Annotated in this window: 50 protein-coding genes (1 of these 50 cut by a window edge); 20 read left to right on the top strand and 30 right to left on the bottom strand. The window is 66.7% G+C overall.

What is annotated here, in order from left to right; translation table 11 throughout:
* The 5 genes from VGQ44_05165 to VGQ44_05145 form a co-directional block, all read right to left on the bottom strand.
* Positions 1–509 (bottom strand): hypothetical protein (locus VGQ44_05165; protein ID HEV8446183.1); only part of this gene is annotated, 509 nt, incomplete at its 3' end.
* A 2-nt stretch (positions 510–511) separates the two neighbouring features.
* On the bottom strand, positions 512–1,210 hold the full coding sequence (locus tag VGQ44_05160) for a zf-HC2 domain-containing protein (GenBank protein ID HEV8446182.1): 699 nt from the start codon (positions 1,208–1,210) through the stop codon (positions 512–514).
* The gene (locus VGQ44_05155) at positions 1,207–1,791 is read right to left on the bottom strand and encodes a sigma-70 family RNA polymerase sigma factor (protein HEV8446181.1); all 585 of its coding nucleotides are present in this window, start codon (positions 1,789–1,791) and stop codon (positions 1,207–1,209) included. The genes VGQ44_05160 and VGQ44_05155 overlap by 4 nt, the downstream gene beginning before the upstream one ends.
* A gap of 7 nt (positions 1,792–1,798) precedes the next feature.
* Positions 1,799–2,290, bottom strand: a complete 492-nt coding sequence (locus VGQ44_05150) for a hypothetical protein (protein HEV8446180.1) — start codon at positions 2,288–2,290, stop codon at positions 1,799–1,801.
* A gap of 94 nt (positions 2,291–2,384) precedes the next feature.
* Positions 2,385–2,588: a hypothetical protein gene (locus VGQ44_05145; protein ID HEV8446179.1), complete on the bottom strand. Its 204-nt coding sequence runs from the start codon at positions 2,586–2,588 to the stop codon at positions 2,385–2,387.
* 225 nt (positions 2,589–2,813) lie between these two features.
* Here VGQ44_05145 and VGQ44_05140 point away from each other — a divergent pair, with 225 nt between their 5' ends.
* From VGQ44_05140 to VGQ44_05125, 4 genes are all read left to right on the top strand, one after another.
* The gene (locus VGQ44_05140; GenBank protein HEV8446178.1) at positions 2,814–4,562 is read left to right on the top strand and encodes a hypothetical protein; all 1,749 of its coding nucleotides are present in this window, start codon (positions 2,814–2,816) and stop codon (positions 4,560–4,562) included.
* Positions 4,563–4,632: 70 nt separating this feature from the next.
* A complete protein-coding gene (locus VGQ44_05135; protein HEV8446177.1) occupies positions 4,633–5,670 on the top strand; it encodes a Gfo/Idh/MocA family oxidoreductase in 1,038 nt (345 codons plus the stop codon).
* A 75-nt stretch (positions 5,671–5,745) separates the two neighbouring features.
* Positions 5,746–6,303: a gluconate 2-dehydrogenase subunit 3 family protein gene (locus tag VGQ44_05130; protein ID HEV8446176.1), complete on the top strand. Its 558-nt coding sequence runs from the start codon at positions 5,746–5,748 to the stop codon at positions 6,301–6,303.
* Positions 6,296–7,981 (top strand): GMC family oxidoreductase, encoded by a 1,686-nt coding sequence (locus VGQ44_05125; protein HEV8446175.1) that lies wholly within the window; start codon positions 6,296–6,298, stop codon positions 7,979–7,981. Before VGQ44_05130 ends, VGQ44_05125 begins: the two co-directional genes overlap by 8 nt.
* 37 nt (positions 7,982–8,018) lie before the next feature.
* Here VGQ44_05125 and VGQ44_05120 read toward each other — a convergent pair whose 3' ends face one another.
* The gene (locus VGQ44_05120) at positions 8,019–9,464 is read right to left on the bottom strand and encodes a M20/M25/M40 family metallo-hydrolase (GenBank protein ID HEV8446174.1); all 1,446 of its coding nucleotides are present in this window, start codon (positions 9,462–9,464) and stop codon (positions 8,019–8,021) included.
* Between the two features lie 370 nt (positions 9,465–9,834).
* On the opposite strand from VGQ44_05120, the gene VGQ44_05115 reads away from it, so the two are divergent.
* Positions 9,835–10,590, top strand: coding sequence for a matrixin family metalloprotease (locus VGQ44_05115; protein ID HEV8446173.1), 756 nt, complete (start codon positions 9,835–9,837; stop codon positions 10,588–10,590).
* Between the two features lie 8 nt (positions 10,591–10,598).
* Positions 10,599–11,420, top strand: a complete 822-nt coding sequence (locus VGQ44_05110) for a matrixin family metalloprotease (GenBank protein HEV8446172.1) — start codon at positions 10,599–10,601, stop codon at positions 11,418–11,420.
* Position 11,421: 1 nt separating this feature from the next.
* Here VGQ44_05110 and VGQ44_05105 read toward each other — a convergent pair whose 3' ends face one another.
* Genes VGQ44_05105 through VGQ44_05095 form a run of 3 tightly spaced genes read right to left on the bottom strand, consistent with a single transcriptional unit; the run spans position 11,422 to position 13,838 of the window.
* The gene (locus tag VGQ44_05105) at positions 11,422–12,546 is read right to left on the bottom strand and encodes a PDZ domain-containing protein (GenBank protein HEV8446171.1); all 1,125 of its coding nucleotides are present in this window, start codon (positions 12,544–12,546) and stop codon (positions 11,422–11,424) included.
* A 16-nt stretch (positions 12,547–12,562) separates the two neighbouring features.
* A complete protein-coding gene (locus VGQ44_05100) occupies positions 12,563–13,261 on the bottom strand; it encodes a zf-HC2 domain-containing protein (GenBank protein ID HEV8446170.1) in 699 nt (232 codons plus the stop codon).
* The gene (locus tag VGQ44_05095; GenBank protein ID HEV8446169.1) at positions 13,242–13,838 is read right to left on the bottom strand and encodes a sigma-70 family RNA polymerase sigma factor; all 597 of its coding nucleotides are present in this window, start codon (positions 13,836–13,838) and stop codon (positions 13,242–13,244) included. The genes VGQ44_05100 and VGQ44_05095 overlap by 20 nt, the downstream gene beginning before the upstream one ends.
* A 349-nt stretch (positions 13,839–14,187) precedes the next feature.
* Here VGQ44_05095 and VGQ44_05090 point away from each other — a divergent pair, with 349 nt between their 5' ends.
* Positions 14,188–15,483, top strand: a complete 1,296-nt coding sequence (locus VGQ44_05090) for a serine hydrolase (protein ID HEV8446168.1) — start codon at positions 14,188–14,190, stop codon at positions 15,481–15,483.
* 133 nt (positions 15,484–15,616) lie between these two features.
* Here the strand turns inward: VGQ44_05090 and VGQ44_05085 are convergent, their stop codons facing one another.
* The gene (locus tag VGQ44_05085) at positions 15,617–16,783 is read right to left on the bottom strand and encodes a BamA/TamA family outer membrane protein (protein ID HEV8446167.1); all 1,167 of its coding nucleotides are present in this window, start codon (positions 16,781–16,783) and stop codon (positions 15,617–15,619) included.
* A 353-nt stretch (positions 16,784–17,136) separates the two neighbouring features.
* On the opposite strand from VGQ44_05085, the gene VGQ44_05080 reads away from it, so the two are divergent.
* The 3 genes from VGQ44_05080 to VGQ44_05070 all read left to right on the top strand — a co-directional run bounded on the left by VGQ44_05080 (position 17,137) and on the right by VGQ44_05070 (position 20,169).
* Positions 17,137–18,186, top strand: coding sequence for a hypothetical protein (locus tag VGQ44_05080; protein ID HEV8446166.1), 1,050 nt, complete (start codon positions 17,137–17,139; stop codon positions 18,184–18,186).
* A 3-nt stretch (positions 18,187–18,189) separates the two neighbouring features.
* Entirely contained in the window at positions 18,190–19,629 is a 1,440-nt protein-coding gene (locus VGQ44_05075; protein HEV8446165.1) for an MBOAT family protein, read from the top strand.
* Between the two features lie 132 nt (positions 19,630–19,761).
* Positions 19,762–20,169, top strand: coding sequence for a metal-sulfur cluster assembly factor (locus VGQ44_05070; GenBank protein ID HEV8446164.1), 408 nt, complete (start codon positions 19,762–19,764; stop codon positions 20,167–20,169).
* Here VGQ44_05070 and VGQ44_05065 read toward each other — a convergent pair.
* Positions 20,154–21,317, bottom strand: a complete 1,164-nt coding sequence (locus VGQ44_05065; GenBank protein ID HEV8446163.1) for an HRDC domain-containing protein — start codon at positions 21,315–21,317, stop codon at positions 20,154–20,156. The genes VGQ44_05070 and VGQ44_05065 overlap by 16 nt on opposite strands.
* Between VGQ44_05065 and VGQ44_05060 the strand changes: the two genes are divergently transcribed.
* Genes VGQ44_05060 through VGQ44_05045 form a run of 4 tightly spaced genes read left to right on the top strand, consistent with a single transcriptional unit; the run spans position 21,312 to position 24,145 of the window.
* On the top strand, positions 21,312–22,322 hold the full coding sequence (locus VGQ44_05060; protein HEV8446162.1) for a pyridoxal-phosphate dependent enzyme: 1,011 nt from the start codon (positions 21,312–21,314) through the stop codon (positions 22,320–22,322). The two genes, VGQ44_05065 and VGQ44_05060, sit on opposite strands and share 6 nt — an antisense overlap.
* Positions 22,300–22,719: a thioesterase family protein gene (locus tag VGQ44_05055; GenBank protein ID HEV8446161.1), complete on the top strand. Its 420-nt coding sequence runs from the start codon at positions 22,300–22,302 to the stop codon at positions 22,717–22,719. The genes VGQ44_05060 and VGQ44_05055 overlap by 23 nt, the downstream gene beginning before the upstream one ends.
* Positions 22,689–23,510 carry an alpha/beta fold hydrolase gene (locus tag VGQ44_05050; GenBank protein HEV8446160.1) on the top strand — a complete coding sequence of 274 codons (822 nt, stop codon included), beginning with the start codon at positions 22,689–22,691 and terminating at the stop codon, positions 23,508–23,510. Before VGQ44_05055 ends, VGQ44_05050 begins: the two co-directional genes overlap by 31 nt.
* Positions 23,510–24,145, top strand: a complete 636-nt coding sequence (locus tag VGQ44_05045; GenBank protein HEV8446159.1) for an isoprenylcysteine carboxylmethyltransferase family protein — start codon at positions 23,510–23,512, stop codon at positions 24,143–24,145. The genes VGQ44_05050 and VGQ44_05045 overlap by 1 nt, the downstream gene beginning before the upstream one ends.
* 80 nt (positions 24,146–24,225) lie before the next feature.
* On the opposite strand, the gene VGQ44_05040 is transcribed toward VGQ44_05045, so the two are convergent.
* The gene (locus VGQ44_05040; protein ID HEV8446158.1) at positions 24,226–24,489 is read right to left on the bottom strand and encodes a ferredoxin family protein; all 264 of its coding nucleotides are present in this window, start codon (positions 24,487–24,489) and stop codon (positions 24,226–24,228) included.
* A gap of 53 nt (positions 24,490–24,542) precedes the next feature.
* Here VGQ44_05040 and VGQ44_05035 point away from each other — a divergent pair, with 53 nt between their 5' ends.
* Together VGQ44_05035 and VGQ44_05030 are read left to right on the top strand one after the other, a co-directional pair.
* Complete coding sequence (locus tag VGQ44_05035; GenBank protein ID HEV8446157.1) at positions 24,543–25,019, top strand: (2Fe-2S)-binding protein; 477 nt, start codon at positions 24,543–24,545, stop codon at positions 25,017–25,019.
* Positions 25,012–27,309: a xanthine dehydrogenase family protein molybdopterin-binding subunit gene (locus VGQ44_05030; protein HEV8446156.1), complete on the top strand. Its 2,298-nt coding sequence runs from the start codon at positions 25,012–25,014 to the stop codon at positions 27,307–27,309. Before VGQ44_05035 ends, VGQ44_05030 begins: the two co-directional genes overlap by 8 nt.
* Before the next feature lie 72 nt (positions 27,310–27,381).
* On the opposite strand, the gene VGQ44_05025 is transcribed toward VGQ44_05030, so the two are convergent.
* The 3 genes from VGQ44_05025 to VGQ44_05015 form a co-directional block, all read right to left on the bottom strand.
* Positions 27,382–27,687, bottom strand: coding sequence for a YhbY family RNA-binding protein (locus VGQ44_05025; protein ID HEV8446155.1), 306 nt, complete (start codon positions 27,685–27,687; stop codon positions 27,382–27,384).
* 12 nt (positions 27,688–27,699) lie between these two features.
* The gene (locus tag VGQ44_05020) at positions 27,700–28,311 is read right to left on the bottom strand and encodes a hypothetical protein (protein ID HEV8446154.1); all 612 of its coding nucleotides are present in this window, start codon (positions 28,309–28,311) and stop codon (positions 27,700–27,702) included.
* Positions 28,312–28,444: 133 nt separating this feature from the next.
* The gene (locus VGQ44_05015) at positions 28,445–29,365 is read right to left on the bottom strand and encodes a M23 family metallopeptidase (GenBank protein HEV8446153.1); all 921 of its coding nucleotides are present in this window, start codon (positions 29,363–29,365) and stop codon (positions 28,445–28,447) included.
* A gap of 37 nt (positions 29,366–29,402) precedes the next feature.
* Between VGQ44_05015 and VGQ44_05010 the strand changes: the two genes are divergently transcribed.
* The 3 genes from VGQ44_05010 to VGQ44_05000 all read left to right on the top strand — a co-directional run bounded on the left by VGQ44_05010 (position 29,403) and on the right by VGQ44_05000 (position 33,307).
* A complete protein-coding gene (locus VGQ44_05010; GenBank protein HEV8446152.1) occupies positions 29,403–30,443 on the top strand; it encodes a TIGR03118 family protein in 1,041 nt (346 codons plus the stop codon).
* 84 nt (positions 30,444–30,527) lie between these two features.
* Positions 30,528–31,550, top strand: coding sequence for a DNA polymerase domain-containing protein (locus VGQ44_05005; GenBank protein ID HEV8446151.1), 1,023 nt, complete (start codon positions 30,528–30,530; stop codon positions 31,548–31,550).
* A gap of 20 nt (positions 31,551–31,570) precedes the next feature.
* Entirely contained in the window at positions 31,571–33,307 is a 1,737-nt protein-coding gene (locus VGQ44_05000) for a carboxypeptidase regulatory-like domain-containing protein (protein ID HEV8446150.1), read from the top strand.
* A 4-nt stretch (positions 33,308–33,311) separates the two neighbouring features.
* Here VGQ44_05000 and VGQ44_04995 read toward each other — a convergent pair whose 3' ends face one another.
* From VGQ44_04995 to VGQ44_04975, 5 genes are all read right to left on the bottom strand, one after another.
* On the bottom strand, positions 33,312–34,388 hold the full coding sequence (locus VGQ44_04995; protein ID HEV8446149.1) for an ATP-dependent DNA ligase: 1,077 nt from the start codon (positions 34,386–34,388) through the stop codon (positions 33,312–33,314).
* Entirely contained in the window at positions 34,385–34,651 is a 267-nt protein-coding gene (locus VGQ44_04990) for a DUF6510 family protein (GenBank protein HEV8446148.1), read from the bottom strand. Before VGQ44_04990 ends, VGQ44_04995 begins: the two co-directional genes overlap by 4 nt.
* A 62-nt stretch (positions 34,652–34,713) precedes the next feature.
* Positions 34,714–35,490, bottom strand: a complete 777-nt coding sequence (locus VGQ44_04985; protein HEV8446147.1) for a ferredoxin reductase — start codon at positions 35,488–35,490, stop codon at positions 34,714–34,716.
* Between the two features lies 1 nt (position 35,491).
* Positions 35,492–36,115: a sulfite oxidase-like oxidoreductase gene (locus VGQ44_04980; protein HEV8446146.1), complete on the bottom strand. Its 624-nt coding sequence runs from the start codon at positions 36,113–36,115 to the stop codon at positions 35,492–35,494.
* Between the two features lie 94 nt (positions 36,116–36,209).
* On the bottom strand, positions 36,210–38,660 hold the full coding sequence (locus tag VGQ44_04975; GenBank protein HEV8446145.1) for an ABC transporter permease: 2,451 nt from the start codon (positions 38,658–38,660) through the stop codon (positions 36,210–36,212).
* A gap of 250 nt (positions 38,661–38,910) precedes the next feature.
* On the opposite strand from VGQ44_04975, the gene VGQ44_04970 reads away from it, so the two are divergent.
* A complete protein-coding gene (locus VGQ44_04970) occupies positions 38,911–39,471 on the top strand; it encodes a DUF4142 domain-containing protein (protein HEV8446144.1) in 561 nt (186 codons plus the stop codon).
* Here VGQ44_04970 and VGQ44_04965 read toward each other — a convergent pair.
* The 10 genes in view from VGQ44_04965 to VGQ44_04920 are tightly spaced (at most 8 nt apart) and all read right to left on the bottom strand, a layout consistent with a single transcriptional unit that may run on beyond the window.
* Positions 39,398–40,417 (bottom strand): sigma 54-interacting transcriptional regulator, encoded by a 1,020-nt coding sequence (locus VGQ44_04965; protein ID HEV8446143.1) that lies wholly within the window; start codon positions 40,415–40,417, stop codon positions 39,398–39,400. The genes VGQ44_04970 and VGQ44_04965 overlap by 74 nt on opposite strands.
* Positions 40,414–41,901 (bottom strand): secretin N-terminal domain-containing protein, encoded by a 1,488-nt coding sequence (locus VGQ44_04960; protein HEV8446142.1) that lies wholly within the window; start codon positions 41,899–41,901, stop codon positions 40,414–40,416. Before VGQ44_04960 ends, VGQ44_04965 begins: the two co-directional genes overlap by 4 nt.
* Before the next feature lie 8 nt (positions 41,902–41,909).
* Positions 41,910–42,395, bottom strand: coding sequence for a hypothetical protein (locus VGQ44_04955; protein ID HEV8446141.1), 486 nt, complete (start codon positions 42,393–42,395; stop codon positions 41,910–41,912).
* A complete protein-coding gene (locus tag VGQ44_04950; protein HEV8446140.1) occupies positions 42,392–42,967 on the bottom strand; it encodes a GspMb/PilO family protein in 576 nt (191 codons plus the stop codon). The genes VGQ44_04955 and VGQ44_04950 overlap by 4 nt, the downstream gene beginning before the upstream one ends.
* Positions 42,964–44,175 (bottom strand): hypothetical protein, encoded by a 1,212-nt coding sequence (locus VGQ44_04945; GenBank protein ID HEV8446139.1) that lies wholly within the window; start codon positions 44,173–44,175, stop codon positions 42,964–42,966. The genes VGQ44_04950 and VGQ44_04945 overlap by 4 nt, the downstream gene beginning before the upstream one ends.
* A complete protein-coding gene (locus VGQ44_04940) occupies positions 44,172–45,083 on the bottom strand; it encodes a hypothetical protein (GenBank protein ID HEV8446138.1) in 912 nt (303 codons plus the stop codon). The genes VGQ44_04945 and VGQ44_04940 overlap by 4 nt, the downstream gene beginning before the upstream one ends.
* Positions 45,076–45,618, bottom strand: coding sequence for a prepilin-type N-terminal cleavage/methylation domain-containing protein (locus tag VGQ44_04935; GenBank protein HEV8446137.1), 543 nt, complete (start codon positions 45,616–45,618; stop codon positions 45,076–45,078). Before VGQ44_04935 ends, VGQ44_04940 begins: the two co-directional genes overlap by 8 nt.
* Complete coding sequence (locus VGQ44_04930; GenBank protein HEV8446136.1) at positions 45,602–45,964, bottom strand: hypothetical protein; 363 nt, start codon at positions 45,962–45,964, stop codon at positions 45,602–45,604. Before VGQ44_04930 ends, VGQ44_04935 begins: the two co-directional genes overlap by 17 nt.
* The gene (locus VGQ44_04925; protein HEV8446135.1) at positions 45,954–46,271 is read right to left on the bottom strand and encodes a prepilin-type N-terminal cleavage/methylation domain-containing protein; all 318 of its coding nucleotides are present in this window, start codon (positions 46,269–46,271) and stop codon (positions 45,954–45,956) included. The genes VGQ44_04930 and VGQ44_04925 overlap by 11 nt, the downstream gene beginning before the upstream one ends.
* Positions 46,268–47,185: the 3' portion of a type II secretion system F family protein gene (locus VGQ44_04920; GenBank protein ID HEV8446134.1), read on the bottom strand. It continues 270 nt past the right edge of the window; only the last 918 of its 1,188 coding nucleotides appear in the window; the start codon falls outside the window, past its right edge — the gene reads right to left on this strand; its stop codon occupies positions 46,268–46,270. The genes VGQ44_04925 and VGQ44_04920 overlap by 4 nt, the downstream gene beginning before the upstream one ends.

Genomic DNA, 47,185 nt, shown 5'->3' with positions numbered 1-47,185 from the left:
GCCTTCACGAGCATCGACGTGACGTCGAGGTCGATGTCGCCGGTGATCGACTCGGCCTCGACGTGCTCGGCGTCGCCGGCAAGACGAATCGCGCCGGACACCGAGTAGAACCATCCGCCGACGCCTTCGGCGGTGATCGTCGCATCGACCGTCTTGATGGAAACGCCGGCGCGGCGAGGTACGTAGATCACCAGGTCCGATGGACCGACGTCGCCGTGGGGCCCTCTCGGCTCGACGCCGAGCTTGTACGCCGATTTGTCGCGCCCGCGCGCGAAGAAGAAATTGCCGTTCGACGCGACGCGGCCGCGCGCCACGATCGAGTCGCGATCCCAGCCGATCAGCCGCGCGGAGCCCGAGGGAACCCAGATCTTGACGCCGACGTCTGGCGTGGCCGGACGCGCGCCGAGAATCCTCGGCGTACGGGCGGGCCCGGTTTGAGCGCGTGCGTCGCCGGCGATGGAGGCGGCGAGGCATGCGATGAGCGTCATGAACTGCACTCGGCGTGTCATCGTCAGCTCGCGTTGGGGATTTTTTTCAGCACGTCCACCTTCTGACGGTACGACGACGCCAGCATCGCTCGCAGCGCGGGATTCCTCGGGTCGTGCGCGACCGCCGCCTGAAGCTCGGCGATCGCGAGATCGACCGTCTTCAAATCGTCGTCGATCGCCTCGCGCGCCGCGGGCGAAAGCTGGGCGCGTTGCAGTTGGAGATCGTCCATCAGCCTGTCCGCCTCTTCGCGGTAGCTCTCCACCGAATCGTTCGCGAAGCGGAGCGTGCTGTCGGCCGCGACTGCGCTCGCTCCAGTCGCGGCGACCGAACCGACGACCCGGGGAACGATCTGGATCACGGTGAGCGCCGTGATTGCCGCGACGGATGCGGCGACTCCGATCACCCACGGATCGACACGCAGCCGCCACCTCCTCGCCGCCGTCTCGTCGGAGTCGAGCGCAACCACCTTCGTGCTCTCGATCTGCCGACGGATTTCAGGCCACAGGCCTTCGACAACAGGCGCCAGCGTCGCCGCCGATCCGGATAGTCTCTTGTCGTCGATTCGATTCATGAGCGCGGTAAGGCGGGCGACGTCGGCCGCACACTCTCGGCACTCGCCGAGGTGCGCGTCGACGCGCGCGCGACTGACGGCGTCCAACGTGCCGTCCGCAGCACACTGCCGCTCGTCCTCGGATAAGTGGTTGGCGGAGGGATTCGTCATGGGGCAAGAATCGAAAGCAGGGCGCGTCGGGCGCGCCACAGTTGAGCGCGAGCCGTCCCCGCGGCGATGCCGGTCATGTCGGCGATCTCGTCGTGGGAGTAGCCGCACAGATCGTGGAGGACGAACACGGTGCGCGCGCCGTTCGGGAGCTGACCGATCGCCGCGTCGAGGTCTATTCGATCGTCGGCGCCGAGGTTAGACCCGGCGGTACGCGGCGCGGGGAGATCGTCGGTGAGCGAGGTGAGCTCGCGCCGACGATCGGCGCGGAATCGATTGAGCACGACGTTGACCGCGAGCCGGTGCAGCCACGTTCCGATGGCGCTGTCACCGCGAAACGACGGCAGCCGCTCCCACGCCCGAACGAACGCGTCCTGCGTCAGCTCGCGCGCCTCGCGCTCGTCGCGAGTCATGCGGTGACAGAGCAGGTAGATCGCGGGCGCGTGCGCTCGGTACAATGTCTCGAACGCGGCAACGTCGCCCGACTGCGCGCGACGGACGACGTCGTCGAGAGCGACGGCGCCGTCCAAGCGCGAAGCCATTCCGGGCGATTCGGTCGTCACGCGGCGGGCGGTAGCGCGCATCTGCGCGTCACCGTTTGGAGATCTCGGCCAGCGTGGAATCGATTTCCCGCTGCGCCACTTGGCGAGGCAACACGTCGTCGTGCACGCGTTCCGTCGGAATGCGGACAGACGCCACGTTCCCTTGGCGGTCCAGCGTGAGCAGCGCCGACGTGGTCATCAGCGAGACGCGCAGGACCCATGCGCCCTCGGCCGGCCACGAACGGCGGACCGAGAAGACTCCCGGACGGTTGGTCGTGCCGAATTCGAGCGGGACCGTCTGGCGTTTTCCGTCCACGAGACCGTAGGCGGTCCCCGTCATGTCCGAGACGTTCGGCACGCCCTCGCGGAGCATCGTGCGGACGTAGAACGCCACGCCGCGCGAGGCCGGATCCCAGGGATTTACCGGCGACTCGATCGAGAGCCACGGCGGCCATTTGACGACTCGGGTCGGCGACGGTGCCGCCGCTGCCAGCGAGAGCAGCGCGGTCGCGAATACGGGGACGAGCGCACGACGTAGCATGGAACCTCCTTTCGGTTGTGGCCAGGACGCCTTCAACCGATTGGATGCTGCGAATCCCCGATCTGCTTACCGGCAGCCGCTCGGCGACCAAGCGTTACGTTGGCGGTGGGTCTTCGAGGGCCGTGGACTCGCTGTATCCGCCCAAATGCTCGAGCTCGTCCGGGATGCCCAAGTCGCCGAGTTCCTCGAAGCAGTCGTCGTCATCGAGATCCTCGAGATCATCGAGCTGTCGTTCGGCGTCGGTGTCCACGGTGTCGGCGGCCAACGGCGCCGCTTGGGAGAAAGTCGTGTCGTGCATGTGCCCATCCGGTTGGAGAGGATGGAACGATCGACCGCGCGCCCTCCGCTCGTAGCACCGGAACGCTGCGAGCCATCCCTTTTCGTTGCGCGAGTCTTTGCCCACGAGCGCCTTACCAAGCGCTCGGCGCGCCGGGTAGCTTGGAAACGAGCACGGCGCGAATCGGGGCCACACCGCGCCGTTCGCCGTTGACCCCCCCACGAGATCCATGACATGAGAGCCAGAATGTCGAACTTTTTGATCGGAGCGGCGCGACGAGCCGCCATCGCAGTTGCCCTATTCGCGCTTCCGGCGATTGGTCAGACCGACCCACGCGTGGGTCTCAAGGCCGGATGGTGGGACGCTCAGCAGGCCGCGCGCAACATGGAGCTGCTCGGCAGCGGCAAGAAGGCCGAAGGGTTTTACAACCCCTCGGACCCCGGAGACTTTGGGTTCTTGAACGGCGACCTCGCGTTCAAGGGGAACATCATCGTTCAAGGCGGCTTCCACGGCTTCCAGGTGTGGGACGTCTCCGACGCGCACAACCCCCGGTTGCGCAGCACGTTCGTCTGCCCCGGCGGCCAGGGCGATCCGACTCTCTATGGAAATCTGCTGTTCTTCTCCGTCGAGGAGACGCGCGGGCGCCTCGACTGCGGCGGCCAGGGCGTGACGGACACGGTGAGCAAAGAGCGATTCCGTGGCGTGCGGATCTTCGACGTCAAGGACATCGATCATCCCAAGCAGGTCGCGGCCGTGCAGACTTGCCGAGGATCGCACACGCACACGCTCGTCGTCGATCCCAAAGACACGAAGAACGTCTACATCTATGTGTCGGGCACGGCCGGCGTGCGGTCGCCCAACGAGCTCACGGGCTGCTCGCCGCTTCCTCCTGAACAGGACAAGAACACGTCGCGGTTCAGAATCGACGTCATTCAGGTGCCACTCGACCATCCGGAAAACGCGAAGGTCGTGAGCAACCCGCGCATCTTCGCCGACGCGGAGGGGAACGTCGCCGGTTTATGGAAGGGCGGCACGCACGGTGAAGGGACGCAGGCCACGAGCGTCACCGACCAGTGCCACGACATCACGGTCTATTCGGCCGTCGGCATGGCGGCGGGCGCGTGCTCGGGCAACGGCATCCTGCTCGACATTCGCGACGTCGTGCATCCGAAGCGGCTCGACGCGGTCGCGGATCCGAATTTCGCCTATTGGCACTCCGCCACGTTCAGCAACGACGGCAAGAAGGTACTGTTCAGCGACGAGTGGGGCGGCGGCGTGCAGCCGAAGTGCCGAGCGACCGACAACCCGAAGTGGGGCGCGGACGCGATCTTCACGATCGCCAACGGCAAGATGACGCAGCGCGGCTACTTCAAGATGCCCGCGCCGCAGACCGACCAGGAGAACTGCGTCGCGCACAACGGGTCGCTCGTTCCGGTTCCGGGACGCGACATCCTCGTCCAAGGCTGGTATCAAGGCGGGCTCTCGGTGTTCGACTTCACCGATCCGTCGAACCCGAAGGAGATCGCGTTCTTCGACCGCGGCCCGATGGATTCCACAAAGCTCTACCTGAGCGGCTTCTGGGCCGGCTACTGGTACAACGGCTTGATCTACGGATCGGAGATTGGCCGCGGCATCGACGTTCTCGAGCTCAAGCCGAGCGAGTTCCTCTCGCAGAACGAGATCGACGCCGCCAAGCTGATTCATGTCGACCTGCTCAACGTCCAGAACCAGCAGCGCTACACGTTCCCGCCGAGCTTCACCGTTCCGCGCGCGTATCTGGATCAACTCGCGCGCAACAACGGCCTCGCCGCCGACCGGATCACCGCCGCGCGCGACGCGCTCGCCAAAGCGGAATCAATGAAGGGCGCCGCTCAGCACACCGCGCTCACGCGGCTGGCATCCGCGCTCGACGGCGATACGAAGTCGGCGTCGGATGCGGCCAAGGTTCGCATGCTGGCGGAATCGGTACATCAGCTAGCCGACTCCAAGCGTTAGTAAGCGCCGACCGCAGTACGAGAAAACAACCTTCTCGTTTTTCTCCAACGACACCTTGGAGAAACCACGCATGTCCGCAACCGCTTCGCCCACCGGGGCCGCTCCCGTTCGATGGGGAATCCTCGGCGCGGCGAACATCGCGATGACCAAGGTGATCCCGGCCATTCAGGGCACCAGACACTCGCGAGTCGTTGCCGTCGCGTCTCGAGACGCGGCGAAGGCGCGCTCGGCCGCGGCGGCGCTCGGAATCCCGAGAGCGTACGGATCGTACGACGAGCTGATCGACGACGACGAAATCGACGCCATCTACAACCCGCTGCCGAACCATTTGCACGTGGCCTGGTCCATTCGCGCGGCGGACGCTGGCAAGCATGTCCTCTGCGAAAAGCCGATCGCGATGTCGGCCGACGAAGCGTGCGCGCTGCGCGCGGCCCGCGATCGAACCGGGGTTGTGATCGCCGAGGCGTTCATGGTGCGCGGCCATCCGCAGTGGCTCGAGGCGAAGCGGTTGGTCGAGTCGGGGACTATCGGCGAGCTGCGTCTCGTGAGCGGACATTTCAGCTACTTTCGGCGCGACCCGGCCGACGTGCGGAGCCGCGTGGAGTACGGCGGCGGCGCGTTGCTGGACATCGGCTGCTATCCCATCACGATGTCGCGCTGGCTCTTCGGCGCCGAGCCGGTGGAAGTGGTGGGACAGATCGAGCGCGATCCGGACATGAAGGTCGACCGGCTCGCGTCGGCGCTGCTGCGGTTTCCCAACGGGCAGGCGACGTTCGCCTGCGCCGGGCAGCTCGTTCCGTATCAGAAGATGCTCGTCTATGGAACGACGGGCAGGATCGAAGTCGAGATTCCGTTCAACGCGCCGGCCGATCGGCGGTGCCGCGTTTTCGTCGACGACGGAAGTCAGCTCGGTGGGCTCGCCGCGCGGCCGATCGACTTCGATGCCGTAGATCAATACGCGCTTCAGGCCGACCGCTTCGTCGACGCCATCCGCGGCGCCAGCGAGCCGCTCGTGTCGATCGATGACGCGATCGCGAACATGGCCGTCATCGACGCGCTGTTCCGGTCGGCGGAGACGAGAACGTGGGAGACACCCGCGAAGCTCTGACACGACGACGCTCGCGCGGCGGTGTGCCAACCGCTAGAATCCGGCGACGTTTCACCACCGGGGAGGCCGCGATCCATGTCGGAGTTTTCGCGCAGACAATTCGTGGCGCTCGCGGGATCCGCCGCGGCCGGAGTGTGGCTCGCGGCGACGCGAAGCGAGATCCTCGCCGCCGGACTTCACGCGATGCAGGCGTCGAAGTTCGAGGCGCTGACACCGGACGACGCGATGGAGATCGACGCCGCCGCCGCGCAGATCGTGCCGACCGACTCGACGCCGGGCGCGCGTGAGGCACGTGTCGTCTACTTCATCGACAAGGCGATCTCCACCTGGGCCAAAGACCAGAAGCAGGCGATGGTGTCGGCCGCGAAGGAGCTGAGGTCTCGCGCCGCGAAGGCGCAGCGGGGGGCGAAGTCGTTCGCCTCGCTCCCGTCGGACAAGCAGATCGCCGTCCTGACCGCGATGGAGAAAGAGAAGCCGCAATTCTTCAACGCGATCCGCTACGGCACGATCGCCGGCATGCTCGCGAACCCCGAGTGGGGCGGGAATTATCAAAAGATGGGCTGGCGCTGGATCGGCTTCGACGACCGGTTCTCGTGGGGACCGCCCTTCGGCTGGTACGACCAGAATGCCTGACCACACGCATCCGCGGCTCGCGCCGCTCCAGCAAACGACAGTGAAATACCGGCCCGACGACGAGGTCGATTTCGTCATCGTCGGATCGGGCGCCGCGGGCGGCGTCGTCGCGAAGGAGCTTTCGACAGCCGGATTCCGCGTCGTCGTGCTCGAGCAGGGTCCGTGGCGGACGGAGCGCGATTTCGTCCACGACGAGATCAAGATCTTCCAGCAGAGCGCGCTGTCCAACGACTGGAACGTCTCGCCGACCACTTTCCGCAAGACAGAAAAGGACAAGGCACAGAAGCAGCCCGCGCTCGTGTACGCCCGCGGCGTCGGCGGCACGAGCGTGCACTTCTCGGCGAATTTCTGGCGCTTCAAGGAGATCGACTTCAAGGAAGCGAGCGTGAAAGGCACGCTGGCCGGCACCGGTTTCGCCGACTGGCCGATCACCTATCAGGATCTCGAGCCGTACTACACGAAGGTCGATTGGGAAGTCGGCGTCGCGGGAGCGCCCGGACCGTTCGACCCGCCGCGATCGCGACCGTATCCCATGCCGCCGCATCCGCCGAAATCGACAGGTGTGTTGCTCGAGCGCGGCGCGAAGAAGCTGGGCTACAAGCCCTTCCCCGCTCCGATGGCGATCGCGTCGAAGCCGTTCGACGGACGATCACAATGCGTGCAGTGCGGATTCTGCGAGGGCTTTGGCTGTGAGGTTCGCGCGAAATCCAGCTCGCTCGTCTCCGTCATCCCGAAGGCAGTCGCATCGGGCCGCTGTGAGATCCGCCCCAATTCCTACGCGCGCAAAATCGAGACTGACGCGAAGGGCCGCGCGACCGGCGTGAAGTACTTCGACGCGGACAAGAAGGAAGCTTTCCAGCGCGCGAAGGCGGTGGTCGTCTGCGCGAACGGCGCCGAGACGCCGCGGTTGTTGCTCAACTCCGCGTCGAATCTCTTTCCGCACGGACTCGCCAACTCGAGTGGCGTAGTCGGCAAGTATCTCATGCCGAACGGCGCCGGCCTCGCGCTCGGCGTGTTCGATCACGAGGTCAACGGGTTCAAGGGAATCGTCGCGACGCGCGTCGTGTGGGATCTGTACGAGCTCGACCCCAAACTCGGCTTGGTCGGCGGCGGCGGCTTCGACTATCGATTCGACGCCACGCCGATCCAATTCGCGAGCGACATCGGCATTCCGCCCAAGGCGCCGCGCTGGGGCAAAGCGTACAAGCGCTGGATCGCCCAGACGTATACGCGTTCGGTCATCTGTTTCGGCCACACGACGTCGCTGCCCGTCGCGACGAACAGCATCTCGCTCGACCCGACGGTGAAGGACGCGTGGGGCGTACCGGCGATCCGAATGACGTACGCGGATCATCCGCAGGACCTCAAGCTCTACAAGTATTTCGCGCAGCGGAGCGAAGAGCTCTTGCACGCGTCGGGCGCGGCGCAGACGTGGCAGCTGCCGGTCGACAGCCAGGAGTTCGCCGTCCATCTCCTGGGTACATGCCGCATGGGCAACGACCCCAAGACGTCGGTCGTGGACAAGTACAACCGCGCGCACGACGTGAGGAATCTCTTCGTCGTCGACGGGTCGAGCCTCGTGACGAGCGGCCGCGGGCAGCCGACGATGACGATTCAGGCGCTGGCGTTCCGCGCGGGCGACAACATCGCGCAGTTCGCCAAGCGCCGAGAGATCTAGCCGCCGAGTCCGGAGTGCGGGGTGCGAAGATGCGCGATCAACGCGGCGCGCGCGGAATGGGCGCGTCGCGCATCGCCGCCTGGTAGGCGAACGTCGCGAACACCGTCGCCGCCTGCGCGACTTCCTCGGGCGTCATGCGCTCCATCGTGTCCATGTTCGTGTGGTGGATGCGCACGTCGTACGTCGAGAACTCCTGCACGGGATTGAAGCCGGGCACGCCTTCGGCGATGAAGCTCAAGTGGTCGGTGTTGCCGATGCCCGCGCGGAGGTTTCGCTTCGCGCCTACGTCTTTGAACGGCTCGAGCCACTGGTCGAAGATCGCTTTCGCGGCGTCGTTGCCCTGCGTGTAAAAGCCGTACACGCGGCCGTAGCCCGGATCGATGTTGAAGTACACGTCGAACTTGTCGCGCGCGGCCTTGTTCGCGTCGCCGGCGAGGTGTCGCGCGACCCACGCTTTCGAGCCGTAGAGTCCTTCCTCTTCGCCGCCCCAGAGCGCGACGCGGATCGTGCGGCGCGGCTTTGCGCCGACGGTTTTGAGGATGCGCATCGCCTCGAGCACGGTCGCCGCTCCGTCGGCGTTGTCGGTCGCGCCGGTGGCCGACGCCCAAGAGTCGAGGTGCGCGCCGATCATGACGATCTCGTCTTTGAGAGCCGGGTCAGACCCCGGCAGCTCGGCGATGATGTTGTAGCCGCTCGTGTCGGCCGTGAAATACTTCGCGTCTATCTGAACGCGTACCCGTACGGGCACGTGATCCTGGAGCAGTCGAACGAGGTTGTTGTAGTGCTCCCCCGCGACGATGACCGACGGCACCGCGTTCGCGCCGACGTCGCGCGCCTGCACGAAGATCGTGCCGTGCTCGCCGCGGCTCGGCTTGAGCACCGCACCGACGCCGGCGTCGTGCAGAATCGTCTGGATTTTTTGAGCTTCACTCGGTCCGCCACCGCGGCCGCCGCCGCCCGCCCGCCCGCCGCCGATCGGCGGCGCCGGTGTGTAGACGTCTCCGGTTGGACCGAACGGATCGACTCGGTCTTCACGGATGAAGTTCGTCATCATCGGCTGCGCGAGGACGATCGCGCCTTTGAGGACGCCGCGCATTTTCTCGAGCGAATCGGAGGAGATGCCCGCGATGAAAACCGGCGTGCCGGCGATCTCACCCTTCGTCGGCGCCGACCACGCGTCCGGATAGCCGATCATCGGCGCGAAACGCGGCGACGTCATCTCGAGCGTGTACTTCTCCAGCTCCCAGCCGCGACCGAAGGGCCAGGACTCCATGTGCACGTCAGCGAGTCCCCACGAAGACAGATGATCGCGCGCCCAGGTCGCCGCGCGCGTGAACGCGGGAGACGCGGTGAGTCGCGGGCCGATGACCGTCGCGAGGGTGTCGACCATCGACCAAGCGCGCGAGTGGTTCAGACCCTCGTCACGAATCTTCGCGAGGACGGGGTCGGGTTGCTGCTGAAGGGCAACGAGGAGGAGGAGCATCGGGCGAATTAGCCGAGGAGCGAAGGAGCTGAACGGCACGAGAGCCGAACAGCGAGGGAACCAAAAAGCCGAAGCGCCAAGCAGCAAAGAGCCAAAAGCGATAAGAAACGAAACAGCGAGAAGCGCCCGAGTGGAAGTTCGGCGGCCTCTCCGCCCCCGGAGTTGCTAAGTCGTGTTACAGCTTCGTCGCGGCGCTAAAGATCCGCGAGATCTCGCTTGCACGCTCCCGAAACGAACGTTAGGATAGGCGCCCACACCCGGTGGCGTTTCCTCTCCGGCACTCGTCTTTTGGGTACGCGCCCGGGTCGTTCATCCCCCTGATCGACACCTTCCTTTCCTCGCCCGATGATGGGCGGCGGGTTCCTAGGGTATGCGGCGCGCAGCCTTTCCCGTCCTCTCGCTTGCTCTCGTGTTCTGCCTCAGTCACGCGTACGACACGACCGACTCGAGTTTCGGAGAGGTCCGTGCGCGACATCGCGACAGTGCGTCCGGAACGGTGGGCACCGGAACGCACCACACGTCGATACGACCCGCGTCCTTCAGCCTCTCGGACGGCGGGCTCGCCGACGTGCGGCGACGCGTGCGCGACGAACAGGCGGGCACGTACATCGCCGACATCCTGCTCGAGCGTGACTCGGCACTCGCGCGATGGCCGGACAGAAAGGGCGTGCCGCTCACTGTCTGGATTCAGCCGGCGTCAAACGTCCACGACTTCTCGCCGTCGTTCGTGGCCCGCGTACGCGCCGCGTTCGAGGAGTGGGATTCGCTTCATCTGCCGGTGCATTTCACCTTCGTCGACGACTCCTGCGACGCCGACGTTCACGTCAATTGGATCGACCGCTTCCACGAACCGATCAGCGGCCGCACTCGCTGGGCGCGCGACGACTCGTGGACGATCACCGACGCGAACATCACGCTCGCCGTCCACCACAACCAGGGCGAGCTGCTCGAGGACGACGCGATGCAGGCCATGGCCCTGCACGAGATCGGGCATCTCCTCGGCCTCGACCACACGGGGGACACGACGAGCATCATGGCACCGCGAGTTCGCGTGCGTTCGTTGTCCGGGGCTGATCGCGCGACCATCCGCCTCCTCTACGCGCTGCCGGCCGGCCCTCTCAAGTAGTCGGTTCCATGCGGCGCGCTGACGCGACGTTGTACGCCATCGTCGCGGGCTTCGGCGCGTTCGTCGTCATGCAGGTCGTCGACCGCCAGGCGAGCATCCCTCCCGATCCTATTGTTGAGATCGCTGAGGATACGCTGGGCTACACGACCTTTCCCAAACGGCGGCGTCCCGAGCACGTCACGGAGCCGAGCGACGAGCAACGCGCGGACGTGGCGTCGTCCATCGTTCCGGCGACCGGCGCGCCAGTCAAACGGGACGACGCCGACATTCGCGCGCGCATCGACGCCGCGAGCGACACGTACATCGGCGACATGCTCGTCGATCTCGGCGGCAAGCTCGTCCGTTGGCCGGACCACCGCGATCGCGCGCTTCGCATCTGGGTGCAATCGGGGTCCGACATCCGCGATTGGGATCTTCGCTACGCACAGGCGGCGCGCGACGCGTTCGCTGAGTGGTCGTCCGACGATCTGCCGATGCGCTTCGATTTCGTCATCGACTCGGCGACGTCCGACGTGCACATCTCGTGGATCGACCGCTTCCCGCCATCGGACGGAATGCGGGTGGGGTTCACCAAGCGCACGACCGACGGGAACGGTTGGATCGTGAACGCCGACATCGTGGTGGCCGTGCACGACAGCGCGGGTACGATGATCCGTCCTTGGGACGTCGCCGGCATCGTGCGGCACGAGGCCGGCCACGCGCTGGGGCTCGGCCACTCACGAGACTCCCACACGAAGATGTTCCCGACGGAGATGATGCACGAGATCATGCCGCCGGACCGCTCGACGTTGCGACTGGTCTATCAGCTGCCGCCGGGCACGGTGAAATAGCTCAGGGCGAAGCCCAGGAGAGGACGAGTTTCTTCGTCTTCTCCTGACGCGAGACCTGGAGCGCCAGTGAGCGGTCGGCGAAGTGACGGATGACGAGATCGCGCAGCTCCCCGACGGTGGTCACCGAATCGTCGTTCGCCGTGATGATCACGTCGCCGATGCGCAGTCCAGAGCGAAACGCGGGCGACCCCTCAGGCACGTTGGTGACCAGAACGCCTTTTGGCAGGTTGCGGGCTTGCGCAAGCTCCTCGTTCACGCTCGTGAGGCCGGCGCCGAACAGCCCGTTGGGCGAGAAGAAGATCATTTTTTCCAGCGGCATCCGCATGGCGATGTCGCCTAGCGCCGGGCCACCGCGGCGTCCTGGCCCGGCAAACGTACGAAACTGGACCTGACCGCCGCTGTCGCCGCTCATCACGATGGTACCCGGTGGCGTCGGCGCTTCGAACCACACTTGTTTCTCCATCTCCATCCGCCGCCGCAGCACGGGTTCCGGAGCAACGGCGACGACGAGGGAATACTGCTTCACTTCGTTCCCGCGTCGCACGCTCAGGTCCACGCGCTTCTTCGGCGCGAACAAATCGCGGAGATTGAATTCGTGTGCGATCAAATCGGTGCCGTTGTACGCCACGAGCACGTCGCCGGGCCTTATTCCCGCACGCTCCGCCGGCGACCCAGGATCCACCGACAGGACGTCCTGATATCCGAAGTAGCGAACGCGCCGTGCTCCGGTGCTGTCCATCGCGCCCTGGGCCGCCGGGCCCTGCGTGTTGAGACCGACCCAACCCTGATCCGTTTTGAACGCTGCTCGAAGCGTGATGGTTCGGACCGGCTTGTGCCCGAATTGCGGCGGCAGCGGCATGGTCAGAGAATCGAGCATGGCGGCGGCCTTCTTCCACGCCGGGCTGCCGTAGTCCTCGTGAGCAATCCGCCCGGCGATGATCAGGATCGAGTCCATGCGGCCGGGCAGCACGATGAGGCGGGTTACCGTCATCGTGTCGCGGCGCACGGTGGTGTCACGGCGCACGGTAACGACCTGCGCCGGCGCCAGCCCGGCGAGGGAGATCATGGCGGCGGCGCCGCCGAAAGCTTTAGCAAGGTTCTTCGACATCGAAACTCTATCGGTCACTGTTCGTGCGTGTGGGTCAGTAACTCATGACGCGCATGCTAGCCGGCGCGGACGTATTGATCATGCGGAGCGTCGCCTCGCGCTGTCCGACCGTCGTCAGGTAGTAGCCGTTGATGACGGGATCGTACGGTGCCTTGGAGAGCGCCTGGTTCAGCACACGCTGCGTGCCATCCAGCGCGGCCAGACGCGTACGCATGGCCGCCGAGCCTTCGATCACGCGGCTCGCCGTGTCGTTCTGGGCGAGATACGCGGTGGCATTCTGGTAGACGATCTGGGACTGCGTCTGCGCGGCGCGAGCTTCGTCGAGCGACTTGAAGCGAGGCGTGGTATCGGCGGCCGCAATGCGGCCTGTTGCCGGCGTCGCCCCGGTCGTCAATGACACGTTGGCCGAAGCGCGGCCGGCAACCACTCCGCCCGCGACGAGCACCGCCGCCGCGGCGGCCTGGAACCATCCGAACCGCCGAGGCCGAGCGCGGGAGACGAGCCCGCGTCCGGAATCGATGACGCCGTCCGCGAGAAGCGCCGGTCTCAGGGACTCCCACGTGGTGAGCGGCGCTCCGATGCTGCGGGCATTGCCCGCGGCGAGCTTGTCGAGCGCGCGATAGGCGGCGCGCTCACGCGTACAGTCGGCGCAGCCCGCGAGATGGGCGAGCTCCGCCGCCGTCGGCGGATCGTCGACCAGCGCCGAGAGGCGCTCAGGTGACAGGTGAGGCATGATCGGCTTCCTTGCTCAATAATCTGATATCTCTAATCGCATCCGACTCGACCAGGTGGGCGAGCAGTTTGCGCAGCTTGGTACGGGCTTTGAACAACTGTGACTTGGACCCGCCGGTGGTGATTCCCAATTCGGCGGCGATCTCTTCGTGCGTATACCCCTCGACATCGTGCATCAGAAACACCGTCCGCGCTCCCGGCGACAGCTTGGCCGCGGCCTCGCCGATCGACTGCGCGACGAACGAACGGTCCGTGTCCGGTTCGCTCACCGCGCTGTCCTCCTCGACCTCGGTTTCGATCGACGCCAGCCGCCGCGTCTTCCGAAGCGCGTTCAGCGTCCGATTGACGGCGATGCGATGCGCCCACGTGCCGAACTGGGCGTCGCCTCGGTAGCTCGGCAGCGCGCGGAAGATCTGAATCCAGACTTCCTGGGCGATGTCGGCCGCCAGATCGTGATCGGACCCGACCAGCCGGCGAACGACCAGGTCGATGTGCGGCGCGTGCCGGGTCCACAGCGCCCGGAGCGCGGCCTCATCGCCGTTGATGGCCCGCCGAATGGTGAGGAGTTCCTGGTCCATTTCCGAAGAATAGGTCACGTGCGGATGGCCGAAGGTTTACGAATCCGCGCGTGTCTGCCAGCCTCGTCTTTGACTGCTTCGAGTGCCACTCAACTCGAAGCGCGGCCGTTACATCCCGGAATAACCTGTCGTCCTGCGACGAAACGGTACAATACGTCAAATTGCACCCTTGCGTCCGCGGAACATTCAGGCAATTGTGACGTACCCCACCTTTGTCGGCTTAACCCGGTGTACCTGCCTAGAGCCGATACTAGGAGAAAAGACAATCCGTAGCTGGTTGCCGCGACCTCGCCGCATTCCGGACGACGTCGTTGACGCTTTGTTGGGCCTCAACCCGTAGGTGTCGTCAGTGCTTCTCCTTCTCGTCACCACCCTCCTCGTGCACGATGGCGGCGGCCTTCCAGTGAAGGCGCCCAAGGCCGTTGGCATGTCCAGCCAGCGCCTCGCGGTCGTCGACCGCGTCGTCCAGCGAGGTATTTCGGCCGGTGGATATCCCGGTGCGGCCGTCGTCGTCGGCCGACGGGGCGCCGCGGTGTGGGAAAAGGGCTTCGGGAAGCTGAGCTGGGAGCGCGGAAGCACTCCAGTGAGCGCCGACCGGACCATCTACGACCTCGCTTCGCTTACCAAGGTCGTAGGAACGACCTCCGCCCTCATGATCCTGTTCGACGAGGGCAAGGTCGCGCTCGACGATCCGGTTTCGAAATTCGTCCCCGAGTTTGCGGGCGGCGACAAAGACAAAGTCACCGTTCGGATGCTTCTCGAGCACCGCTCGGGGTTGCCCGCCGGCCGCGACCTCTGGCGCATAGCCAGCTCCCCGGCCGAAGCGCGCGAAGCGGTCATCCAAACGCCGCTCGGCTGTGAACCTGGGCGCTGCTACGAGTATTCCGACCTCGGCGCGGACATGCTCGGCTTCGTCGTCGAAGCCGCGGCCGGCGAGCCGCTCGACAAGTTTCTGCAGGAGCGCGTGTTCGGACCGCTCGGCATGACGGACACGGGCTTCCGCCCGGCCGATTCGCTCAAGTCGCGCGTCGCGCCGACCGAAGTCGCGCCCCCGCGCGGTTACCCGCTTCAGGGTGAAGTCCACGACGAGAACGCCTTCGCGCTCGGCGGCGTCGCCGGACACGCCGGGCTGTTCAGCACCGCCAACGACCTCGCCGTGTTCGCGCAGATGATGCTCAACGGCGGCGAGTACAACGGCACGCGTCTCTTCGCCGACTCGACCGTCGCGCTGTTCACCAAGCGGGCGGCAGGCTCGCGCGCGCTCGGATGGGACACTTGCGACGGGGCCGGCAGCTGCGGCGATCACCTCGGCGAGGATGCGTACGGCCATACCGGCTTCACCGGTACGTCGATGTGGATCGATCCCGACCGCGACATGTTCGTCATCCTGTTGACGAATCGGGTACACGAGGCGCGGGCGAAGCGGCCGGCGAAGGTCATCGCCGACATCCGCGCCGACCTCTCCGACGCCGCCGCCCTGGCCGTGACGGACTACGGCACGCCTCCCGCCATGCCGGCCAGCTTCCGCGCCGACAAGGCCGTCGGCTGGAATCGCCCGATCCACACGACGCGTCACCACTCGAAGAAGAAGGTGACGAAGAAGCCGAGTGCTTCGACGGCGAAGAAGAGCTCGACGAAGCGGTAGACCAGTGGACCGGTGGAACTGAACAACAAACGGCGACGCACAGCGTCGCCGTTTTTCTTTTCCGCGGCAAGTTTTTGGCTCGCAGCTGCCGCTCAAAGCTGCTGCTCGAGGCTGCTGTTGCTGTAGCGCCTTCCTAGAAGAGGTACCCGAGCCCGATGTATATCGCCGCCGTCGATTGCGATGAGTGGCCTACGTCCGTCGAGATCACGAAGCTCGGCCCGAAGGAGAGTCGTGCTCCGCCGCCATAGCCGCTGTGCAGCTCGCGGAGCGCCGTCGACAGATCGACGCCGTCGGCCCACACGCGGCCCGCGTCTACGAATCCGCTCAGAACGAGCGATGACGGGCGCCCGATCAGGCCGAATTCCGCAGCGCGCCATCGTAGCTCGTTGTTCGACACGAGTACTCCCTTTCCCACGTAGCGGTCCTTGGGGATTCCTCGAATGCTGCTCGTGCCGCCGAGTCCGTCTTGCGACTTCTGAGCCGTGGGAAGTTCGGCGAGCGAGTAGAACGGGACGTCGCCGATCGTGTTCTGCAGCACCAGTCGATTGGCGAGCGTGACGCGGCCGCCGAGTGGCTGGTAGTGTCGCGCGCTGGCGGTCCAGCGCGTGTAGTTCCACGACGCGCCGAGCTTGGAGTCGACGCGCTGCACGAGAACGTCCGCCCAGGTGCCCGAAGTGGTTCCGATCTCACGATCGCGCGTGTCCCACGTGAGTCCGGCGCGCACGTAATTCGTTCGGCGGCTGGCGGGTTGCCTGCCGTTCATGTCGCTCTCGATGAGCGTCGAGCCACTGTCGAACGGCGTGAGATCGACTGTTTCCGACGAGGCGCCGACGCCGACGAGGTAGCGAAGCGACGGTGTGCCGAGCGTGTGTTGGACGTCTGCCGAGGCGCGAAGGCGATCGAGGCCGTAGCGATAGTAGTAGCGTGTGGCGCCGGTCTCGAGCGCGGCGTCGTATGCCGTCTCGTTGCCGACTCCGTAGTACGGCGCGGCCAGTTGCTGTTCGCGGCCGGCGTACGCGGTGAGGCGCCACGGTCTCGCGTCCGTGGACGGCGAATCGAAGAAGAGCGTGTAGTCGCGCCGCCCGCGGGTGGTCATGAAGACCGTCGGTTGCACGGTCCACCGGTAGGTCGCGGACCGGGGCTCGTACTTGTAGAGCGCGAGGATCGCGCCGTACCCGAAGCCTTCGTCGGCGTCGAAGTTCAGCGCCGGGATTCCCGAGACCTCGACACCGGATTGGCGCTGGGCGGCGAGCGAAGAGGCCGTCGCGGCGAGCAGGAGAAGGGTCTCGAGTTTGGACATGGGTCTGGCCGAGATCGTGGGAGGCCGGAAACCGGGAAACCGCGTGTTTGCCGCACATACGATCGGGTCGCCGGGCGCCCGGGACCATGCGCCAAATGACGTAGTAACCCGCCGCCGGCGGGCTTGGGAGCACCGGAGGACTACCCGAGCCTCGGTGCTTACGAAAATGTGCGTCGGCTGACAGAACGCCCGAAGCAATGCGCAACCGAAACTCGGTCTGTGGGCATCCGTGACGGTTCCTCGCCGGGTATCGTCAAAAGGCATAAGAGTCGTCTAAACGCATGACTTCATAGCAAGTGCCCTATCGCGGCCGACTGGCTGGCGCACGCTGGTTCGCCGTGACCGCGCGCCTTGTGCGACAAGTTTCGTCCCTCGCCCTTGGCGTTGTTGGCGCGGCGGTGGCGATGGAAGTCGCGTTGCGTCTCTTCGCCTCGGCACAAGGACCGCCGACGCCCAATATCGAGTCGGACTCGCTGTTCGGAGACACGCTCGTCCGCCGTCAGCTCGGCGAGGGCGTGTCGCTCGCGCGATTTTCGGTGGCCGGTGCCCGTCTCACGGGGAACCCTTCAATTCCTGGCGCGCCGACGGTCGTTCTATTGGGTGACTCGTACGTCGTTGCCGCCGCGGTGGCCGACCATGAGACCATGGGCTCGTACCTCGAGCGTGACGCGCGCGCGGCCGGCGTCGCGCTCAATGTTCGGCAGTACGGGTGGACCGGCGCTTCTCCATCTCGCTACCTGCTGGAAGCCGATTCGGTGATTCGGCGCTGGAATCCGGCCGAAGTCGTGATCGCCCTCGGCGACAACGATTTCGACCACAACGCGTTGCATGAGGCGTCCCCCCGCCTGCAAGTGCTCTCCTCGGGGGACCTCCAGATTCTCCCCGCGCCGCCCGTTGCGATTCCCGGGCCTCCGCGCCGGTCAGTCCTCCTGGCACTTCTCGCGGAACGCACATGGAGACTCCAGTGGCGCCAGGCGCGCGCCGCGGCAGCCAAGTCACGAGTCGACGTCGGCGCGGGCTCGGCGCCTGCTGACGCGGATGTGCTTCCCGATTCTCTTCAACTCGCGATGCTGCCCGATGCGGTCGTGCGCGCCTTGGCGGCCAAGTTCGGACCTCGCCTGTCGCTCGTTTACTTGGCCGAGCTGGGGGTCGACGACGGCGTCAGGCCGGCGACGATCGAGCGCCGGCTGCTCGATGCGTGCGCGAGGGAGCAGGTTCGCTGTGTAACGACGCGGCCCGCCATGCTCGCGGCACGTCGTTCGGGCATCATCGCCCATGGATTCTTCAATACGACGCCGGGCAACGGCCATTTGAATCCGGCGGGCCACGCGGTCGTCGGCGCCGAAATGTGGAAGCTGCTGCACCGACGACCCCCCCAGACATTCGCCGGCGAGGTTCGGTAGCGAATGTCCTTCGTCTCATATCAGTTCGTCGTCTTCTTCGCGGCGGTGTTGGTCGGCCTGGCGATCATGCCCACGCAAGCTGCTCGCCTCGCCCTGCTGCTCGTCGCCAACGTCGTGTTCTACGGCGCGGGCACGCCGCGATTCTTGCTCGTGCTCGCGATTCCGAGCCTGGTCGACTACGCGTGCGCCGTTCGAATGGAGGACACGGCGGAGCCGCGGGCACGCCGACAGTGGCTGGTGCTGAGCCTCGCCGTGAATCTCGGCGTTCTCGTCTACTTCAAGTACGCCAACTTTTTCATCGACACCGTCGCGAGCCTGTTGCACGTGCGTACGGCGCCGCTCGACATCGTACTTCCCGTGGGGATTTCGTTCTTCACGTTCAAGACGATGAGCTACACGATCGACGTGTATCGCGGCCGGCTGCGTGCGTGTCGCAGCTGGTGGCGCTACGCGATGTTCGTGTCGTTCTTCCCGGAGCTGGTCGCGGGGCCCATCGTGCGGGCTTCGGTCCTGTTGCCGCAAATGGAACGGCCGATTCGCCTCGACTGGCACCGGACCATGTCCGGGATGCGAATCATACTGCTCGGCGTGACGAAGAAGATGCTGATCGCCGACCGCCTGTCCACGTATGTCGACTTCGTCTTCGCCAAGCCGGCGCTCTACTCACCATCGGCGGTCTTCGTTGCGGTAATCAGCTACTCGATTCAGATCTACTGCGACTTTTCGGGCTACTCCGACATGGCGGTCGGCGTCGCGCGGATCATCGGGTTTGACCTGCCGGCGAATTTCGCGATGCCCTATCTCTCGCGGTCGATCACGGAATTCTGGCGGCGCTGGCACATCACGTTGTCGGAGTGGCTGCGCGACTATCTGTACATCCCGCTCGGTGGAAACCGTCGCGGACGCGCGCGGACGTACGTCAATCTCATGATCACGATGCTCCTCGGCGGCCTGTGGCACGGCGCCAACTGGACGTTCGTCGTGTGGGGACTACTGCACGGCGTTGGGTTGGCGGTCCATAAGTTCTGGCTCGAGCGCAGGTCGGCCGCGTGGGTCGCACGCGGCAACGGCCCAGTCGCGGGCGCGCTCGGTTGGCTCGCCACGATGTCATTCGTGTCGTTCTGCTGGATCTTCTTCCGCTCACCGAACTTCGAGGTTGCGTGGACGATTCTGCGCAAGCTCGCCGGTCTGGCGCCGGGCGGAGTCGCATGGACGTACATGCCCGCGTACCTCTTTGCGCTCCTGCTCGCCGGGGCGCACGCCGTGGGCGTCTTCCACGGTGAGCGGCCCCAGAAGAGCGACGACAGGCACACCGGGGTCCCAGCGTACGCTACAGCAGGACTTCCGCTCTACGTCAGTGCGTTTCTCGCGACGGCCTGGCTGCTGATCCTCTATCTGTTCATTCCGCTCCACCGGAGCCCGTTCATCTACTTCCAGTTTTGAGGCGGCCGTTCGTCGGGGGAGGGGCCGAACACCGGGATGACCGTGGTGCAGACCCCACGACTCCGGTGTTTCGCCGCTGGAGACCGCTCTCGAGGCTTGCTCGGCCCGAAAGGCGCCTCGATGTTTCGCTTCATGAGCGGGACAGACGACACCAACCCTGAGCAGCCCAATAGTCCGGCGCATGACGGCGCGTCGGCGGCTTCGGCGCCCGATACAAAGGCCGCTGATGCAGCGCCTGAGGCCGCGCCCAGCCCGGATCAGGTCAAGCTCGCGCTTCGAAAGGTCAAAGACCCGGAACTCAACCTGAACATCATCGACCTCGGGTTGGTCTACGAGGTACGGGTCGACCACGCCGTCGTGGCGATCGACATGACGCTTACGTCGCCTGGGTGCCCCGCGGGCCCGCAGATCATGACCGACATCGAGCGCGCGGTGCGCGCGATTCCGGGAGTCGACGACGTGGTGCTCAACCTGGTCTGGACCCCGTTCTGGACACCCGACCGGATCGAGCCGCGCGTGCGGAACTACATGGGTCTCTGAGCGGGCCGAGGAAGGGCTTTTAGAAAATCCTCACCGAGCAAGCCGCGCTGCCACGCGCGGAGCTCGCGCACTTCCGCCAGCTCGTCGAGTGACGACGGGTTCTTGCGCGCCACGGCCTCGAGTCGATCGCGCGCGCAGAGCACCCCCGGGTCGAGATCCAGGCGAGTCGCGGTGGTGTCGCGCACGGTTTTGAGCGCGGCGACGCGGACGTCGAAATCCGGATCGCGATCCCAGCGGGGCGCTTTCGGAAACTTGGGGAGCGCGTTCTCCGGAACAGTCAGCCCTCGGGCGACGGCGTCCGTCATCTCCCGGCCGCGGCTCTCGATCATGCCGCGCGGAACGCCCTTGATGCTCGTCAGCATGTCCGGCGACGACGGCTGCCGCTTGGCGATCTCGAGCAATTGCTCGTTGCCGACAACGCGAAACGTCGCGCGGTCGAGCTGGGCGGCCACTCCATCCCGCCACTGCACGAGCTCGCGGAGCACAGCGAGCTCCCGGCGCGAGAGGTCGCGCGCGCCTTTGATGCGAAGGAAGGCGTCCGCCGAATCGCCGTCGGCCCACCGCGTTCCCTCGAGCAGGGCGAATTCTTCGCGCGCCCAGACGAGCCTGCCGGCGCGCTCGAGCTCGCGCTCGAGACGATCGCGGAGCTCGAGCAGGTGGATCGTGTCCTGCGCGGCGTAGTCGAGCATCCCTTGGGTGAGGGGGCGCATCGACCAGTCGGCGCGCTGGTGTTTCTTGTCGAGCTTCACGCCGAAGTACCGCTCCAACAACGCGGCCAGGCCGAACGCCCGAAGACCCAGAAGCTGCGCGGCGACGCGCGTGTCGAAGATGTTCCTGACCTGCCACTGGTAGTCTTGTTGCAGAAGACGCAGGTCGTAGTCGGCGTCGTGAAAAACGATCTCGATCCCGGGGTCCTCGAGGATCCGTCCGAGCTCGGAGGGCCGCCCGATGGGTATGGGATCGATGATCGCCGTGCGGTCGCGGGTCGAGAGTTGGAGCAGGTAGATTCGATCGACGAATCGATGGAAGCTGGCACCCTCGGTGTCCAGCGCGATGCTCCGCGATTCGACTGAACCGGCGGAGGCGTTTATCGAGGCGAGAAAAGAGTCGACGGTTTCCGGCGTGTCGAGATAGACGGGCGTATGCACGCTGGCAATTTAACCGGCGCCGTACTACCGCTGATTCGGCGATACCCCGCGCTCGCGGCGGTCCCGCGCGTGGTCTTGTCGAGCGGACCGACGCCCGTCGAACACGTGCCGTCGGTCGACGCCAACCTGTGGATCAAGCGCGACGACTCGTTCGCCGATCCGATGGGGGGCAACAAGGCGAGAGCGCTCGAGTTTTTGCTCGGCAACGTGCTGCACGACGACTTGCTCGTCACCGTCGGCTCGGAGGGTTCGACGCACGTGCTCGCCGTCGCCACGTACGGCCGGCGCCTCGGCGCCCACGTCGCCGTCGGGCGCTGGCGGCAAGTGATGAATCCGACCGCGACGCGCATCTCCGAGCTCACGAGCCGCGTCGCCGACGAAGCGCCGATGTTCCGGTCGATCGCCGGCGCGTACGCGTGGGCGTGGCGTCGCCGCCGCGCGAAGGGTGCGCGATGGATCGCCGCCGGCGGCGCGACGCCGCTCGGAGTGCTCGGACACGTGAACGCCGGCTTGGAGCTCGCCGATCAGATTCAGGCCCGCGCGCTCCCGGCGCCGGCGCGCGTCGTCGTTCCGTTCGGCACGGGGGCGACGTCGGCGGGACTCGCGCTCGCGTTCGCGATCGCCGGGCTGAAAACGACCGTCGTCGGTGTTCGCGTGGTGTCGCTCGTCGTCGGCCGGCGTGCGCGCGCGCGCCGCCTCGCATCGGACACGGCGCGGCTCATCGAAGGACTCGTGCAGCGGCGCGTACCGCGCCCGGGACGCAGGGCGATGTACGTCGCGCATGGCGCCTTCGGCGGCGCGTACGGGCGCGAGACGGAGCGCGCGACGGTCGCGGCCGCGCGGCTGCACGACGCCGCCGGTATCGAGCTCGACGCGACGTATTCGGCCAAGGCGTTTCAGGTCGCCATGGATCTCGCGAAGCACGGACCCACCCTGTTCTGGTTAACGTTCGACTCTCGTGCTCTGAACTCCACCGCCCCCAATGACCGCGAACGATCTTCCTGAACTGACGTTCCACATCTACCCGACCGATTGCGACATGCTCGGGCATCTGAACCACGCGTCGATGCTCAACTTTCTCGAGCGCGCGCGTTGGGCCTTGCTCGAGCCGCAGGTGGACATTCGCAACTGGGCACGGCAGCCGGTCTATTCGGTCGTGCGCCACGTGGACATCGGGTACCTGGCGCAGACGCTTCCGGGCGAGGACCTCGTGATTCGGTCCGGCCTGCTGGCGATCAAGCGCACGAGCTTCATCATCAAACAGGAAGCGCGAAAGCTCGGCAGCGACGTGCTCGTGGCCGACGCGTCGATCGTCTTCGTGGCGATCAACCAGCAGGGCGAGCCTGTGCCGGTTCCGGACGAGTGGCGGCGATGGCTGCCCGCGTGGCCGGAGCCGGAGTGATCGCGCTCGTCGACGACGCGAGCATCGCGTTCGACGACGTCGGGTCGGGATATCCGGTCGTCTTTCTGCACGCGTTTCCGCTCAACCGAACGATGTGGGATCCGCAGGTGAGCGCGCTCGTCGCCGAGTGTCGCTGCATTGCGATCGACATGCGCGGCGCGGGCGAATCGGCGCCGACGCCGCCGTATTCGATGGACCGCTTCGCCGATGACGTCGCCGGCGTGCTCGACACGTTGCGCATCGAGCGCGCGGTAGTCGTCGGGCTGTCGATCGGCGGGTATGTCGCGTTCGCTTTGTGGCGTCGCCATCGCCGCCGCATTCGCGCGCTCGTACTGGCCGACACGCGATCGGGCCCCGATACGGTCGCGCAGATCGAGCGGCGGCGAACGCTGATCGAGATGGCGGAATCGCAAGGCAGCGCGGCGGTCGCCAACGCGCAAATCGCGTCGCTCGTCGGCAAGACGTCGCGCGACAAGCGGCCCGACATCTACGATGCCGTGCATCGCATGATCGCCCAGTCGTCCGCCGACGGAATCATCGGCGGGCTGGAAGCGATGATCGAGCGGCCGGACTCGGGACCAACCCTTGCCACGATCGACGTGCCGACGCTGATCGTCGTGGGCGACGAGGACGTCGCGACGCCTCCCGACGAATCGCGCGCGCTGCACGCCGCGATCCCCGGCAGCCGGCTCGAGGTGCTGCAACAGGCCGGCCATCTCTCCAACCTCGAACGCCCCGCGGCATTCAACACCGTGGTGAGCGAGTTTCTCGCCGGGCTCTTGTACAACTGATGTCGACTTCCCCCTCCGAGTCACCGAAGACGGCTTCCTCGCGGTCCGCCGCGGAGCAGCGCGCGAGCGCGCGCATCGGCGCGTTGCTGTTTCGCTCGCGCAGCTGGCTGCCCGTTCCCTTCTTGTTGCTGGCGCTCCTCGTGCCCGCGCATCCGACGTCGACGAGCTGGCTGCTCGGATTCGCGCTGATCATTCCCGGTGAGCTGATTCGGCTCTCGGGCGTCGCCGCCGCTGGCACGGTGACCCGCCGCCGTTCGCGCGACGTGCAGCGTCTCGTGACCTACGGAATTTTTCGCTGGGTGCGGAACCCGCTCTACGTCGGAAACTTTCTGATCTGGATGGGCTTCGTGCTCATCTCGGGCGTGCCGTGGCTCGTGCCGCTGGCGATCGTCGTCTTCGCCATCGAGTACTACTTCATCGTCGCGTACGAGGAGGGCGTACTGGAGTCGATCTTCGGGCCCGAGTATCTCGCGTATAAACGAACGACGCCGCGCTGGATCCCCGCGACGCCGAAGCAAAGCGAGCCGGGACCGCACGACTGGAAGGAAGCGCTCACGAGCGAGACGAGCACCTTCCTTCAGTATCTCGCGCTCGTGGCCGTATTCGCTGCCAAGCAGTGGTGGTTGTCGAGATGAGGCTCGACGAACAGCCCTGAGCAGCAGCGGCGAGCAGTAGCTGTCAGCTGATGCTGTGAGCTGTGGCTCGCGGCTGGTGTTTACTTCTGGGGCTTCCCCGGCGGCGTGGGGCCCTTGAAGATGTCCCGGTTGATCTGGACGTACTGCTTCATGTTCGCGGGCACGTCCTCTTCAGGAAAAATCGCGGTCACGGGGCACTCAGGCTCGCACGCGCCGCAATCGATGCATTCGTCGGGGTGGATGAACAACTGGTCTGCGCCTTCATAAATGCAGTCGACGGGACACACGTCGACACACGCGCGATCCTTGACGTTGATGCAAGCTTCGGTGATGACGTAGGGCATTAGCTGCCTCGAGTGGTCCTGCGGTGGGGGCTTGTACGGCCTAAGTTAGCCCCATGCGTGTGATCGTCAACGGAGCGGAACACGAGGTCGCGGCGCCGGGGCACGAGACGTTGCTGACGACCGTGCGCGACCGCTTGGATCTCACGGGCACGAAGCTCGTGTGTGGCCGCGGCGAGTGCGGCGCGTGCACGGTATTGGTCGACGGCGTTTCCGTCTATTCATGTCTGACACTCACCGCGGCGTGCGCGGATCACGAGATCACGACGGTCGAAGGGCTCGCGAAGGCCGACACGCTGAACCGCGTGCAAGCCGCCTTCATCGAGCACGACGCGCTGCAATGCGGCTTCTGCACGCCGGGACAGATCATGGCGGCGGTCGCGTTGCTCGCCGAAAACGCCAATCCAACCGAGGCCGACGTACGCCAAGGCATGAGCGGAAATCTCTGCCGCTGCGGTACGTACCCCAAGATCGTCCGCGCGGTCCTCGCCGCGGCGGAGGGAGTGCGCGACGGGGAGCCGGCGAATGGCTAAGCGCTTCGTCACGACGAAGGTCGAGATCGAGGGACGTGAAGAGACGAAGATCGTCGAGCTCCCGTCGCGCAACCCCGAGCCCTGGGGCGAGGACGCGAACCTCACCGTCGTCGGCCAACGCGCACCGCGTGCCGACGCACTGGAAAAAGTCACCGGCGCCGCGCGCTACACGGCCGACGTCGAGCTGCCGGGGATGCTCTACGCCGCGATTCTTCGCTCACCGGTCGCGAACGGACGCGTGGTGTCGCTCGACCTTGGGCCGGCCCGCGCCATCGCCGGCGTGCGCGGCACGATCGAGCACGACGACATGCCGAACACGAAGCTCGACGGCATTCGGCTGTTCGATCGGGAAGTCCATTACGCGGGCCAGCCGCTCGCCGCCGTGTGCGCCGACTCCCTCGAGATCGCGCGCCAAGCCGTTGACCGCATACGCCTCGACATCCTTGAAGCGCCGCACGCGGTAGACACGGTCACCGCGCTCGCGCGGAATGCGCCGCTCGTCCGCAAGTCCGGCAACCTCACGCGCCATTCGCCGGACGTCACCGCGCGCGGCGACGTCGATGCGGGACTTCGCGACGCCGACGTCACGATCACGCGCGAATACCGAACGCCGGTCGCGTTGCACACCGCGCTCGAGCCGCACGGCGCCGTCGCCGATTGGTCGGCGGGGCGCGTCACCGTCTACGAATCGACGCAAGGGATCTTCAACACTCGACGTGATCTCGCCGACGCGTTCGACCTGCCGCTCACCAACGTTCGCGTCATCAAGAACTACATGGGCGGTGGGTTCGGCGCGAAGAACGGCGCGTCGATGGCGGCGTACGTCGCGTGCGCGCTGTCGAAACAGAGCGGGCGCCCGGTGCGTTGCGTCTACGACCGCGAGGGCGAGCAGACCGACGCGGGCAACCGCCCCTCCACCACGCAACACGTCACCCTCGGCGCCAAACGCGACGGCACGCTCACCGCCATCGTGCTCGACGCGACGATTGGCATGGGAGCGGGCGGCTATCCGGAAGGCCCGGGACGGATCTATCACGAGATGTACCGCTGCGCGAACGTGCGAACGACCGAGAACTTCGTGTACACGCACACCGGGCCGCGCGCGTCGTTCCGCGCACCGGGACACGTCGAAGGCTCGTACGCGATGGAGTGCGCGATGGACTCGCTCGCGCGCGAGCTGAAGCTCGACCCGCTCGAGCTTCGCCGGCACAACTACGCGAACGACGATCAAGAAAAACAGCGCCCCTATTCGGCCAAACACCTCGACGAGTGCTATGCGCTCGGCGCGGAGCGGTTCGGATGGGATCGCGCTCGCGCGCGAGGCCCGAGCAAGGATCGCCTGAAGCGCGGCGTGGGGATGGCGTCGCTCACGTGGAATGCCGGCGGGGGACCTCCGGCCTACGCCAGCGTCCGCATCAACCGCGACGGCACGATCGAGGTTCTCACGGGTGCGCAGGACCTCGGCACCGGCGCGCGAACCGTCTTCTCGCAAATCGCCGCCGAAGTTCTCGGCGCGCGACTGGAAGACGTTCGCACGATTCTCGGCGACACGGAGCGGTTGCCGTTCGCGTCGAATTCGTGGGGATCGATCACGACGGCGTCGGTGGGTCCCGCGGTGCGCGTCGCGGCGCTCGAGGCGCGCGACTCGCTCTTCGAGGCGGCCGCCGAGTTGCTCGGGTGCAGCGTCGAAGACATCGAAGCGCGCGACAGCGAGCTGCGCGACACGACAACCAACCGTTGCATGATGTTCAAGGACGTCTGCGGCCGGCTCGGCGACGTGATGATCATCGGACAGGGAAGCCGCGGGCCGAATCCCGACAAGACCGCGATGTCGGCGTTCGGCGCGCACTTCGCCGAAGTCGAGGTGGACATCGAGACGGGGCGCGTGCGCGTGCTGCGGATCGTCGCCGCGCACGACTCGGGGAGGATCATCAATCCGACGCTCGCTGAAGGACAGCTCGAGGGCGGCATCATTCAAGGAATCGGATACGCGCTGTTCGAGGAGCGCGTCGTCGATGCGGCGCTCGGCGTGTCGCTCAACCCGACGATGCACGACTACAAGATTCCGACGATCGGCGACGTACCGTCGATCGATGCGTTCTTCATCGATCGGGCGGACGTGGTGGCGAATCACACCGGAGCGAAAGGCGTGGCCGAGCCGCCGATCATTCCCGTGGCGCCGGCGATCGCGAACGCGGTGGCCGATGCCCTCGGCGTCGAGATCAACGAGCTGCCGCTGACGCCGTGGAGGGTGCTGGACAGGTGGACGGGTGGACGGGTGGACGGCTGAACTGCCGCGGATCGAGGCGTCTGAACTCAGTGATCAGGAATCCGCTTCCCAACCACCGGTCCACCCGTCCACCTACTTCTGCCAGGGCTTCCGTTCTTTCTTGGGCAGCTCCGGATTCTCGCGATACAGAGTCGCGGTTCGGCCGATGATTTGGACGACGTCGGCCTGCATCGCCGACGCGAGTGAGTTGGCGGCGTCCTTGACGTCGATATCGGCGTTCTTGCCGAACTGGATTTTCACCAACTCGTGCGTGCGGAGATCGTCGTCGAGGCTCCGGCGCAGCGTGTCGGTGAGACCCTGCTGACCGACGTGGACACTCGCCGAGAGATGATGGGCCTCGCCGCGCAGTGCTGCGCGCTCCTTGGATGACAGCGGCATGACACAACATATCTACTTGGTCGAGCGCCGCGCCAAGTCGACCGCGACCATTCTCAGAGCGTCGTCGATCGACGTCGGCTTCATTTCCTGATAGTAGGCCTGCTTGGAGTTCCACACGGCGCGATATGCGAGCTCGCCGTTCGCCGTGACGGACATGGCATGCACCGCGCCGATCGAACCGCGCTCGGGCGCGCCCATCACGTCGACGGCCAACACGTAGTCGGCATCGCCGGCAGGATGCACGCGAAGGGAGTCGCCGAGCGCTCTGAAGCGAGTCCAGAGGGTGAGCGCCTCGTTCGGTTGCGGCTGATATGGAAGAACGACCGGCGTCGGTGACGCGGTGGCGTGGACACCGTGCGCGTTGAGCAACTCGGCCAGTCGGCGCGCGGCCGTCGCATCGGAATGTCGCTCGCGGCCGAGGATGGTCACGGGCAGCACCACGATGCGCGCGCGCGAAAGACTGTCGAGCATCGTGCGCTCACGCTCGTCGATGCGGTCGCGCTCAGCACGGGGAGGCGCGCCGGAGTTGTGGACGACGGCGATGTAGAGCGCCTTTCCGATCGCGCAGCCCTGTGCGCAGCCGGCGAGGAATGAAAGCGGGATGAGTTTGAGGAATCGATGCACGAGAAGCTCCGAGTTGCGGTAAACCGGTACCGACTCGAAGGTGTGAGCGCGTGCCGCGCGCACAAATACGACGGCTGACGTAGAAGCGCCGGCGTAGGTGAGATCGCCGTCAGCGAATCCCGCTGTTTCCGGTCTACCGGCCTACCGGTCTACCACCACCCGTGTGATGCGCCCGATCGTGCCGCATACCGCCCAGCGCTTCGAACGGGTCGATCGCCTCGCCGTCCCAGTACCGGTTGTCGGCGGGCCAGCGCATGACCTGGAAATGGAGGTGCGGCGTGTCCTTGGGAGCGTTGCCGGTGGTGCCGACGAAGCCGAGCGTGTCGCCCTTTGCGATCTCGCGGCCGGGCGACATCGCGTCGTTGTAGCGTTCCATATGAGCGTAGTAGTACACGAGGCTGGCGGTGGGATCGATCGTGTACATGGAAATGCCGCCGAGCTCGCTCGTCGTCATCCGGATGATTTTGCCGTCGTCGGCGGAGAGAATCGGGGTACCGCGAGGGGCGAGGATGTCGATCGCGCGATGAGTTCGGCCTCCGTCGCGCGGTTCAAAGAATGAGTCTTCGACTTTCGACATGTCGGCGCCCGCCACGGGGACCAGCAGGCGCCGGCTGATCAGATAGGCGGCGTCGCTCGTGGTCGCGCTTCCTCCCGTCACGGCGACCGTCACGTCCGGAAATTCGACCGGAATCGTATTCCGGCCGGCGCGCGGCGTCGCGGCGCTCTTCGTCGCGCGAGACGTATCGGGGACCGCGACCGGAACGGGATCTGGATAGTACAACGCCGGGCGCGTGCACGCCGAAAAGGCGAGCGCGATACCGAAGGCGGCGGGGATGAAGTGCGGGCGCATCATCGAGTTGACGATTCGGCCGCGCGCACGTTGCGCGCCGTCGGTGGCGCGCGATGGCCCAACGGCCCATGACCGATCCCGTGCGGAAGATTCGCGCGAGGCGTTGGCATTGGAACGCGCCTCGCGTTGGGCGGCCCAGTCGGCGCGTCGTCCAGCAGTGCGCGCCGTGGCAACCGGACGCCGCATCCAGGAGACGAAGAACATGCAACCACGCTCGATCAACGTTGGTCGGTCACTTACCATGGCGACAGTCGCCGTTGCGCTCGCGGCATGCAGCGACAACGACCACCTCGTCAACGTCGTCACGCCGCTCAACTCGTTCACGCTCGCCTCGCTCGTCACCGACCAGGGCATCGCGACGACGATCGATCCGAATCTGGTAAATCCGTGGGGCATCGCCTTCGGGCCGACGGGTCTGCTCTGGGTCGCCAACAACGGAACCGGCACCTCCACGGTGTACAACGGAGATGGAACGAAAGTGCCAACGACGGTGACGATCCCGGGCGCGAACGGCATGCAGGGCGTGCCGACCGGTGTGATCCTCAACAGCACCGGCGACTTCGGCGTCCCCAACAACCTGGGCGCCGCCGCGTTCATCTTCGCGGGCGAGGACGGGACGATCTCGGCCTGGAACCCCTCGGCGCCGAACAACACCGCCGTCATCGTCGCGGACCGATCGGGGACAGGTGCCGTGTACAAGGGCATCGCGATGGCCCAGAACGGCGGCGCGAATTTCCTGTACGTGACGAACTTCCACGCCAACGCCGTGGACGTCTACGACAAGAACTTCACGCTCGTGAATTCGTTCACGGACGCGACCATGGCGGCGGGCTTCGCCCCGTTCGGCATCGCGACCATCAACGGCAAGTTGTACGTGAGCTACGCGAAGCAGAAGGGGCCGGAGAACACGGATGACGACGCGGGCGTCGGCAACGGCTTCATCGACGTCTTCAATCCGGACGGCAGCCTCTCGAAGCGCCTCATCGCGAACGGCGTGTTGAACTCGCCGTGGGCCATGGTCATCGCGCCGACGGGCTTCAGCCGCTTCGCCGGTGACCTGATCGTCGGCAACTTCGGCGACGGCTTGATCGGCGCCTACGATGCGAATACCGGCGCGTTCATCGACAACCTGCGCGGCGCCGACGGCAACCCGATCTCGCTCGCCGGTCTGTGGGGTCTGGCTTTCGGTCCGTTCCCGGGGTCGACGACCATGTACTTCTCGTCGGGTCCGAGCGACGAGACTCACGGCCTGGTTGGCACGTTGACGCCGGCGGCTCCGTAAGAAGACGGGTGGACGGGTGGCTAGACGGTCCGGCGCGGCGAAATCAGATTCGCCGATGCCGGACCGCACTCCATCCGTCACCACATGCCGAAGAAAGAAGCCGTCGAGGTTCTGTCGATCGACGGACGTGAAGTTCGGATCACGAATCCGGACAAACCGTATTTTGCGCGCGACGTCCAGCTGACCAAGCTGGACATCGCGCGCTACTACCTGTCGGTCGCCGACGGCGCGCTGCGCGGCATTCGCGACCGACCGATCGTGCTCAAGCGATTCGTCGACGGCGCGGAGCACGAGCCGTTCTACCAGAAACGCGCTCCTGAAAATCGGCCGGAATGGCTGCGCACCGTCACGCTGTCCTTCCCTTCCGGCCGCACGGCCACCGAAGTCGTCGTCGACGACACCGCGGGACTCGCGTGGGTCGTCAACCTCGGCTGCATCGAGCTGCACCCGCATCCGATCCGCTCCGGCGACGTCAACCATCCCGATGAGCTGCGCGTCGATCTCGACCCGACTCCGGGCGTAGAATGGGAAGACGTGCGGCGAGTAGCGATGGAGTCGAAGGGGCTGCTCGAGGAGATGGGCCTCGTCGGTTGGCCGAAGACGAGCGGATCGCGCGGAATGCACGTGTGGGCGCGAATCGAGCCGAAGTGGTCGTTCACCGAAGTGCGCCGTGCCGCGCTCGCCTTCTCGCGCGAGATCGAGCGGCGGGCTCCGGCGATCGCGACGTCCAAGTGGTGGAAGGAGGAGCGCCACGGCGTCTTTTTGGATTACAACCAGAACGCCAAGGACCGCACGATGTGCTCGGCGTATTCACTGCGGCCGTTGCCAGACGCACGCGCGTCGGCGCCGCTCACATGGGACGAAGTGCCCGACTGTGATCCGTCCGATTTCACGGCGCTCACGATGCCGGCGCGGTTCGAGAAGATCGGCGATCCGCACGAGGGAATCGACGCCGCGGTGGGCTCGCTGGACGCCCTGCTCGAGCTGGCCGCGCGCGACGAGGCCGAGGGGCTAGGCGACGCGCCCTGGCCGCCGCATTTTCGAAAGATGGAAGGAGAGGCGCCGCGGGTTGCACCGTCTCGCGCGAAGCGACGCCCGAAGTCCTGATCCCACGCCCCGGGGGGCGCGTGCGCCGAACGATCGTCACGCTCACGATGTCGTTGTTGCTCATAGGGAGCGCGGTGCGGCACGCACACGCGCAGGAAGTGCGCGGCACCGTGCGCGAGAGAGTGAGCCGCCTGCCGATATCCGGCGCCGTCATCGCGTTGCTGGACGCCGGCGGCAAGACGCTCGGACGCAACATCACCGACGAGCAAGGGCGCTATCGTATCATCGTATCGTCGAACACCACGCAGCTGCGGTTCATTCGGATCGGTTTTCGGCCGACGACGGTTCCGTTGAATCGAAAAGGCGGCTCGGTCGACACGCTCGACGTCTTGATGACGACGCTGCCGACGATGCTCGAGCCGATGGCCGTCACAGCCAACGGCTGTCCGCGCCGGGACGACACCGGACCGGCGCTCGGACTGCTCGAGCAGGCACGCGCGAGTTTGCTCAACAGCGTCGTCGCGCGAGAAGCCAATCCCGGAAGGGTCGTGCGAATCCGATTTCAACGGCGCATGGACGGCACGAGCGATCGGATCGCTCATCAGAGTGTGAAGATCGATTCGAGCGCGCGGTCGGAGCGTCCATTCGTCTCGGCGCGAACGGGCGCCGAGTTCGTCCGCGACGGCTTCGTCAAGGACGATGGGGGGGGAGCGACATATTTCGCCCCCGATGCAGACGCGCTGCTCGACGATGCGTTCATCGCGGGGTACTGCGTCCGCCTCGTGCGAGGCGACCGAGGGCACCCGACGGAGGTCGGTCTGGGATTCACCGCCGCGACGCAGTCGCGAACACGAATCGACGTCGACGGTGTGCTCTGGGTCGACACGACGCAACGCCAATTGCGGCGCCTCGAGTTCCGCTATGTGGGGTTGGCTCGCTCCGCCGAGCCGGCGAACCCCGGCGGTCAACTCTGGTTCCGCGACATGCCCAATGGCGTCGTGATCATCGACCGATGGTCGCTGCGACTCCCGGCGCTCGACCCCGATTCGTTGTACGACAATCGTACAGCAAGATTCACCCGTCGTGACCGGCTCTACGCGCAGGAATCGGGGGGTGAAGTCGCGCATATCGCCTGGCCGTCGGGGCTGGCGTGGGACGCTCCGCTCGGCACGCTCGCGCTCACCGCGCTCACACGCTCGCACACACCGGCCGCCGGAACACAGGTGAGGCTCGAGGACACGGACTACTCCGGCCGCGTCGACGCGAAGGGCCAAGTCACGCTGAACCGCTTGCTCCCCGGACCCTACAATCTCGTCGTGATCGACACGGCGCTCGAGACGCTCGCCATCCAGCTTCACACCCGACTGAAGTTCGAAGCGGTGCGTGATTCGACGCACCGCGCCACGGTCGAAGTGTCGACGGCAAACGACTACGTGCAGGACCGTTGCCGGCACGACGGCATCTGGAACGCGTTCATACCGCGCCGGCCCGGCGCGGTTTGGATGATCGGCCGAGCCGTCTCGAGCGATGGACTGAGCGTGGATGAGACGCGGGCGAGCCTCGCCGAGGGGTCGGCGGCAAAGCGCGCGAAGGACGAGTCGTCGCCCTTTGCGTTGCTCGCGTCGGACAAGGAGATCACGAGCACGCGCACGGGTACCGACGGCATCTACGAGTTGTGCCAGGGCAGGTTCAGCGTCGGCGATTCGGTCATCGTCACGCTACGCGCTCGCGACGGCGCTACCGTCAAGTTTCCCTACGTCTTGCGCGACTCGCTGACGGTGCTGCCGATGAAGCCATTTCCTCCGAGGACTCCCTGATGCGCTAGCGAGCGAAGATCGACGCCAGCTCGTGCGGCGGCACGACCTCGAGCTGGTCGAAGGTGCAGTCGCGCGGAGCCTTGTCGGGCCGCCAGCGTCTGAACTGCGCCGTGTGCCGAAAGCGGCCGTTCTGCATGTGGTCGTACGCGACTTGGACGACGAGCTCCGGGCGCAGCGCTTCCCACGACAAATCTTTCCCCTGACTCCACCGGCTCATCGCGCCTGGCCGGCGATATGCGCCGTCCGCGGAGTCGGCCTCCGCCCACTCGCGCCACGGATGGCTCTCGAGCGCGTTCTCGCGGTACGGCGCGAGAAAGTCCACCAGCGCGCGCCGTTTGGCGGCCGTGAAGCTGGCGCACACACCGACGTGGTGGAGCTTTCCAGAATCGTCATAGAGGCCCAGCAGGAGCGAGCCCACAGCCGTTTGCTCGCTCCCTTTGTGCCAGCGAAAGCCGGCGACGACGCAGTCGCAGTCGCGCTCGTGTTTGACCTTGAGCATGACGCGTTTGTTCGGCTCGTACGGCCCTTCCTCGCGCTTCGCCATGACGCCGTCCAGCCCCGCGCCCTCGAAGCGCTTGAACCAATCGGCGGCGAGCGCGCGATCGGCCGTCGCGGGCGTCACGTGCACCGGTGCGGCAACGCCGGCGAGCATCGACTCGAGCATCGACCGGCGCATCGCGAACGGATGCTGTCGCAGGTCGGTCGATCCATCGGCCAACATGTCGAAGAACACGATCGAGGAAGGAATCTCCGCGGCGAGCTTCTTCACGCGCGACGCGGCCGGGTGCAAGCGAAGCTGCAGCGCGTCGAAGTCGAGCCCGTGCTCGCTCGCGATCACGATCTCGCCATCGAGCACGCAGCGCTCGGGAATGCGCGCCTTCAACGCTTCGACGAGCTCCGGGAAGTAGCGGTCGAGCGGCTTTTCGTCGCGGCTCTGGATGAACATCTCATCGCCGTCGCGGAAGACGAGCGTGCGAAACCCGTCCCACTTGGGTTCGAAAATCCAGCCCTCACCCGTTGGAAGCTCGTCGAGACGATTGGCGAGCATCGGGAGCACAGGTGGATTGACGGGAAGATTCAACTGACCGGCACCACCATGACCGTGATTCCCGTGGCATCCACGTGGATCGCGTGCGGCGTGCGGACAAGCCGCAGCATCACCGTGTCGCATCGCCCGCATCGCAGCACGACTCCCATGCTCTGCCCGTACTCGGCGAGCGCCCCAAGTGGCGCAGCGGTGTGACATCCGGCGCATGTGGCCACCGCAGTCGTCACATCGCGCGCGAACAGCTCACTGAGCTGCCCCGCCGCCGCGTTTCCATCCAATCGCATCTGATCAGGCATCGTTTCTCCGCCCTTCCTCGGTCCACCCGTCAACCCGTCCACCCGTCCACCGTCCACCCGAATCAACTCGTCGGTCCAAACCGTTCCGTCCGGATTCTCGATGCGTCGTAGCCGATCTCGACCAAGAGATTCGCCGCGGCTTCGACGAATGGCGTGGGGCCGCAGACATATGAAAGCGAGCCCTCCTTCGCGGGCCAACCTGCCGCCTCGAGCATGGCTCGGTCGATGCGGCGGCGCTCGCCCTTCCAATCGCTCGATGCCGGCTCGCGCGTGAGCGTGAACGTCACACGCGTTTCGCCGTCGTTCGATAGATCAGCCAGCTCGCGGATGTAGATGATGTCGGACACGGTTCTCGCCGAGTACAGGAGATGCATGCGGCTGCGCGAGCGAAGCTCGGACGCGGCGTGAGCGCGGTGCCGCAGCATCGCCATGAGCGGCACGATCCCCGAGCCGCCGGCGATTAGGAATACCGGACCTTCGTCCCTCGAGCTCCACACGAAGTATCCGCCGATCGGCCCGCGTACTTCTACGCCATCGCCGGCATGGAGCACGTCGCAGAGATACGGTGAGACTTCGCCATCGTCGAGGCGCTCGATCGTGAGCTCGATGCGCGGATTCTCCGGGGCCGAGGCGATCGAATAGGACCGCTGCGCTTGGTACCCGTCCTCGGCGACGAGTCGCACGTCGACATGTTGGCCGGCTCGATGACCGCGCCATCCGGGAACATCGAGCACGAGCGTGTGCGCGCGCGGCGTCTCTTGCCGAGTCTCGACGACGCTCGCGACCTGCCACGCGAGGCGTGGCGGGGAAGCGGCGGCCGTTTCGCTTTCTTCAGTCACGTCACGGGTCGCCTTGGTACCGCTGTTCCGTCCACGGATCGCCGCGGTCGTGGTAGCCGAGCTGCTCCCAGAACCCTGGCTGGTCGCGATCCATCAGCGTGAGCCCGCGCACCCACTTGGCGCTCTTCCAGAAGTAGAGATGTGGCACGAGCAGGCGCGCCGGTCCTCCGTGCTCGGGATCGAGCGGTCCGCCGTCGAACTGAAACACGACCCACGCTTTGCCGCCCGTGACGTCGGCGAGCGGAAGGTTCGTCGTGTAGCCGCCGTCGCTCCTCGCCATCACGAACGCGGTTTTCCGCAGTCCCTTCTCTTCCGCCGCGTTCAGCAGCGTGTCGACTGAAACCCCTTCCCACTTCGTGTCGAACTTTGACCACTTGGTCACGCAGTGGATGTCCACCGTCGGCGTTTCGTGCGGGAGCGCCAGCAACTCCTGCCACGACCATCGCACCGTGTCGTCGCCACCGCGGATGGTGAAATCCCACCTGTCGAGCGGCGTGCGAGGCGTGGGGCCGGCGGAGAGCACGGGAAAGTCGCGCGTCTCATACTGCCCGGGCGGCAGTCGGCCCGGCGGTGCAGCCGGCCGCTTGGAGTGGAAACCGCGCGCGATGAACGGAATGTCGGCCATGGCTCGGACGAGTGGTGAAAGCGACACGCAAGCTACACGCACTCAAAGGGAACCGAGCCCGGTCCAGACCGCAAATCAGGCTGCTTGTCCGCTGCTATTCGGCTCGCATCGCCACCACCGGATCCACCGCCGCCGCGCGCCGCGCTGGCAACCACGAGGCCAGCGTCGCCGTCCCGGCGAGCACGACGCACACGACCGCGAACGTGAGCCCATCCAGCGCGCTCACGCCGAAGAGCAGCGCGCTCATGGTGCGCGTCGCGAGCAGCGCCCCAACCAACCCGATCGCGAGGCCGACGAGTGTGAGGCGCGTGCCGCTCCGCAGCACCAGCGCGACGACGTCGTGCGGAGTCGCGCCCAGCGCGATTCGAAGGCCGAACTCTCGGCTCCGTTGGCTCACGCCATACGAGATGACGCCGTAGATCCCGACCGCCGCCAACAACAGCGCGACGAGCGCGAACGCGCCGCACACCACGGTGTAGAAGCGCGGCTGCTCGACCGAAGCCGAGATGGCATCGCGCAACGCCTGAAGACCATAGACGGGAGCGTTTCGATCGACCGCCGCAACCGCGGACCGAATCTCGCGCTCCGCCGTCACTTGATCCGCGTTCGTGCGCACGGCGAACGACGGTCCAAACGGGAGGAGCGCGTACGGCACGTACGTCGCCGGCTCCGGTTTCGCCGACAATGACGTGTGTGTCACCGTGCGCACGACGCCGATGATCTCTCCGCGCGTGCGGAGCGTGTCTTTGGGATCGGCGGACACGGTGTGGTTGATGCCGAACGTGAGGTGCTTGCCGATCGGATTCTGTCCGGGAAAGTCGCGCGCCGCCAACGCCTCGTTGATCACCACCACCGGCGCGGCGCCGAGTCGGTTCTCCTGATCCGCGAACGTGCGCCCTCGCAGCAGCGTCATGCCCATCGTCGCGAAGTAACTCGGCGACACCGGCAGCAGCCGCGACTCGGGCTCCGCGCCCTTTTCCGGCTTGGGTTGTCCGTCGATCGTGAACGACGTCGACACGGAGAAGGCGGGAGCGCGGTCGAACGGCCGGTTGGCGGCGACGGCAACGCCGGTGACGCCCGGCAGCGCGGCGAGACGCGTGAGCACCGCCTCGGCGAACCTGTTGTCCTGCGCGTCGTACTGATACTTCGAGCCGGCGAGCGCGAGGTCGAACACGATCACGTTGTCGGCGCGAAAGCCCGGATCGACGGAGAGCAATCGCACGAAGCTCCGCACGAGGAGTCCGGCGCCGACGAGCAACACCGTTCCGAGCGCGATCTCCGTCAGCACGAGCAGCGCGCGAGTCCTGTGCGCACCGCCGGTGATTCCGCGCGCGCCGGCGCGCAGCAGCACCGAAGGATTCGTCCTCGACAAGTGAAGCGCCGGCGCCACGCCGAAGCCGATCCCGGTCACCACGGCGATGAGCGCCGAGAACGCGAGCACGCTCGCGCTCATCGAGAGATCGGTCAACCGGGGGAGACCCGAGGGACCGAAGCGGACGACAGCGTCCACGATCCAACTCGCGACGAGGATTCCGAGCGCCGTGCCCGCAAACGCGAGAACCACGCTCTCCGTCACGAACTGCCGCGCCAGTCGAGCCGGGCTGGCGCCGAGCGCGGTGCGCACGGCGACTTCCGACGCGCGGGCGGTCGCGCGTGAGAGCATGAGGTTGCTGATGTTCACGCACGCGATCAGAAGCACGAACACGACGGCGCCGAACAGCACCCAGAGCGGCCGCTCGACGCTGCCGACGAGCTGCTCGCGAAGCGGCGTCGCCGTCGCGCTGACCTTGGCGTCGTACTTCGGCCACGCTTGCGCGATGCGATACGCGATCGCGGCGAGATCGCGTCGCCCGGCGTCCAGTGTCACGCCGTCGGACAGCCGAGCGATCGCGTTGACGGAGTGATACCCGCGCGCCGTGTCGCCGACTTCCCAATCGAGCCACACGGCGGGGAGCCAGACGTCCGGCTGGCCGGGAAACGTGAATCGCGGCGGCGCGATGCCGACGACTTGATACAACGAGTCGCCGAGCGTGATTCGGCTTCCCACGATCTTGGGGTCGCCGCCGAACTCGCGGTGCCAGGCGCGGTCGGACAACACCGCGACCTTCGGCGCGTCCTTGGCATCCGAGCCGCGTTGAAAGAAGTGTCCGGCTTCTGGCGCGACGCCGAGAATGTCGAAGAACGATCCGCCGACGCGAGCACCGCTCAAGCGGACGGCAGGTCCCGATTGGCGCGTGAGCGTCTGGCTGCGCCCGGATTCCACCGACGCGATGGCGGAGAAGCTCCGCGTCTGGCGCTGAAAGTCGATGAGATCTTGCGGCGAGATCTCCTCCGGACTGCCCTTCGGATCGACAGCTTCGAGGTAGACGAGGCGATCCGGCCGCGAAAAACCGAGCGGGTTGAGCAGCACACCGTCGACGAGACTGAACACGGCCGTCGTCGCGCCGATGGCGAGGGCAAGAGTCGCAAGCACGGTCAGCGTGAACACCGGCGTGCGCCCGAACTGGCGCAGTGCGAGACGAATGTCTTGAGCGAAATTGTCCATTAGGTTGTCGGCAGGGTCGGCCGGTAGTCAATGAAAGAGCCGTACCTGTGGCAGCGCGCTGGGAGCACACGCCGAACTGGATGGCTTGCAATCGCTTACTGCGATTCGCGATTGGCGGGCATCGGTGGCGGGTCGTCCGCTCGTGGGATCCGGTGTCCCATGAGCGGACAGCGATCGAAGATCCAGTTCCGCGCCGGCGTCGTACCTCTCCTGAAAATCCAACTCAACCTCGATTCGGGAGAGCTTCATCATGTCGTTCAAACGCGTGTTCCCCGCCGCCTCCGTGGCCGCCGTCGCCGCGCTGGCCTTCGTCCTTCGCACCGGCTCCGCTTCCCCCGTCCCGGCTTCGACGCATGCGTGGGCGCTCGACGACCCGACCATCGTGGCGATCTTCGACGCCGCCAACACGTCGGACATCGAGACCGGTGAGCTCGGCGCCAAGAAAGGCTCGACGAAAGAGATCCGCGACTTCGGTGCGATGCTCGCGCGCGACCACAAGGTCGTGCGCCAACAGGGCCGCGATCTGGCGAAGAAGCTCGGCGTTACGCCGACGCCGCCGAAGGACGACGACGGCATGAAGAGCCACGCCGCGCTCATGAAGCGCCTCAACAGCCTGTCGGGCGCGGAATTCGACAAGGCGTTCTTGCAGAACGAAGTCGGCTACCACGACGCGGTGATCGGTGCGGTGACGAAGACGCTGCTGCCGGCGATTCAGAACGCGGCGTTGAAGGATCTGGTCACGAAAGTGGCGCCGGCGTTCGTGGCGCACCGCGACGCGGCGAAGAATCTGCTCGACAAGCAGGGCATGTAGGTGGGGTGCGGGGCGCGGGATGCGGAGACCCGCGCCCCTCGATTCCGTGCCGCTTCATCCGCCGATACATGGTGGCGCGATGAATCCCGAGCTCGCATGCCGCCCGTCCCGTGTCCCACGCCGCGCTCTCGAGCGCGGCGACCAACTCGCTCCGCTCGGCCAATGAGCGGGCGGGCGAGTTTGGTTTCGAGGCAGCGGCACTCCGGTTCGCGACGGCGGCGTCGATCGCCGCCGCGTCGATCATGCCGCTCGCGAAGACGCGTGCTGCTTCGAGCACCTGACGCAGCTCGCGCACGTTGCCCGGCCAGGCGCGCGTCATGAGCGTGGCCGTCGCATCGTCGGTCACGCGTGCGGCGGCACCGAGGAAGTGCCGCGCCAGCATCGGAATGTCGTCGACGCGATCGACGAGCGCCGGCACGCGCAGAACGACGCCACTCAGCCGGTGCCACAAGTCGGCGCGGAAGCGCCCGTCGCGAACCAACTCGGCGAGATCGTCGTTCGTCGCCGCGATCGGTCGGAAATCGCTCCGCGCGTCGCGCGCGGCGCCGATCGGGCGAAACACGCCGGTTTCGATCGCGCGCAGCAGCTTGGCTTGAAGCGGCAGCGGCAGTCCGCTGATCTCGTCGAAGAACGCGGTTCCCCCGTTTGCTTCGCGCAGGAAGCCCATGGCCTCGCCGATCGCGCCCGTGTACGCGCCGCGCACGTGGCCGAAGAGCGCGTCCTCGAACATGGTGTCGCCGATTGCGCATACATTGAACGCCACCAGGGCTCCGGTCCGCCCGCTCGCGCGGTGCAGCTGCGCGGCGACGAGCTCCTTGCCGCTGCCGGTCGGTCCCTCGATGAGCACGGGCAACCGCGTCGGGGCGACCCGCGCGATGAGCGCGCGGAGCTCGCGCATCGGCGCGGATTCGCCGACGATCGCGACGTCGCCGGGCCGGTCGGTCACGGTTTGATCTTCTCCGCCCGGTCGCGCAGCGGCGACGTGAGACGCTCGGCGTCGTCGTCGCTCCGGATGACGCGCGGCGTGAGGAAGATGAATAGTTCCGTCTCGGTCGTGCTTCGCGAATGCCGGCCGAAGAAACCGCCGATGAGCGGAATGCTCGAGAAGAACGGGACGCCCTCGGACTGCACGTCGTGCTCGCGATCGGTCAGCCCGCCAAGGACGATCGTCTGTCCGTCGTGCACGATGAGATCCGTGCGCACCGAGCGCGTGGAGATCACCGGCGCGTTGAACTGCGTCTCAGTCGTCGCGTTGCTCACCTCCTGCGACACGTCGAGCTGCACGGTGCCGTCGATGCTGATGGTGGGGCGCACGCGCAGCCGTGTGCCGACATCCTTGTACTGCACCACCTCATCGCGAATGCCGACATCGGACGCGGGCAACGTCCGCGATACCTGCACGAACGGCCGCTGGCTGCCGACGACGACTTCGGCCTGCTCGTCGTTCGCCGTGAGCACGACCGGCCGGCTGATGATTCGCACGTCGCCGCGTCCGGCGGCCACGCCGATCGTCGCGTCGAGATTCAGCCCGCCGAGCCCCATGACTTTGAGGGTGAAGTCGCCGAGTCCGCCGGATCCCGGGGAAAGCGCCCCGCTGCCGAGCGCCGCGCCGCCTCGGTGCGACAGGCTCACGTCGTCGGCGGCGGCCTGGAGTCCGAGGCTGAAGCTGCGGTCGCGCTGTGCTTCGACGATCAGCACTTCGATGAGCGCTTGCGGCGGCCGCACGTCGATCTGGTCGACGATCGACTTGATGAGGTCGAAGTCGGCGCGGTTGGCGCGAATGAGGAGACTGTTGGCGTGCGGGTCGGGAACGATCGTGATGTCGCCGGTGAGCGTAGCGGGACGGCCGCCCGAAGCCGGCGACGACGACGGCGAAAGCGTGCCGGCATCGAGCGGCGGCATTTGGTTGGCGCGCAGCTCGTCGGCGAGAGTCCTCGACTGCGACGTGTTTTGGATTTGGCCGAACGTACCACGCCCGAACAGCGTGTTGACGTTCGACGCAACGTCGGCCGCGCGGGCGTGTTTCAGCGCGATGACGAAGAGCTCCATGGTGGCTTGCGGGCGCGCGGCAGGCGCAAAGCCCGTCGTCGCCGGCGCCGCCGATCGCGACGCGGGCGACATTTCTTTGAGCCGCGCGCGATAGGTGCCGGAGGCGGTGTCGCTCACGAGCTCGTAACCCTGCGCGTCGAGCAGGCCGCGCAGGTAGCGCACGACGTCGGCGCGCGGCACCGGGTGCGGCGTCTCGAGCGTCACCTGTGGACCGGCCGTTGCGCCGGCGAAGATCACCGGCCGGTCGAGATACTGCTGCATGATCTGCACGGCCGATCGCAGTTCGGTGGCGACGATGCGAATCGTCACGCTGTCCGACGGCGCTTGCGGAACCTGCGCCTGTCCGGCGGTGGCCGCCATGACGACGGCCGTCAGCGTCATGAGGCTTCTCACGTCCCGCCCTTGAAGACGAGCGACCACGTCGTGTCGGGACTCTGCACCACGACGGCGTCGCGTGTGACGCTCCGAATCACCAGCTTGTCGAAGCGCGTGCCGGGCGTCGCGATCGTACCAGGCGGCTGGCCGGGAATTCCGTCGATCACCGCTTGCCACGGCGGACCGCCGATGATCGCCTTGAGCACGAGCGTCGGCCGCATGACGGGCACCACGGGACCAACCGCCTCGCCGTCGGCGGACGGATCGAATCGCACCGACGCAGGCTCGTTCGCCAGCCGAAACGGATCGTTCGACACGACCCCCTCCTCGGCGTCCGCGAGAGCGCTGTCGCCGAGTGGTTGGTGTTGGGCAGGGTTCGCCAGAGGGATGGTGCGGCGGAGGAGCGTTGGCGGCGAAGCCGCCCGCCAGCGAAGTGCGCCCGCCGCGAGCGCCATCGCCGATCCGGCCACGAGAAGCGGTGTGACGATCGCTTGTCTCATGACCGTCGCGATACTCCGCTCCGCACAAGGCCGGAAACGAGCACGTCGAGTCGCAGCGCCTCCGCTTTGCTTGACGGCGCCATCGGATCCGGCGCCGTGACGGACAGTTCTCGCACCGCCAGCGGATTTTTCGAAATGGCGATCGCGTGGAGAAGAGACGCCAGGCCCGCGACGTCAGCGACGCCGTTCAGGCGAACGGAGACTTCGGTGAATCCATTTGACGTCACGCTGTCCGATCGCAGCTGGATCGACGAGACTCGCACCGAGCACGAGTCGGCGAGATCCTCGAGCGTGGAAGCGAGACGGGCGACCGCTTCGGACGCGCCAAGCGCCGTTGGCACCAGAGAGTCGATGGCCTCGAGCCTCGCGCGGCGTGCGCCGAGAGAGTCACGCGCGGCCCGGAGCTCGCGCGGGTCGACGGAGGCGGCGACGACGAGCTGGTTGGCTCGAAGCGAGGCGGCGGCTCGATCGCGTTCCCACGCGGCGACAGCCGGAGCGCCCTTCGTGGCCGCGAACAAGCTCGCGATCACGCCCGCGCCAACGATCAGGGTGCGCCGGTCTCGTGACGTCATCGTCGTGGGCGTTGGTGCGGTGACAGCCGGCGAAGCCGGATCGTCGCGCGTTCGAGCGACGCGTGTTTGCCCGCGTCGCGCATTACCGAACCAAGTATCCGCGGCGAGGTGACCCGCTCCGCGTGCGTCAGCTCCGTGACCGCGTCCGCCGCGTTGGGTGTGAGAATCGAGAGACTTACCTCGACCGAATCGACGTGCACGCCGAGCACCGCGGTCGACTCCGGGAGGACGCGCGCAAGCTCGGCCAACACGAGAGGAACGTCCCCGCGCCTCGCGACGAATCGATCCACCTGGTCGAGCGACGCGGTGATCGAGCGGAGGTTGCCTTCGACGCTCGTCGCCGCGGCTCGTATCTCACCACGTTGCTCGGCGAGGCGCATCGCGCGACGGGCATCGAGCGATCCGCGAATTCCGGGCGCGAGGAGAGCCGCGACGATCGAGAGGGTGAATGTCGCCGCCGAGGCGACTAAACGCAGTCGCGCCAGCGACCGAGCCTTTCGCGGATCCGCGGGCGGGCGCCACGCGAGCGAGTGGTTCGGCGAACAATTCGCCGCGGCGAATGCCGCCGCGTAGTGGCACGCGTCCGCACCGATGGAACGAATTGCCGTCGGCAAGTCTTCCGGCATTTCGCTCGGTTCACTGGTCGCCTCGGCGCGCGCGCGACGAAATTGCCGAATCGTCCTGGCGTCAGCGATGGTGAATTCGGCGACCACGTCGCCATCGACGACACGGTGCGAACCCGGTGGAAGCGCCGCGAGCATGGCCACCGGCTCGGGAACGAACGCGACAGCTCGCAAGCCGTTCTCGCGAAGCCCGTCGATGGCATCGTCCACGAGCGTTCCATCGAGCGCGGCGCTCCACGCCGATCCGTCGTCGCCCCGTTGAACCTTCGTGACGACGAGTCGCGGCGACGAGCGCAGAAAAAACGCGGCGACGTTTTCGCGCACCAGTGTCGACGCGAGGTCGGCGCGCATCGTCGACGGCAAGCCGCCGATTTTCTTGATTTGCGCATACGAGACGCCCAGCGCGACCACGACGCGAATGCCCGACCGGCGCTTCGGCGCCGCCGACACCAGTTCGGCGACCGCCGCGCGAACGCCTTGACCTTGACCACGCACGACCCGTCCGCGCCATCGCACGCCGCCGCGTTGCACGATGACGGCGGCGCACTCGGCACGGGTGATCGAGATACCGAGACGCGTCGTCATGGATCACTCCGCACGGACACGAGCCGCGCGACGTTCCCGTCGCGTGTGAGCGATAGCCTCAGCGACGACGCATTCGGCGGAGAGCCGCTCGACGCGCGCACGGTGAGAATCCACGCGTCGGGCGTCGGCGTGGAGACGTGCGCGGCGTCCGCGTACCGCGCCAACAGCGAGTCGGCGGATGATCGTGAAACCAACCCGACGACGCCGAGCAAGTCGCCGATCGGCTCGCCTTGCTCACGAAGCCGCGCGATCGCCTCGGCGGTCTCGCGCGTGACGCCCGGAACGGACATGAGTACGGTGACCGGCGCCGTCGCGAGCGAAACCCGGCCGCCGTCCGTACCGAGTACCGTGTCGAAATCGGCGAGACGCTCGAATCCACGGATACGGGCCAGCTCGCGCACGTCGGCGAGCGGACCGTTCCGCGGCGGCTCGCGTTGCTGAGCGAGGTACCAGCTTCGCTCGGCGCCCGCGCGTCGCGCGACCTCGTCCGAGTCTCTCCAGTCCGCGAGGGCGTCGACCATCTCGCGAGATCTGGTCTCGGGAGCGCCGAGCCCCGCGAGGAGACGCGAGATCATCTCGTCGGACGCCGTGTTGGCGTCGAGGCGCGTACCGGCTGCTTCGAGCTGAAGGGAACACGGATGCTCGAGCGTCAGCACACGCGGCAAACGGCGATCGAGGGTTTGCCAGACGGCGGCTGCGTCGCGGTCGTCGCCCAGCAGGGCGTCGATGGTTGCCCTCGCGCGCGACGCACAACCGTTCGCTGTCCAGTACGCGCGCTCCAGCTCCGTCCGGTTGCGCGACGCATGCACCGCGAGGCGGCCGACCAGCGCGCCACCGGCGGTGACGACCGCGGCGACGGACATCACCCAGAGCATCGTGATCATCGTGAAACCGCGGCGGCTAGTCACGGCGCACCTGGACCGGGAATACGATCGTGTCCCTGGCCGACACGAGCGCGACGGCCGCGGGAAGCGTCGTCGCGGACGACCAGCGCGTCGCCCACGCGGTATCACGCGGATTCGCGTCGAGATATCGCCACAAGCGCCGCCCCGCGTCGCGGCGCAGCGTCAGCGACCCGCCGACCGACAGGTCGGCGACGACGGCGCTGCTGTCCTCGCGATCGTCGATCGCGAGCGTGGCGTCGCACGGCTCGGACCATCCACCGGGCGTATCGCATCGCGTCTGGAATGACACGGAGCGTTCGTCGCCGGCGAACTTGCGCATCGTGTCGTTACTCGCGTGCGCCTCGACGATGAGTCGGCGAAGAACGCGCGCGCCGTTCGACTCGCGGTCGCCGCCGGCGCCGCGTGCGATGATGCGCGCCGTCTCGTCGTTGACTTGATCCAGCAGCAACACTCCACCCAGCATCGCCGCTCCGGTCATCGAGAGCGCGAGAATGAGCTCGAGCAACGTGAACCCTCTTCGGTTACGGCGTGAGGCCACGGCTGGAATCAGGACGGTAGAGAGCGGTGCGCAGCAGAACGGCGGAGGTGTCGGACGCGGCGACCGCGACGTCGAACAGGTCCGGTGATGTTTCCGTGACGGTCGCGCTGAACCCGGCAACGTCATGGCGGCCGAGTGACGCGAGCAGGCTCGCGCGATCCATCGCCGCCAGGCGGTCGAGAACGCGCGACGCGCCTCGTGTCTCCTCCTCCGCGTCTCGCGTCGAACGCATCGAGCGGCTGGTTTGGCCGAGCAGCGCGACCATCGCGACGCCGCATACGGCGAGCAAGACGAGCGCGACGAGCACTTCGACGAGCGCCGACCCGCGCCGCGTGTCACCGCGCATGCGACGGTCTGCCTGTGAGTCGATCCGCGTCGAGCAATCCCCCCGAATCGGCGACGACGGTGCCGTCGGGTCTGACGGTCGCTGAGAACGCGCGTCCGTCCCGCACGAAGCGAACGACGATCGCGCGCGACGAATCGACCGCGACGCGAAGACTCTCGGCGAGGATCGCGCGCGGGTCGTTCGGCGCCGGCCGGTCGAATCGGCGAACGGCCAGCACGGCCACGCTCGCAATGACGCCGAGTACGGAGAGCACCACGAGCAGCTCGACGAGCGTCGTGCCGCGCAGTTCGCGAGGGTCTCGCGTCATGCCGGGCGCACGCTGTAGATGGCCTGGAGCAGTGCCGCCGCGATCACCGCGACCACGCCCGCGAAGAGCAGCAAGAGCGATGGCTCGAGCATTCGCACCGCGGCGCGGATCGCCTGATCGACGCGCTGTTGTTCGATGCGCGCCGCGTGCGCCAACATCGACGGGAGTCGCCCCGACTCCTCACCAGCGCGCACGAGACGAAACGCCGTTGGTGTGGCGGCGTCGTTGGCCTCGAGCGAGTGCGACAGCGATTGGCCCGCTGCGATTCCGGCGCGCGCGCGCCGGAGTCGTGTTTCGAGCTCGGCATCCGACGCCGCGCGCGCTGCGAGATCGAGCGCCGTCGCGATCGGCACGCCGCTCTCGAGCAACGCGGAGAGCGAATGCGCCATTCGCGAAGTGGCGGCGGCGCGTCTGATCGAGCCGACGGCCGGCACCGCGAGCAGAAAGCGGCACCATCGCAAGCGTCCGGCGTCCGTGCGAACCCATGCCCGCCACGAGGCGAAACCGACCGCGCCAAGAATCAGCATGGGCAGCGCGGCCACGCGTCCGAGCTCCGCGGAGCGCAGCACGAGCCGCGTGGACGCGGGGAGCGTTTGTCCAATGTCGCCGAGGATGCGCGCGAACCGCGGGAGGACGACGGTGACGAGCATCGTGATCGCGAGAACACCGGCCACCGCCACGACGAGTGGATACGCTAGCGCAGCGCGCACCGCGGCGCGCATCTCGGCGGTCGCTTCGGTCAGATCCGCGGCCCGACGAATCGCCGGCCCGAGACCGGCGCCGGCCTCGCCGGCCTGCGCGATGCCGACCACGAGACCAGGGATTTCGACCGGCGCGTTCGCGAGCGCGGCGGCCAACGTTCTGCCTTCGCGGACGGACTGACGGATGTGCGGCAGAGAATCGCGCCAACCGCG

Source organism: Gemmatimonadaceae bacterium, from assembly GCA_036003045.1.
In the GTDB taxonomy this organism is placed as follows: domain Bacteria; phylum Gemmatimonadota; class Gemmatimonadetes; order Gemmatimonadales; family Gemmatimonadaceae; genus JAQBQB01.
The sequence above is the reverse complement of the archived record's forward strand: the minus strand, read 5'-3'. Positions and strand labels throughout refer to the sequence as shown.

Excerpts from the sequence above, each read along its gene's own strand:
- VGQ44_05160 (HEV8446182.1), bottom strand. The coding sequence starts at position 1,210 with ATGACGAATCCCTCCGCCAACCACTTATCCGAGGACGAGCGGCAGTGT.
- VGQ44_05155 (HEV8446181.1), bottom strand. The coding sequence starts at position 1,791 with ATGCGCGCTACCGCCCGCCGCGTGACGACCGAATCGCCCGGAATGGCT.
- VGQ44_05150 (HEV8446180.1), bottom strand. The coding sequence starts at position 2,290 with ATGCTACGTCGTGCGCTCGTCCCCGTATTCGCGACCGCGCTGCTCTCG.
- VGQ44_05145 (HEV8446179.1), bottom strand. The coding sequence starts at position 2,588 with ATGCACGACACGACTTTCTCCCAAGCGGCGCCGTTGGCCGCCGACACC.
- VGQ44_05140 (HEV8446178.1), top strand. The coding sequence starts at position 2,814 with ATGTCGAACTTTTTGATCGGAGCGGCGCGACGAGCCGCCATCGCAGTT.
- VGQ44_05135 (HEV8446177.1), top strand. The coding sequence starts at position 4,633 with ATGTCCGCAACCGCTTCGCCCACCGGGGCCGCTCCCGTTCGATGGGGA.
- VGQ44_05130 (HEV8446176.1), top strand. The coding sequence starts at position 5,746 with ATGTCGGAGTTTTCGCGCAGACAATTCGTGGCGCTCGCGGGATCCGCC.
- VGQ44_05125 (HEV8446175.1), top strand. The coding sequence starts at position 6,296 with ATGCCTGACCACACGCATCCGCGGCTCGCGCCGCTCCAGCAAACGACA.
- VGQ44_05120 (HEV8446174.1), bottom strand. The coding sequence starts at position 9,464 with ATGCTCCTCCTCCTCGTTGCCCTTCAGCAGCAACCCGACCCCGTCCTC.
- VGQ44_05115 (HEV8446173.1), top strand. The coding sequence starts at position 9,835 with ATGCGGCGCGCAGCCTTTCCCGTCCTCTCGCTTGCTCTCGTGTTCTGC.
- VGQ44_05110 (HEV8446172.1), top strand. The coding sequence starts at position 10,599 with ATGCGGCGCGCTGACGCGACGTTGTACGCCATCGTCGCGGGCTTCGGC.
- VGQ44_05100 (HEV8446170.1), bottom strand. The coding sequence starts at position 13,261 with ATGCCTCACCTGTCACCTGAGCGCCTCTCGGCGCTGGTCGACGATCCG.
- VGQ44_05095 (HEV8446169.1), bottom strand. The coding sequence starts at position 13,838 with ATGGACCAGGAACTCCTCACCATTCGGCGGGCCATCAACGGCGATGAG.
- VGQ44_05085 (HEV8446167.1), bottom strand. The coding sequence starts at position 16,783 with ATGTCCAAACTCGAGACCCTTCTCCTGCTCGCCGCGACGGCCTCTTCG.
- VGQ44_05075 (HEV8446165.1), top strand. The coding sequence starts at position 18,190 with ATGTCCTTCGTCTCATATCAGTTCGTCGTCTTCTTCGCGGCGGTGTTG.
- VGQ44_05070 (HEV8446164.1), top strand. The coding sequence starts at position 19,762 with ATGAGCGGGACAGACGACACCAACCCTGAGCAGCCCAATAGTCCGGCG.
- VGQ44_05060 (HEV8446162.1), top strand. The coding sequence starts at position 21,312 with ATGCACGCTGGCAATTTAACCGGCGCCGTACTACCGCTGATTCGGCGA.
- VGQ44_05055 (HEV8446161.1), top strand. The coding sequence starts at position 22,300 with ATGACCGCGAACGATCTTCCTGAACTGACGTTCCACATCTACCCGACC.
- VGQ44_05050 (HEV8446160.1), top strand. The coding sequence starts at position 22,689 with ATGGCTGCCCGCGTGGCCGGAGCCGGAGTGATCGCGCTCGTCGACGAC.
- VGQ44_05045 (HEV8446159.1), top strand. The coding sequence starts at position 23,510 with ATGTCGACTTCCCCCTCCGAGTCACCGAAGACGGCTTCCTCGCGGTCC.
- VGQ44_05040 (HEV8446158.1), bottom strand. The coding sequence starts at position 24,489 with ATGCCCTACGTCATCACCGAAGCTTGCATCAACGTCAAGGATCGCGCG.
- VGQ44_05035 (HEV8446157.1), top strand. The coding sequence starts at position 24,543 with ATGCGTGTGATCGTCAACGGAGCGGAACACGAGGTCGCGGCGCCGGGG.
- VGQ44_05030 (HEV8446156.1), top strand. The coding sequence starts at position 25,012 with ATGGCTAAGCGCTTCGTCACGACGAAGGTCGAGATCGAGGGACGTGAA.
- VGQ44_05025 (HEV8446155.1), bottom strand. The coding sequence starts at position 27,687 with ATGCCGCTGTCATCCAAGGAGCGCGCAGCACTGCGCGGCGAGGCCCAT.
- VGQ44_05015 (HEV8446153.1), bottom strand. The coding sequence starts at position 29,365 with ATGTTCTTCGTCTCCTGGATGCGGCGTCCGGTTGCCACGGCGCGCACT.
- VGQ44_05010 (HEV8446152.1), top strand. The coding sequence starts at position 29,403 with ATGGCGACAGTCGCCGTTGCGCTCGCGGCATGCAGCGACAACGACCAC.
- VGQ44_05005 (HEV8446151.1), top strand. The coding sequence starts at position 30,528 with ATGCCGAAGAAAGAAGCCGTCGAGGTTCTGTCGATCGACGGACGTGAA.
- VGQ44_04990 (HEV8446148.1), bottom strand. The coding sequence starts at position 34,651 with ATGCCTGATCAGATGCGATTGGATGGAAACGCGGCGGCGGGGCAGCTC.
- VGQ44_04980 (HEV8446146.1), bottom strand. The coding sequence starts at position 36,115 with ATGGCCGACATTCCGTTCATCGCGCGCGGTTTCCACTCCAAGCGGCCG.
- VGQ44_04975 (HEV8446145.1), bottom strand. The coding sequence starts at position 38,660 with ATGGACAATTTCGCTCAAGACATTCGTCTCGCACTGCGCCAGTTCGGG.
- VGQ44_04970 (HEV8446144.1), top strand. The coding sequence starts at position 38,911 with ATGTCGTTCAAACGCGTGTTCCCCGCCGCCTCCGTGGCCGCCGTCGCC.
- VGQ44_04960 (HEV8446142.1), bottom strand. The coding sequence starts at position 41,901 with ATGACGCTGACGGCCGTCGTCATGGCGGCCACCGCCGGACAGGCGCAG.
- VGQ44_04955 (HEV8446141.1), bottom strand. The coding sequence starts at position 42,395 with ATGAGACAAGCGATCGTCACACCGCTTCTCGTGGCCGGATCGGCGATG.
- VGQ44_04950 (HEV8446140.1), bottom strand. The coding sequence starts at position 42,967 with ATGACGTCACGAGACCGGCGCACCCTGATCGTTGGCGCGGGCGTGATC.
- VGQ44_04945 (HEV8446139.1), bottom strand. The coding sequence starts at position 44,175 with ATGACGACGCGTCTCGGTATCTCGATCACCCGTGCCGAGTGCGCCGCC.
- VGQ44_04930 (HEV8446136.1), bottom strand. The coding sequence starts at position 45,964 with ATGCGCGGTGACACGCGGCGCGGGTCGGCGCTCGTCGAAGTGCTCGTC.
- VGQ44_04925 (HEV8446135.1), bottom strand. The coding sequence starts at position 46,271 with ATGACGCGAGACCCTCGCGAACTGCGCGGCACGACGCTCGTCGAGCTG.